This is a genomic window from Streptomyces sp. MMG1121 (genome assembly GCF_001280015.1).
Lineage (GTDB): Bacteria > Actinomycetota > Actinomycetes > Streptomycetales > Streptomycetaceae > Streptomyces.
In genome coordinates this window covers 1-55780 of record NZ_LGDV01000002.1, presented here as the reverse complement: position 1 = coordinate 55780, position 55780 = coordinate 1, and the positions used below count along the sequence as shown (strand labels likewise).

Here is a 55780-nt window from a genome sequence, read left to right as displayed (position 1 = left end):
GGGGCAATCGGCTTGGCATCGCGGTCACTATCACCGCCCTCTCCCTCACCGGAACAGGTTGCTCGAACACTATGGATCACAAAGCAGACGCCGCGGCAACGCACGAGACGACCAGCTCGAAGCCCACCGTCCTCGACGTGGACAAAGCTCGTGAGAAGGCGAAGGCCGTATCCAGTCAGATCTACGACTTGATCAACATCCCCTCCGCTAAAGTCACCGAGCCGGGCCCGAGCATCTCCACCTGTGACCAGGACCCCGAGCACCTCTACCAAACCGTTCACCCATGGTCGGTCTACGACGTGTCCGAGGACGAGTTGAAGGCAGGCTTCCAGCGGCTGCGGGACGGCCTTCCCGGGAAGGGGTGGAAGATCGTCCAGTACGGCCCGAACAAGAGCCGGGACAAGACCCTCGAACTCACGGCGGACTCCAAGACCGAGCCCTTCTCCGTGAACGCCGAACTCTGGGTATCGAGCCCGACAGTCGGCCACGAGAAGGAACCGAAGATCCTGATCAACATCGTCTCCGGCTGCTGGCGGGCTCCCAAGGGCACGGATCTCAACACCCAGTACTGACCGCAGAGGCACCGCCAGCCACTCGCCGCCGCCCAGTACAACACCGGGCTGGTGTTCCGTGATCCGGCTCGTGTCGCCTGGAGTGTTCTGACTCGTTGGGCCAGGCATGGATCTCTCTCCCGAACAGGAAGCGGAATCGCGCAAGTTGGCGGGGGACCGGCATGTGGCAGTCGATGTGGCGCTTCGGACCCGCGTCGTTTTGTGGACCGGGGAGGGACGGCGTCGCAAGGACGTCGCCGACCGAACGCCTTCGGCCACACCGGTAGAGGGGGCTCACTTGGCTTCGCCGACCCGGAGTACGGGATCGCCCTTGGCTATGCGATGAACAACATCATCGGGGCCCCATCGATATGCGTGCAATGTCACCGGTCGACGCGGTGCGAAAGTCGCTGGCGTAGCGGCAGGCATCACTGTTGTCGATGGCGTCCCGTGTCGTGGTACAGCCGATCACGGTTGGGGAGTGCGCCGGGGGCGTGTGCTGACCTGACCTCGGGTTTCATGGGGTTCGGTCGGGGCTTTCGGGCTCCGCCCGCGGCGTTTCCCGTAGCCGATCGCACCGCATGGGTAAGGCGACTCGCACCGCATGGGTGCGGCGACAGGGCCACAGCGGACGCGGTGCGATTTCGTTTCAAACGATACCGTATCGAATGAAGTAGTCTGGGTTCATGGCCCCCGACGCTCCTCACCCATCCACCGCCTCGCGGGCGACCGACCGCCCCGGGGACGCCTCGCCCTTCGCTCTCGGCTTGCTGCTGCGCCGGGCGCACTGGCGCGCGGCCGCTGTGATGGGGGAGGCGCTTCGGCCGCTCGGCGTGGAGTTGCGGCATTTCGCCGTGCTGATCGAGTTGGTCAACCACGGGCCCACGGTGCAGCGGGACCTGGCGGCGGCGACGGGGTCGGACAAGGCGGGAATCATGCGGGTCGTGGACGACCTGGAGCGGAAGGGCCTGGCCGTGCGCAAGGCCGTTCCGGGGGACCGGCGGGTGCGAGCCGTGGAGATCACGCCTCAGGGACTCGAACTCTTCGACGCGGCCCATGCGGCTGCGGGGCCGCTGGCCGAGCGGCTGGTCACCGAACTGGGACCCGGCGACATCGAGCAGCTGACGGCCCTGCTGACCCTGCTCGCCCATCCCGCGGACGGCGAGGCGTAAGCCCGCCCGCACCGGCCGCCCGCCGCATCGGCGCGCTTCGTCCCGTGCGATTTCCGCGGTGAACCTCCGGCCTTGAGAGCCGGCTGCGGCTGTCGTCGCCACGCGCCGGCCCGCTGACGGGGCGAGTCGTCCGCGCGGCCGGCGAGCCGCGTGTCCGGCCGGCGGCGTGCGTGCTCTTCACCCACGCCCGGCATCACTCACCGTCGTATCGACGGGCGTCACACCCGTCCCGCCGACAGGGCGGAACGCCCGGCCGCCCCTCAGCGCCGGGGTGCCCGATCGTCCAGGTGCAGAGCCCCCTCGGAGGGGGTGCGGGCCCCGAGGGTGCCGTGTGGCGTCCCGGGCCGGGCGTCACGCGGCATCCGCAGACCGCGGGGGTTACGCGGCGAGTCGCTCCGCGATTTCCTTCGCCTTGGCGGTCGCGTCCTCGAAGGCACGGTCGCGGGACGCCTCGTAGAGGGGGACCAGTTCCGACATGGCCGGGTTGCGGGGGGCCATGGTGAGTTCCGGGACGATGAAGTCGAGGTCCAGGCCGAGAGTTCCCTGGAGGACCGCCTCCAGATAGTTCTGTACGAACTCGTAGCCCTCGCGCGGGGTGCCCTGCGCGTAGGAGCCGCCGCGGCTGGCGACGACGATCGCGGGGGTGCCCTGCGCCGAGGGCGTCCCGCCCGCGGTACGGCCGAGCAGGAGCACGTTGTCCAGCCACGCCTTGAGGGTCGACGGGATCGAGAAGTTGTACATGGGAGCGCCGATCAGAACGGCGTCCGCCCGTTCCAGTTCCTCGATGAGCCGCTCGCGTGCGGCGAACGCGGCGGACTGCCCCGGGGTGCGCTCGGCGGGGGCGGCGTAACCGGCGGACCAGGCGTCGGCGGTGATGTGCGGGACAGGGTCGGCGGCCAGGTCACGGTGGATCACCGTGCCCTCCGGGTGCTGCTCTTCCCAGGTCTTGCGGAAGGCGGCCGTGACCGAACGGGACGAGGACGCCTCGCCGTAGAACACGGACGAGTCGATGTGCAGCAGCGTGGCCATGGGCTTTCTCCAAAGAACGACGCCCGAGGCGGGGAACCAGGGGCAGGGGATTCGCGCTCGATGATAGTTGCAGACGATACGGTATTAAGTGATACCGTTGTGAGCGTAACGGAGATGAACCCGACGAGCAGAGGGAGACGGGTGATCATGGACGTCTACGAGGCGGTCACGAGCCGACGAGCGGTGCGTCGATTCACCGACCGGCCTGTCCCGAGGAAGACGCTGGAGCGCGTGCTCTCCGCCGCGGCCTGGGCGCCGTCCGGATCGAACCTCCAGCCGTGGCACACCTACGTGCTGACCGACGCGCCACTGGCCGAAGTCAAGAAGCGGGCCGGCGAGCGCGTGGCCGCGGGCGACCCCTGGGACGCACCGGAGTACGAGATGTACCCGCCCGCACTGAAGTCTCCGTACCGCGAGCGCCGATCCGCCTTCGGCGAGCAGCGCTACGGCGCACTCGGCATCGCACGTGAGGACCTGGAGGCCCGCCAGCGGGCCGCCGCCGCGAACTGGGACTGCTTCGGCGCACCCGCTGCCCTGTTCTGCTACATCGACAAGGACATGGGTTCGCCCCAATGGGCCGATGCCGGCATGTATCTGCAGACCGTCATGCTGCTGCTGCGCGCCGAAGGGCTGCACAGCTGCACGCAGATGGCCTGGGCGAAGTACCACAAGACCGTCGCGGAGGTCCTGTCACCGCCGGACGGACTCATCCTCTTCTGCGGCATGTCGATCGGATTCGAAGACGTCACGGCGGGCGACGCCCGCACGGGCCGGGCGCCGCTGCACGAGACGGTCACGTTCGTCGACGGTCTCTGAGGCCCACTCCTCCCCGGTCGGCCAACCAGCCGTTTCATGCCGCACCCACCTAGCGGCTCATATGCCATATTGCGCACGTAAACCCGACGAAAGGCATGCTATGAAGATCGCAGTCATCGGCGGTACCGGACTGATCGGGTCGCAGGTCGTCAAGAACCTGAACGCCGCCGGGCACGAGGCGGTACCGCACTCGAAGTCCACCGGGGTCGACATCATCAGCGGCCAGGGACTGGACGAGGCGGTGGCGGGAGCCGACGTCGTCGTCAACCTGACGAACTCCCCGACCTTCGACGAAGCCTCCCTCCCCTTCTTCCAGACCTCGATGGACAACCTCCTGGCCGCGGCCGACAAGGGCGGCGTCGGCCATTTCGTCATCCTCTCGATCGTCGGCGTGGACCAGGTGCCGGAGCTGGACTACTACCGCGCCAAGGCGCTCCAGGAGAAGATCCTCGCGGGTGGGCCGATTCCCTACTCGATCGTGCGGGCCACGCAGTTCATGGACTTCATGGACGCGGTCCTGTCGTGGACCTCGGACGCCGACACCGTCCGGCTGCCCGCCACGCCCATCCAGCCCATCGCCTCCCAGGACGTGGCCACCGCGGTGGCGGAGGTCGCCGCGGGCGCCCCGCTGAACGGCATCCGCAACATCGCCGGCCCCGAGATCTTCACCCTGGACGAGCTGGGCCGGATCACCCTGTCGCACAAGGGCGACAGCCGGACCGTCGTCATCGACCCCACCGCCGGCATGTTCGCCGTCGTCAAGGGCGACGTGCTCACCGACCAGAACGCCCGCCTCGCCCCCACCCGCTACGCCGACTGGCTCTCCTGACATCCCCGCACTGTCGACGGGCGGACGGGCGGAGCAGACCGAGGAGGCGGATGTTCTTGGATGTCTTCGAGGCGGGCCGAGGCGGTGATGTAGAAGCCCGTCAGGTCGTCCCAGGTGAGCGGGTTGCCGAAGATCCGCGCCCACGGCGCGGCCGCCGGGTCGTCCTGCGGGCTCCGGCCGAGGCGGGAGCGGAAGACGATGCCCGGAGTGCCGATTCCCGCCCCGAGCGGACGAAGAGGGTCTGTGGATGGGAATTCGAGTACTCCTCAAGGGCAAAATCTTACGGTTTCGGCGATCACCGACCGTCTACTCAAGGAGTTGATCCCGTGGGCGATCTCATCGTCCTTCCGGGCCAGGGGCGAAAACTGGTCACCAAGGCACAGGAAGTAACCTTCAAGGCCACCGGAGCGCAGGGCTCCTCGGTGTCCATCTTCGAGGTCGTCGTTCCGCCGGGATTCGACACCGGTGCGCACTTCCACCAGCACTCGCAGGAGTTCTTCTACATCCTGGAGGGCGAGTTGGAACTCATGGCGTTCGAGCCGACCGAGCGCACGGACGACGACTGGCTCGACTGGGAGTCCGCCGACGGCGACCGCCTCGTCCGCGCGGGCGAGGGCAGTAGCATGTTCGTCCCGCCCAACACTCCGCACGCGTTCAGGAATGCCACGGACAGACCCGTGCGCATGCTGTTCCAGTGCTTCCCGTCGCCCGATCACGAACTCTACTTCGAGGAAATAGCGGAGATCTGGTCGACCTGCCGGTCCGTGGACGCCGAGGCCGTGGCACGTATGCGCAGCCGTTACGACGTCAGGCAGATCACGCCCATGCGATTCGAGCCGGCCGCGGTCCAGGCCGCCGGGGCGGCAGCGGCACCGGCGAACTGACCCCCGGGCGGACCATCGGCCAAAGACCGCCCGGCCGGCCGGAAGGCTCCCGTGGGGCACACGTCCCCGCGGGAGCCTCGTGCGTCCAGCCCGGGCGCCCGACACGGGGCTTCCTTATTGCATACTAGTTGTAATAAGGATCTTCTTGCAGAGAGGCGCAGCCATGGGCGGCTCCCCCATCGTGCTCGGTATCGAGTCGTCCTGCGACGAGACCGGTGCGGGGCTCGTCCGGGAAGGGCGGCTGCTCGGGCATGCGGTGGCGTCGAGCATGGACGAGCACGCCCACTACGGCGGCGTCGTACCGGAGATCGCGGCCCGCGCGCACGTGCACGCGGTCCGACCGGTGGTCGAACGCGCCCTGGACGAAGCCGGACTGCGGCTCACCGACATCGGCGCGGTGGCGGTGACCACCGGGCCGGGCCTGTCCGGCGCGCTCCAGGTCGGGCTGGCCGGGGCGAAGGGGCTGGCCTACGCGCTCGGTGTCCCGCTGCACGGTGTCCACCACCTCGCCGGCCACGTCGCCGCCGACACGCTCGAACACGGCCCGCTGCCCAACCCCTGCATGGTGCTGATCGTCTCCGGCGGCCATACGTCGTTGCTCCTCGTCCGCGACCTCGCCCGCGATCCCCTCGTCCACCTCGGCGACACCCTCGACGACGCCGCCGGGGAGTGCTTCGACAAGGTCGCGCGGGTCTTCGGGCTGCCGTATCCCGGCGGTCCGGCCATCGACCGGGCAGCGCGCGTGGGGGATCCGCGCGCTGTCCCCCTCCCCCGCCCCTTGCCGGGCTCGTACGACTTCTCCTTCTCGGGTCTGAAGACGGCGGCGGCGCGCTGGGCCGAGAGCCACGCGGGCGCGGAACTGCCGGTCGCCGACGGGGCCGCGTCCCTCCAGGAGGCGGTCGCGGACGTGCTGACCCGCAAGGCGGTCGCGGCCTGCGAGGCGCACGGCGTGGGCACGCTGGTCGTGGTCGGCGGGGTCGCCGCCAACTCACGGGTGCGCGCGCTGGCCGAGGAGAGGTGCCGGGCCGCCGGGCTCACCCTGCGCGTGCCGCCTCTGCGGCTGTGCACGGACAACGGCGCGATGATCGCCGCCGTCGGCGACCTCCTCGTCCGCGCCGGAGCCGAACCGGCGCCCCTGGACGTGTCCGTCGACCCGTCGGCGCCCCTGGAGTACGCGGCCCTGCATCCCGCGGCCCACCCCCGCAGGCCCTCGCAGCAGGTGAGTTCTCGGAAACGTCGCGTTCACGACGACAGGAATCGACGGTAACAACGGGTTCCTAGCGTGACGGTCCGTCGGCTCCCCCGTCCTGCCGATGACGCCAAGCGGGGCCCTGCTCCCGACGGAGTACCCGCACCCGCATCATCCGGAGGCGCGACATGAGCACCACCGAGTCACGGCTGACGACGCCGGAGCCGGCGAAATCCACCGAGGACCAGGCGGTCAGGGAGACCCTGGAGGACTACACCCTCCGCTTCGCTCCCCGCAGTTACCGCCGCTGGACCCCCATGGTCGTGGCGACCACCGCACTCGGCGGCATCGCCTACATGGCCGACTTCTCCATCGGCGCCGGCATCGGACTGACCCACGGCACCGGCAACGCGCTCGTGGCCATCGCGGTGGCCGCGGTCGTCATCTTCGTCACCGGCTTCCCGCTGGCGTACTACGGCGCCCGCTACAACATCGACCTCGACCTGATCACCCGGGGCTCCGGCTTCGGCTACTACGGTTCGGTCCTCACCAGCGTCATCTTCGCCAGCTTCACCTTCATCTTCTTCGCCCTCGAAGGCTCGATCATGGCCCAGGGCCTCAAGCTCGGCCTCGGACTGCCGCTGTGGCTGGGCTACCTGATCTCCACGCTCATGGTCATCCCGCTGGTGATCTACGGCATGAAGGCGCTCAGCAAGCTCCAGGTGTGGACGACCCCCGTCTGGCTGCTGCTGATGATCGGCCCGCTGGTCTACCTGATCGCCACCGACCCCGGCACGGTCGACCGCTTCCTGGCCTACGCCGGCACGGACGGCGACGGCGGCATCGACACCGCGTCCGTGCTGCTGGGTGCGGGCGTGTGCCTGTCGTTGATCGCGCAGATCGGCGAGCAGATCGACTATCTGCGCTTCATGCCACCCAAGACCGAGGCCAACAAGCGCACTTGGTGGACCGCCGTGGTCATGGCCGGTCCCGGCTGGGTGGTGCTCGGCGCGCTGAAGCAGGCCATCGGTGTCTTCCTCGCCGTCTACGTCCTCGCGAAGGTCGGCCCGGCCGCCGCGACCGAGCCGATCCAGCAGTTCCGCGGCGCCTTCGACGCGATGATGCCGTCCTGGATGGTCGTCCCGCTGGCCGTGGCCCTGGTGGTCATCAGCCAGATCAAGATCAATGTGACGAACGCGTACTCCGGTTCGCTGGCCTGGACGAACTCCTTCACCCGGGTCACCCGGCACTACCCCGGCCGCATGGTCTTCGTGCTGGTCAACCTCGGCTTCGCGCTCGCCCTGATGGAGGCCGACATGTTCAGCTTCCTCAACAGCATCCTCGGCTTCTACTCGAACTGCGCGATCGCCTGGGTCGTCACCGTGGCCACCGACATCGGCGTCAACAAGTACGTACTGAAGCTGTCCCCGCGCCGGCCGGAGTTCCGCCGGGGCATGCTGTACGCCGTCAACCCGGTCGGCGTCGTGGCCTTCGTCGCCGCCTCCGGCCTGTCGATCGCGATGTACTTCCACCTGCTCGGCGACGCCCTGCAGCCGTACTCCCCGGTGGCCGCGGCCGTGATCGCCTTCGTCCTGACCCCGCTGACGGCGATCGTCACCAAGGGCCGGTACTACCTCCGCCGCACCGACGACGGCATCACCGAGCCCCTCCTCGACGCGGCCGGCAACCCCAGCGCGGTCACCCTCGACTGCCACGTCTGCCGCCGGCCGTACGAACGCCCGGACCTGACGGCCTGCGCCACCCACGACGCGGTCGTCTGTTCCCTGTGCCTCAGCACCGACAAGACCGGCGACCACGTACTGCCGGTCGCCGCCCAGCCGTAGTACGCGCGCCGTAGTACGGCGCGAGGAGCATCGGACGGGCCGCCGCACGGGTACGCCGTCAGCACCGCGGCCGAAGAGCCGACCGGCCGTACGGCGCGCCGGTCCGCTGGAGGCCCGCGACCAACTGCCCTCCGAACCGGGGCAGATGGCCCGTGTCCGCGCCGCCGGCCGCACGCGAGCGCCGCGGCACGGGCATCGGCAGGGAGGTGCCGCGGCGGGCGTCCGGCCCTGGCCCGGCACCGTCACGGGGGCCGTGCGGCTCTGGGCGCACCCCGGCGACCGGCCCCAGACGTTCCCCGGCCGGCCCCGCCGCGTCATGCCCGCCGCACTGGTCGCGCCGACCGCGGCCACCGGCCCGCCCCGCTGCCGCTCGGCATCACCCTCGCCGCACCGCTCCCGGCCCGGCCGCCGTCACCGGGCCCCTCGCTCGCGGCCCCTGGCCGCCGCAGCACCGGAACCCCCCGCACACCCCCTTGCCCCGACGGCCGTCGTCGTACCGGCCTGCGCGCCGTGCGACCGGGGTTGCGGAGGAACCCGGCCGGCCGGGGCGAGTTCGTGCCCACCCTCTGGAAGCTACGGTTCCGGAACGCCTCGCAGTGAGACCGTTGGGTCCCGGCCCCAGTGCGACTATCGTCGGAATCCTGAGGTCAGGACGAGGAGGACGGCCGGTGATGCCGCAGGACGAGGCCGTGATCGGCTGTACGGGCAGGGTGCTCATCGGGACGCGCGGCTCCGCGGGCCCCGGCGAAGTGCTGGTCCGGGTCAGAGGCGGCTCCGAGACCTTCCTGGCCTGGTCCGAGGATCCCCTGCCTGCGGGCGCTACGGTCCTCGTGATCGAATCACGGGGGCGCCGCGAGGTCGGCGTCATCGAGTGGGTGGATCCATTGGACGCGCTCGACGGAGACACCGCCGGCGCAAGCTGAGGAGTACAGGCATGTTCGGATACCGCGTTCCCGCTCCCGACGAGGCGATGTTGATCTCGGGAGGCAGGCGGGGACTGGGGGGCGCTCCGTTCCGCGTGGTCACTGGCCATGGCAAGTTCGTGGTCCCGTTCTTCCGCAAGACCCGCTTCCTCTCCCTGGCCATGTGCGAGGCCGAGGTCACCGAGACCTGTGTGACCAAGCAGGGCATCTCGCTGCACGTTCGCGCAGTCATCGCCTTCAAGGTCGGCAACGACTCCGAGAGCATCATCAACGCAGGTCAGCGCTTCCTCTCCGACCAGGAGCAGATGTCGGTGCTGACCGGCCGGATCTTCGCCGGCCACCTGCGGGCCATCATCGGCTCGATGACCGTCGAGGAGATCGTCACCGAGCGACAGAAGCTCGCCGCCGAGGTGCTCGACACCTCGAAGGTGGAGATGGCGAAGATCGGCCTGATCGTCGACTCGCTCCAGATCCAGTCGATCGACGACGGCGACACCGGCTACATCGCCGCGATGTCCGCCCCGCACAAGGCGGCCATCCAGCGCCAGGCCCAGATCGCCCAGGCGCAGGCCACCCAGGCCTCGGTCGAGGCCGAGCAGGCGGCGGCCCGCAAGCAGGCCGAGTACGCCCGGCAGACCGCCGTCGTCCAGGCCGAGTACTCGGCCGAGGTGGACCGCGCCCAGGCGCAGGCCGCCCAGGCCGGACCGCTGGCGCAGGCCCACGCGCAGCAGGAGGTGCTCGCCGCGCAGACCGAACTGGCCGAGCGGCAGGCCGAGTTGCGCCAGCAGCAGCTGGTCGCCGAGGTCGTCAAGCCCGCCCAGGCCGAGGCCGAGCGGGTCAGGATCCTCGCCGCCGCCGAGGCCCAGCGCATGAAGATCCAGGCGGAGGCCGCGGCCTCCTACGACCGGGTGGCGCTGGACCGGATGATCATCGACCAGCTCCCGCAGATCGTGAAGGAGGCCGCCGGCGGTCTGGCCGGCGCCAACGTCAACGTCCTCAACGGCGCAGACGGCCTCGGCGAGATCGCCGCCGGTCTGGTCTCGCAGGGCCTGACGATCCTCGACTCGGTCCGGCACAACCTGAACGGCGGCCAGGACAAGAGCGACAACGACAACGACACCGGCCTGCTCCAGCTGCGCTCGGGCAAGGACCGGATGCCGGGCGACGACGGTCCGGTCAACGTCGACTAGCCGACCGGCCGACCAGCCGACCGGGGACCGCCCGCCGGCCGTCTCACGCCGGCGCGTACGCGTCCTCGTGGGCGACCGTGATGTGACGGTCCCGGCCGGGCGACTCCAGCTCGTCCAGCACGGCCACGGCCAGATCCTCGACGCTGATGGACGACCGTCCGTCGGCGCCGGTGAGCAGGGTGTCGGTGCCACGCCGGTAGCGGCCGGTCCGCTCGCCGGGCTCCAGCAGGGCCGGCGGGCTCAGACAGACCCAGTCGGCACCGGCGTGGGCCTGACAGGCCCGCAGCTGGGCGACGCCGGCCACGGCGACGGCCCGGTGCTCCGCGGGCACGTACACGGGGTTCTCGGCGACCAGCAGTTCGCGGTCGTCCGGGCTGCGCAGCGCGCCGGCGCCGCCGACCACGAGCACCCGGATCCCGAGCCGTGCGGCGGCGTCCAGCACCGTCCGGGTGGCGCCGACCAGGAACTCCTGGTCGGCGGGGAACGTCCGTACGGCCAGTACGACGGCGTCGGCGACCCCGGACCCGGCGGACCCGGCGAGCGCCTCGCGCACGGCGGCCGCGTCGGTGACGTCGACCGCGACCGGCGTCACTCCCGGGTCCTCACCCGTCGGCGTCCGGGACAGCGCCAGCACCCGGTGCCCGCGTGCCCTGGCCTCGGAGGTCACCCGGCCGCCGACCATCCCGGTGGCGCCGAGCACGGCGATCGTCAGCCCCGCCGTCCTCCCCGCCGTCATCTCTGCGGCCATCCCCGTGGCCGTCCTTGTGGCCTTCCTCGTGGTCATCGCAACTCTCCTTCTCCTGCCGGGTCTTCCTGGATCCGAGGGGACTGAACTGGGCGGCCAGCAGCGCGGTCAGGGCCGCCACGAAACCGAGGGTCTGCGCCACGCTCAGCGACTCCCCCCGGGCGAGGCCGATGGCGGTCGCGACCAGCGGGGACAGCAGCACCAGCGGGGCCGACGCGCCGACCGGGAGACGGCCGATCCCGCGGAACCACAGGGTGTACGCGATCAGCCCGCCCATGCTGCCGAGCCAGAGGTAGCCGGCGGCGGCGCCCGCGTCGATCCGCCCCGGTATCCCCTCGAACCCGAGCGTGAGCGGGAGCATCAGCAGTCCGCCGCAGGTCAGTTGCCAGCCGGCCAGGGCCAGCGGGCCGACCTCCGCGGGCCGGCCCCAGCGCTTGGTGAGGACGACCCCGCCCGCCATGGTCGCCGTATGCCCGAGGCCGGCGAGCACCCCGACGGCGTCCATTCCGGCTCCCGGTCCGAGTACGACGAGTCCGACGCCGAGCACGCCGGTCACCGCCCAGGCCAGCCGCCAGGCCGAGGGCCGCTCGTGCAGCAGCGCCATGGCCAGCCCGGCGACCAGCAGGGGCTGGGCGGCGCCGAGGGTGGCGGCGACCCCGCCGGGCAGCCGTTCGGCCGCCACGAACAGCAGCGGCATGGCACCGATGTTGAGGGCGCCGAGCACCGCGGTCCGCCACCACCACTCCCCGCGCGGCAGCACCCGGGTGATCGCCAGGGCGAGCAGTCCCGCGGGCAGGGCACGCATCAGCCCGGCGAACAGCGGATGCCCGGGCGGGAGCAGCCGCGTGGTCACGGCGTACGTGGTGCCCCAGGAGGCGGGGGCGAGCGCGGTCAGGGCGACGGTCGCCGCCCGCGCCGGGTACCGGTGCGTGGGGTGCGTGGCGTGCATGGGGGAAGTCTCGGCAGGAGGCCGCCATGATTCCAAAGCATCATTGTCATCACAGCCATGCACAAAACCGATCGATACGGTGGGCACGTGGATCTTCAGCAGCTGCGCTACGTCGTAGCCGTCGCCGACACCCTCAACTTCACCCGTGCCGCCGAGCGCTGCCTCGTCGTGCAGTCGTCCCTCAGTCACCGGATCGCCGCCCTGGAGCGGGAGTTGGGGGTCCGGCTGTTCGCCCGGTCCAGTCGCCGGGTCGAACTGACCGGCGCGGGCGCGGCGTTCCTCGTCGGCGCCCGCGAGTGTCTGGCCGCGGCCGACCGGGCCGTCGCGGACGCGGCCGCCGCGGCCGGGGTGGTACGCGGACGGCTCGGGGTCGGCGTCATCGTGACCACGGCCGCCGTGGACGTACCGGAGTTGCTGCAGCGATATCGCGCCGAACACCCGGAGGTGGCGGTCGCGTTGCGGTCCGGACGCAGCGACGACCTGGCGGCGGCGATCCGCGCCGGTGAGCTGGACATCGCGTTCCTGGGCCTGCCGGAGGGCGAGCGGCCGGCCGGGGTGGAGACGGTCGTCCTCGATCACGACGAGCATGTCCTGGTGGTGCCGGCCGGGCACCGGCTGGCGGGCGGGTCCCGGGTGACGCTGGCACAGATCGCCGGGGAGACGTTCGTGGACTTCGTGGCGGGGACGCCCGCGCGGGCCCAGTCGGACCAGGCGTTCACCGCCGCGGGTCTGGTCCGCGAAGTGGCGTACGAGGCCGGGGTGGTGGAGTTGATCACGCGGCTGGTCGGGCGCGGGCTCGGTGTCGCGCTGCTGCCGTCGGCGTTCATCCGGCCGCTCGCCGCCGGAGACCCCGAACTGGCCCTGGTTCCGCTGGCGGACGGGCCGCACCGGCTGGAGTACCTGGCGTGGAGCCGCTTCAACCCCAGCCCGGCCACCCGGGCGATGCTCGACGTCCTCGGGGTCCGGCCGGCCGCGTCCGACCGGCCCGGCACGGACGGGCACAGCCACGGCGGCTGACCGGAACGCCACGCGCCGGACGCGGCGCGACCGGCTCGGGGACCGGGGGCAAGGGCCGGTCGGCGCCGCCGATCAGCCGACCGCGGCAGGGCGGCGTCAGGGCCCCTCGAGCCGACCCCGCAGGCCCGCCTCCGTGAACGCCGAGACGATCTCCTCACGGCCCTCCGTGAAGTGGGCCCAGCTGTCGCAGTGGGCCGGGACCACCCGTCGCGCACCGAGCAGCCCGGCGGCGACGGCCGCGCCCTTGCCGTCGAGGACGAGGAGGGCGTCGTCCAGGACCGGCATGCGGGGTGCGCCGGCGAAGAGGACGGCGGTGTCGACGGGGCCGTACCGGTCGGCGATCTGCTGGACCAGCTCCAGGGAGGCGTTGTCGCCGCTGACGTAGACGCTGGGCAGGTCGGCGGAGGTCAGCAGGAATCCGGTGACCTCGCCGACGATCGGTTCGGAGCCCTTGGGGCCGTGCAGCGCGGGGGCGCCGGTCACGGTGACCGTACCGCCGTCGGGGCGCGGCAGCTCGACGGACTGCCACGCAGTGAGCGGCTCGGCGCCGCCGCCCAGCCGTTCCGCCGCCGCCGGCGTGGTGAAGGTGCGCGGGGTGGCGGCGAGCACGGCGCGTCCGGAGTGGTCGAGGTTGTCGGCGTGCTGGTCGTGCGAGAGCAGGACCACGTCGACGGGGCCCAGCTCGGCGGCGCTCGTGCGTGGCGGGGCGGTCTTGGTCAGGGTGCGGCCGCTGGGCGAGGGGTAGTCGCCGGGGTCGTCGAACGTCGGGTCGGTGAGGAAGCGGACGCCGCCGTACTCGATGAGGACGGTGGGACCGCCGAGGACACGGACGGGTATCCGCTCGCCGGACACGGAAAGCTCAGCGGTTTCGGCGTACTCAGCGGACATGACAGCTCACCTCACGGATAGCAGGGACATCATCCGTGAGGGACGCTACCCCTTCCTCACGGATCACGGCAAGCCGTACCATGAGAATCGTGAGTCCCGAAAACACCCGCGACCCAGCCCCGCCCCCCGCCCCCGGCGCCGAGCGGCACCTCGCCCTCGACCTCGCCAACAGCGTGATCACCCAGCCCGGCGGACGACGGACGGACCTCCTCGACACCCCCGCCGCCGCGCAGCGCTGGCTGGTGGACCGGGGCCTCGCCCCCGCCGACGCCGATCTGCGCGAGACGTGCGCGAGCCGGCTGCGGGCCCTGCGCGAGCGGATCCGTCCGCTGCTCGCCGCCCGGATCGACGGCCGCCCCGCCCCGCCCGACGCCCTGGACGCCGTCAACGAGGCACTGACCCGCGCCCCGGCCGCCTCCCTGCTGCACTGGTCCCCGCAGCGCGGCCTCCACCGCGCCGCCGCGCACCCCACCACCCAGATCATGGAGCGCGCCCTGGCCGCCCTCGCCGCCGACGCCGCCGACCTGCTGACCGGCCCCGACGCCGACCGCCTCATCGCCTGCGGCTCCGCCCCCTGCAGCCGCTACCTGCTCCGGCACGGCCGCCGCCACTGGTGCTCCACCCGCTGCGGCGACCGCGCCCGTGCGGCCCGCGCCTACGCCCGCCGCACCGGCAGGGACGAAGAGGAGCGGGCAGCGCCGTAGCAGGCCCGGCACGCATGAGGAGCCGCACGTAAGAAGCCCCACACAAGAAGCCACGCGCGAGAAGGTGCGCCTAAGAAGGTGCGCGTAAGAGAGCGGGGCGAGAACCCACCGGCAACAGACCCGACTCGTACGGGTGGCTTACCCGCACTCCCGCCGGTGACCTCGGCCCGGCGGCGGCACTCGGAAACCCTACGTATTGTAGGTTCCCAACCGCCAGCGGCCACACGTCTGTTCAACGGGGGACCCATGCCGGACACCGGGACGCAAGCCAGCGGGGAGGCCCGTGCGCGCAGTCTCGCGCCGACGGTGACCCTGCTGGTCGTCAGCCTGATCATCGCCGCCGTAGGCGTGTACGAGCTGTGCGGCTTCGGCCTGCACAGCCTGGACCGGCGTCCGCATCTGTTCAGCGACGGCCTCGCGACCGGCGGGGTGATCGTCGCCGCCGTGGCGGCCGGCGCGGCGGTGGGCAATCTGGCCTGGCATCTGACGGCGGCCCGCCGCGGCCAGGGTAAGTCCGGGTAAGACGGACACAGGGAGTTCCAAGGAAGGCGGACACAGGGAGATCCGGTAAGAGCGGATGCCGGTACGCTCCCGGTGAGCCCCGGCGCCCGGGCCATTCCCGTCCGCTCCGTATGAATCCGGTGAATGGCGCCGCATCGGGGCCGCGCTCACGCACTCCCGCGCTTACCCTACGAGCTGTAGGGTGAGCGTTTTGTCCTGTCCCCTCCCCACTCAAGGTGACCAGTCACCATGCCCGCTCAGCAGTCGGCCCTCATCGACGCGCAGGTCCCCGGTCAACGCGGTACCCGCCGCGAGTTCCAGATGCCCGCACCCAGCCCCCGGCTGCGCGCGGCGGCGGCCTCGACCACCGTCTGGTACCTGCGGCTGATCGCCGTGGTCAACGTCCTCGCGGTCGTCTCACTGCCGTTCCGCGAAGAGGTCCACGAGCACAACACCAGCAAACTCTTCACCCCGCACCAGGCCCATCCGCACCACGTGGGCGCCTTCTTCACGCCGTACCTGGCCACCGGCGGTCTGGTCTCGGCCACGCTCGCGATCTTCCTGATGCTGGTGATGCGCCGCCGCAAGCGGGCCGCGTGGGTGACCAACATGCTGCTCGCCGCCCCGCTCCTGCTCGTCTACGTCCTCGGCCTCACCCAGGACCGGTACGCCGACCACGTCTTCAACTGGGTCTCCGCCGCCCTGACCGCCCTGTTCGTCGCCGCCCTGCTGATCGGCCGGCGCGAGTTCAACGCGGTCGGCGACCCCTCCAACCCGAAGCTGGCGCTCGCCGTCGGCGCGGGCGCACTGCTCGCCACGGGCGGCCTCGGCACCCTGCTGGTGCACGCCACCAACAAGCTGCCCGGCGCCGGCCTGACCGACGAGATCTTCTACACGTACCTGCGCGGCATCAGCGTCGGCATCTTCGCCGACCGCATCGACCACGTCCACGCGCCCCGCTGGACCGACATCACGGTCAACATCCTGCTCGCCGCCGCCTTCTGCCTGGTCCTGTACGCCTGCTTCCGCTCCCCGCGCGGCCGCCGGCTGCTCACCGCCGAGGACGAGGAGAAGCTGCGCGCACTGCTCGACAAGCACGGCGCCCGCGACTCCCTCGGCTACTTCGCCCTGCGCCGCGACAAGGCCGCCGTCTTCTCCCCCACCGGCAAGGCGGCCGTCACCTACCGCGTCGTCGGCGCGGTCTCCCTCGCCTCCGGCGACCCCATCGGCGACCCCGAGGCCTGGCCCGGCGCCATCGACGCCTGGCTGGCGGAGGCCCGCAGCCACGCCTGGACCCCGGCCGTGATGGGCGCGAGCGAGGAGGCCGGCACGATCTACGCCCGCCATGGCCTGGACGCGCTGGAACTCGGGGACGAGGCGATCGTCGACATCGCGGACTTCACCCTGGAGGGCCGCGCCATGCGTGTGGTCCGCCAGGCCCACAACCGGGTCAAGCGAGCCGGGTACACCGTCCGCGTCCGCCGCCACGAGGACATCCCCGCCGAGGAGATGGCCCTGCTCATCGAGCGCGCCGACGACTGGCGCGACGGCGCCACCGAGCGCGGCTTCTCCATGGCCCTCGGCCGGCTCGGCGACGCGGGGGACGGCCGCTGCGTGATGCTGGAGTGCCGCGACGCGAACGACGAACCGCGCGCCCTGCTCAGCTTCGTCCCCTGGGGCGAGAACGGCCTCTCCCTGGACCTGATGCGCCGCGACCGCGACTGCGAGAACGGCCTGATGGAGTACATGGTCGTCGAACTCCTCCTCCAGGCGAAGGAGCTGGGCGTCCAGCGGGTCTCGCTGAACTTCGCCATGTTCCGCTCGGTCTTCGAACGCGGCGCCCGGCTCGGCGCGGGCCCGGTCCTGCGCCTGTGGCGCTCCACCCTCACCTTCTTCTCCCGCTGGTGGCAGATCGAGTCCCTCTACCGCGCCAACGCCAAGTACCGCCCGGTCTGGGAACCCCGCTTCCTCCTCTTCGCCAAGTCCAGCGACATCCCGAGGATCGGCCTGGCGAGCGCCCGTGCGGAGGGGTTCCTCACGCTGCCGGGGATGGGTGAGCGGTCGTAGGAGGGCTCCGGCTCCGGCGCAAGGTCAGCCGCCGGAGCCGCCCTTCACGATCCCGCCGCCGACGGTGAACCCGATGACCGCGCCGCCGCCCTCGCGCCGGAAGGCGAACGGCGCTCCGCCGTGGGCCATGGCGACCTCGCGGACGATGGACAGCCCGAGGCCCGAACCCGGCAGGGAGCGCGCGTCGGCGGCCCGGTAGAAGCGGTCGAAGATACGGATGAGGTCGCCCTCGGCGATGCCCGGCCCCCGGTCCAGCACCTCCACCCGTACGGTCCCGGGCCGCGCCGGTCCGGTGATGTTGATCTCGATCGGCGCCTTGCCGTCCCGGTCGAACTTGGCGGCGTTCTCCACGAGGTTGGACATGGCCCGCTGGAGCATCCCGGGCCGCCCGTCGGTGCTCGTGTCGCCGCTCGTGTGCAGGACGACCTCGCGGCCGGTGCGGCGCTTGGCCAGCCCCACCACCTCCTCGGCGATGTCGGCGAGGTCCACCTGCTGCGGCGGCTCCGTGTCGGACTGGCCGGCGGCGAGGTCGACCAGCTCGTTGACCAGGTCGGTCAGTTCCCGGGCCTCCTGGCCGAGGTCGGCGACCAGCTCCTCGCGGGTCGCGGGCGGCAGCTCGTCGATACGGCGGAGCAGGGAGATGTTGGTGCGCAGGGAGGTCAGCGGGGTGCGCAGTTCGTGGCCCGCGTCCTGGACGAGGCGGCGCTGGTCCTCCTCGGACTGCGCGAGCCGGCCCAGCATCCGGTCGAAGGCACGCCCGAGCCGCCCCACCTCGTCCAGACCGGCGACCGGCACCTCGATGCCCAGCCGGCGGGTGCGGGCCACGTCCTCCGCGGCGGAGGTGAGGATCACCAGCCGCCGGGTGATCCGCCGGGCCAGCCACCAACCGAAGAGCCCGGCCGCCACCACCACGGCCGCCATCAGGATCAGCGTGCGCTGCTGCAGGGTCCGCAGCAGGTCCTCGGTGTCGCTGAACTCCTGCGCGACCTGGACCGCGCCCCGCCCGTCGCCGAGCGAGACGGTGGCGATACGGAACAGGTCCTCGTCCACCCGCACGTCCTTGTGCTCGACCACCTTCCCGGCGGTCTGCGCGAGGGCCATGGCCTTGTCGTGGGAGGTGACGGGCAGCACCGGGTTGCCGTGGTCCACGATCTGGCCCTGCGCGCCCAGCACCTGCACATCGGTACGGGCCGGCCGGACCAGATCATGCCCCGGCCGGGACGAGGAGAAGTCCTCGGGCACCATCTCGTGCTGCCGTACCTCGTCCCGCACGTCCTGCACGACCTGCGAGAACACCGTCTGCTGGTCGACGCGGACCAGCCGGGCGGCGGAGCTGTACGACACGATGCCGACGAGGATCGTGACCGCGGCGGTGACGGCCGCGAAGGAGACGACGAAGGTGGTGCGCAGGGAGACCAGCTTGGGCCGGCGCCGGGCCAGCAACCGCCGCAACCGCCGCAGGCGGCCCACTCAGTCCTCCCGGAGCACGTAACCCACGCCCCGCACGGTGTGGATCAGCTGCGGGGCGCCGGGCTCGTCCAGCTTGCGGCGCAGGTAGCCGACGTACACGGCGAGGTTCTTGGAGCCGGGTCCGAAGTCGTACCCCCAGATCCGGTCGTAGATCGTGGAGTGGTCGAGCACGATGCCGGCGTTGCGCACGAGCAGTTCGAGCAGCTCGAACTCGGTGCGGGTCAGCTCCAGCTCGCGCTTGCCGCGCCAGGCCCGGCGGGCCTGCAGGTCCATACGGATACCGGCGGCTTCCACCTGCCGGTCGGAGATCTGGACGTCGGCCCGCCCGGTGTCGGTCCCGTTCCCGCCGCCGCTGCCGCCGGTCGTGGCGGGCACCGGGCTGGTACGGCGCAGGAGCGCGCGCAGCCGCGCGAAGACCTCTTCCACGTCGAACGGCTTGACGACGTAGTCGTCGGCCCCGGCGTCCAGGCCCGCGATACGGTCGGCGGTCTCCACGAGGGCGGTGAGCATGAGGATCGGGGTGCGGTTGCCCTCGGCACGCAGCACCCGGCAGACCTGGAGACCGTCGATCCCGGGCATCATCACATCGAGGAGGAGGACATCCGGCGGCGTCTTGTGGGCCTGCGCCAGCGCTTCCACACCGTCGGCGACCGCCGTCACCTCATACCCCTCCAGGGTCAGGGCACGCTCCAGGGCATGACGGATGGCACGGTCGTCTTCGGCGAGCAGCACAGTCTGGGGCACGCACCCAGTCTGCCAAGGCCGCCGCCCGTTCGGCCGGGACGGGCGGGCCTACGATCACCCTTTTTACCGCTCTCTCACCGTCACAAAGGAACCCGACCCCGCCCCCTACCGTCCTCTCACCATCGCACGGAGGTCGCGGTGGAGGCCCCGCTCCGCGCGCGGGCCGACAGGCAAGCGTGCGTCGGCGCCTCGGGGACGTCCGCCGGACGGCCGACGGCGAACTCCTTCCGCAGCACCGGCACGACCTCCTCGCCCAGCAGGTCGAGCTGCTCCAGCACGGTCTTCAGGGGCAGCCCCGCATGATCCATGAGGAACAGCTGGCGCTGGTAGTCGCCGGCGTACTCGCGAAAGCCCGGCGTCTTCTCGATCACCTGCTGCGGGGAGCCGACGGTCAGCGGGGTCTGCTCGGTGAAGTACTCCAGCGAGGGCGCCTCAGAACGCGTACGCGTCCCCGGTGTCCAGCACGAGCACCTTCAGCCGGTCGTTCGACCGGTCCTTGTCCACCACTCCGCCGCCCCACGCCGTGTCGATCTCCAGCGTGAACTCCGACGGCTGCTCCTCCAGCCGTACCGCCACCCGCAGCTGCTCCCCCGTCGTGTCCGCCGCCAGCCCGCCCGTCCCGCACAGCACCGTCCGCTCGTCCTCCCGCGCACACCGCGCGGGCAACTGCTGCGCCGGGGCCAACGGCACCGACCAGCGCAGCCGCACGCTCGCGTCCGAAACGGCGTCGGGCCCGTTGTTCCGCGGGGTCAGCCGCACCTCCACCTTGCCCCCGTCCATCGACGCGGTCCCGTGAAAGGCCAGGTCGGCCTCGGACACCGGAACCGGAGCCGCCACAGCTCCCCCCGGCACCAGGACCACACCGGCACACACCCCCGACACCGCCAAAGCCCGCATCCGCATCCGCACGCCGCTCACCACTCCCCACTGCCGTCGGCCCGACTGCCGTACGCAGGGATGTATGCCACCCGAGCCACCTCTCAGGCGCCCTCCAACAGGTGACAGGCTGGTGCCCATGCCGATCCTCCGCTCCGCCGCCCTGTTCGTCGTCGCCGCGCTGTTCGAGATCGGCGGTGCCTGGCTGATCTGGCAAGGCGTGCGGGAGCACAGGGGCTGGCTGTGGATGACCGGCGGAGTCCTCGCCCTCGGCGCGTACGGCTTCGTCGCCACCTTCCAGCCCGACGCCCACTTCGGCCGCATCCTGGCCGCGTACGGCGGCATCTTCGTGGCGGGCTCGATCCTGTGGGGGATGGTCGCCGACGGCTACCGCCCCGACCGCTACGACGTCACGGGCACCCTCATCTGCCTCGTCGGCATGGCCGTGATCATGTGGGCGCCGCGGAACGGCGCCTGAACCTCACTTACGCTGGGCGGAGCCCACCGCCACCGGAACACCAGGAGTTGCCCCATGGCCCCCGCCTCCCGCATCGCCGTCGTCACCGGTGCGAGCAGCGGCATCGGAGCCGCCACCGCCCGGCAGCTCGCCGAGGCCGGCTACCGCGTCGTCCTCACCGCCCGCCGCGCGGACCGCATCGAGGCGATCGCCGAGGAGCTGACGAAGGCGGGCCACTCGGCGACGGCGTACCCGCTGGACGTGACGGACCGCGCGGCGGTCGACGAGTTCGCGACGGCCTTCGCCGCGATCGGCGTCCTGGTCAACAACGCGGGCGGCGCCCTCGGCGCGGACCCGGTGGCCACCGGCGACCCGGCGCAGTGGCGCGCGATGTACGAGACGAACGTCATCGGCACCCTGAACGTCACCCAGGCCCTGCTCCCCAAGCTGGAGGCGAGCGGCGACGGCGTGGTGGTGGTCGTCTCCTCCACCGCCGGCTTCGGCACGTACGAGGGCGGCGCGGGCTATGTCGCCGCCAAGCACGGCGAGCACGTCCTCGCCGAGACCCTCCGCCTGGAGATCGTCGGCCGGCCGGTGCGCGTCATCGAGATCGCCCCCGGCATGGTCAAGACCGACGAGTTCGCCCTGACCCGCTTCGGCGGCGACAAGGAGCGGGCGGAGAAGGTCTACCAGGGCGTGGCGGAACCCCTCACCGCGGACGACGTGGCCGAGACGATCACCTGGACGGTCACCCGCCCCAGCCACGTCAACGTCGACCTCCTGGTGCTGCGCCCCCGCGCCCAGGCCTCCAACACCAAGGTCCACCGGGAACCGTGATGCCCGAGGCCGACTCCCCCGACCTTCCCGACTCACTCGAAAAACGCCGCCTGGCCGAAGAGACCAGGAACGAACGCAAGGTCTGGTACTTCCTCGCCTACTTCCTCTTCGGCATCCACATCGTGGCCTTCGTCATGATCTACGCGGTCCGGCACGGGAAGTGAGCACGCGTGGAGGGCGTCAGCCCTTCACGCAGACCACCTGCCTGAGCTTCGCCACGACCTCCACGAGGTCCCCCTGCTGGTCGATGACCTGGTCGATCGACTTGTAGGCGCCCGGGATCTCGTCCACGACGCCGGAGTCCTTGCGGCACTCCACGCCCCGGGTCTGCTCCTCCAGGTCCTTCGTCGAGAAACGCTTCTTCGCGGCGTTACGGCTCATCCGCCGACCCGCGCCGTGCGAGGCCGAGTTGAAGGCCTTCTCGTTGCCGAGACCCTTCACGATGTACGAGCCCGTCCCCATGGAGCCCGGGATGATCCCGTACTCGCCGGAGCCGGCCCGGATCGCGCCCTTGCGGGTGACGAGCAGGTCCATGCCCTCGTACCGCTCCTCCGCCACGTAGTTGTGGTGGCAGGAGATCTCCGGCTCGAAGACCGGCTTGGCCTTCTTGAACTCCTTGCGGATCACGTCCTTCAGGAGCGCCATCATGAGCGTGCGGTTGTACTTGGCGTACTCCTGCGCCCAGAACAGGTCGTTGCGGTAGTCCGCCATCTGCGGGGTGTCCGACACGAAGACGGCGAGGTCACGGTCGACCAGGCCCTGGTTGTGCGGGAGCTTCTGGGCCACGCCGATGTGGTGCTCGGCGAGTTCCTTGCCGATGTTGCGGGAGCCGGAGTGAAGCATGAGCCATACAGAACCGGCCGTATCTATGCACACCTCGACAAAGTGGTTACCGCTTCCGAGCGTTCCCATCTGCTTCGAGGCGCGTTCCTGACGGAATTTGACCGCATCAGCAACCCCCTCGAACCGCCCCCAGAAGTCGTCCCACCCCGACGTGGCCAGCCCGTGGAACCGCCCCGGCTCGACCGGGTCCTCATGCATCCCCCGGCCCACCGGAATCGCCTGCTCGATCTTCGAGCGCAGGCGGGAGAGGTCGCCCGGCAGGTCGTTGGCCGTCAGCGACGTCTTCACCGCCGACATCCCGCAGCCGATGTCCACCCCGACCGCCGCCGGGCACACCGCGCCCTGCATCGCGATCACCGAGCCGACCGTCGCGCCCTTGCCGTAGTGGACGTCCGGCATGACGGCCAGGCCCTTGATCCACGGCAGGGTCGCCACGTTCTGGAGCTGGCGCAGGGCCACGTCCTCGACCGTCGCGGGGTCCGTCCACATCCGGATCGGTACCTTCGCGCCCGGCATCTCCACATACGACATGACTTCCCCATTCCCCCGTACACAACAACAAAAGACTTAAAAGCAGCAAAACGCAAAAGCGGCGCCAAGGTCGATGAAATAGGACAGGGGACCGGCGTCCACCGCAGTGCGTGCGATACACATTGTCTCCAGGGGGCGCCCCGCTGCGGCAAGCGAATAACCAGCGGGGACACTGGAGCGGCCCGAGAGCGCAGACCCGAGAGGAGCCCGACCGTGCAGCGGAAGGCGTACGTACCCGGCACCGCCGTCCTCCTCGCGGCGCTGCTGGCCGGTTGCACGAGCGGCTCGGGCGGTGACACCGCGACGGACAACGCCAACCCCGGCGACGCGAGCACGACCGCGGCCGCCGCGCCGCCGGGCAAGTACCGCACGCTGCCCGAGCCCTGCGGCGCGGTCGGCCACGACACCCTCGACTCGCTGCTGCCGGGCATCAAGCAGATCGCCGATCCCGATCAGCGCAGCAAGGCCTACCAGGGCGACGCGGAGCTGACGTACGACACCGACCGCAAGGTCGGCTGCCGTTGGAAGGTCGACTCCCAGGACGCCACGGACCATCTGTCGGTCGACTTCGAGCGCGTGGTGTCGTACGACAACACGGTCAGCGACGACGATCAGGCGAAGAAGCTCTTCGACGACAAGCAGTCGGCCGCCGGCCTCCCGGAGCCGAGCGGTTCCGGTTCTCCGTCGGCGAGCGGGACTCCGTCCCCGTCGGCCGACAGCACCCCCTCGGGGTCCCCGAGCGGCTCCGCCTCCCCCTCGGGCTCCGCGTCCGGCTCCCCCTCCGGCTCCGCGTCGTCCCCCGGTGCCACTCCGACCGATCTGCAACCGCGCGTGCTGACCGATCTCGGTGACCAGGCGTATCTGAACGACCAGCTCGCCACGTCCGGTTCGACGGCCGAACAGCGGACGGTGACTGTGGTGTTCCGCACGTCCAACGTCCTCGTCACCATCGTGTACGAGGAGCAGCCGATGGCGACGGGCACGGTCCCGGACAGCAAGGAAATGCAGGACAGGGCCCGTAATCTGGCTGCCCGGCTGGACGACGCGCTGGGCGGCTGACGGCCGCCGCGACCCGTTGTTCCCCCGCTCGCAAAGAACGCGAACCGAAACCGCACAGCTCCTTCACCGCGTACCGTGGCCCCGCAGGAACCCGAACGATCACCGAGCGTAGTGAAGGAACCATGCAGCGAGCAGTCCAGCGAGACGACCGTGCCCTGGGGGTACCTCCCGCGAAGCGGAGGAGTGAGGGGCGTGGCAAGCGCCTGAGCCGTGTGCTTGTCTGCGCGGCAGCCGTTCCCGCGGTGCTGATCACCGCCGCCTGTTCGTCGGACTCGGGCGATTCCAAGAGCAAGGGCGGCGACAGCAGCGCGCAGGCGTCGACGGGCGGTTCCGGTACGCCGTCGTCGGCGGGCGCGTCCCCGACCGTGCAGGCCGCGGCGTACAAGAAGCTTCCGGACCCGTGCGCGATGCTGTCGAAGAAGACGCTGACGGACCTGGTGCCGAAGGCCGCTTCCGCGGGCAAGAAGGGCACCTCGAACGACTCGTCCGCGCGCTCCTCCTGTTCCTGGAGCAGCCTGGACAACAACGGTGTGAAGGGCTCGCAGTTCCGCTGGCTGAACGTCTCGCTGCTGCGCTTCGACTCGGACACCGCGCGCGGCTCCGGTGACGCGCAGGCCCACACGTACTTCACGCAGCAGGTCAAGGACGCCCAGACGGTGGACGGCGCGCAGAACGCCAAGCAGGTGCCGCTGTCCGGCGCGGGCGCGGAGGCGGCGGCGGTGCGCTACGACCTGAAGAAGAAGGAAGGCCTCTTCAAGCAGCAGACGGTGGTGGCCCGGGTCGAGAACGTGGTCGTCACGCTCGACTACAACGGTGCCGGTCTCGCGGGCGACGAGACCCCGAGCGCGGACGACCTGACGCAGGCGGCGGAGAAGGCGGTCAAGGAGGCGGTCGGAGCGGTCTCCGCGGCCAACGGCGCCTCGTCGTCGGGTTCGTCGGCGTCCTCGCCCGCGCCGTCCGAGTCGGCGTCGAAGGACCCGGCCAAGTCGCCCTCCTCGTCCCCTTCTTCCAGCGCCTCCCCGTCCAAGTCGGCGGACAAGAAGAGCTGATCGCCGGTCCGCTCCAACCGGGCGTCCCGGTCGTCCGCCGACGGCCGGGACGGCGCCGAACCCCTGTCCGATGCCACGTTCGCCGTGAGCGTGTGCCACCCTGTTGCGCGCAACAACAGGCAAGGGGAGGGGAGTACGAGTGGCCGCGCCACTGCAACTGACCCGGATGCACCGCATTCTCATCGGCGTGGTCGTTTCCGGCGCCTTGATCATCGCCGGCATCGGCTTCGCCGGCTCGTACGCGGCGGTCCGAGCGCTGGCCATCAAGAAGGGCTTCGGGAACTTCTCGTACGTGTTCCCGGTCGGTATCGACGCGGGTATCTGCGTCCTGCTGGCCCTGGATCTGCTGCTGACCTGGATCCGTATCCCCTTCCCCCTCCTGCGGCAGACGGCGTGGCTGCTGACGGCGGCGACGATCGCGTTCAACGGCGCCGCCGCCTGGCCGGATCCGCTGGGCGTGGGGATGCACGCGGTGATCCCGATCCTGTTCGTGGTCGCGGTCGAGGCGGCCCGCCACGCGGTCGGCCGGATCGCGGACATCACGGCCGACAAGCACATGGAGGGCGTCCGCATCACGCGCTGGCTGCTCTCGCCGCTCCCGACGTTCCTGCTGTGGCGCCGGATGAAACTGTGGGAGCTGCGCTCCTACGACCAGGTCATCAAGCTGGAGCAGGAACGTCTCGTCTACCAGGCCCGGCTGCGCTCGCGGTTCGGGCGCGCGTGGCGCCGGAAGGCTCCGGTGGAGTCGCTGATGCCGCTGCGGCTGGCGCGGTACGGCGTTCCGCTGGCGGAGACGGCCCCGGCGGGCCTGGCGGCGGCGGGGATCGAGCCGACGCTTCTGCCGCCCGCGCCGCCGCAGCCACAGCTGACCGCCGCCGCGGGCGGTCGGGCCGCCGGGCCGGCGCCCGTCCTCCCCCAGCAGGCGGGGCCGCGTGGCGAGCGGCGCGGCGAGCCGCCGATCGAGGTGGACGAGCAGAGCCCCTGGTTCCAGGCCCCGCAGCAGATCGAGTACCACGGCGGCTACGACCCGACCTACGAGCCGCCGCCGGAGCCCCAGTACCTCCCGGAGGAGGAGTACGAGGAGTGGTACGAGGAGCAGCCGGCGGAGCAGTTCCAGCAGCCGTCCCCGGAGGAGACCGGCAGCTTTCCCATCCCGGTGGGCCCGAACCGTACCCGCGAACTCGGCGAGGGCGGCGGCCTCCCGGAGCCGGAGCCGACCGAGGAGGACTTCTACCAGGTCTTCCGTAAGTCGATAGACGGCAGCTACCCGACGGGCCCCCAGCTCAAGGACGACGTCGAGGCGACCTTCGGCATCACCCTCACGCTGAACGACGCCAATCGCATGGTCAACCGCTTCACCAACCGCCACACCGCGGAGCTGCAGGACGACCACATCGCATAACGCCAAGAGAAGAAGCCGATAAAAGAAGGGGCCCTCCGGCACAGGAGGGCCCCTTCTTTTCTTACGCGGTTTCTTCCGGGCTCTTACTCGCCGAGCAGCCTGCGCACCCGCTCCTGCCCGACCGCGAGCAGCAGCGTGGGCAGACGCGGCCCGGTGTCGCGGCCGACGAGCAGGTGGTACAGCAGGGCGAAGAAGGTCCGCTGGGCCGTCTTGATCTCCGGCGGCAGCTCCTTGGGCGTGGCGTCGGCGGAGAAGCCGGCCTGCACCTTCGGCACGCCGTAGACGAGGTGGGTCAGCCCGTCGAGGGACCAGTGCTCGGCGAGGCCGTCGAGCAGCAGGCGTACGGACTGCTGGGAGGCCTCGTCGAGGGACTTGAGCAGTTCGGCGTCGGGCTCCTCGCGCACGATGGTCCGCTGGTCGACGGGGACGTGCGTGTTGATCCAGGCCTCGGCCTTGTCGTAGCGGGGACGCGCCTCGTCCAGGGTGGCCAGCGGCTGCTCCGGGTCCAGCTCGGAGAGGATCCGCAGCGCCTGGTCCTCGTGCCCGGCGGTGATGTCGGCGACGGAGGCGAGCGTGCGGTACGGCAGCGGACGCGACGTCTTCGCCAGCTCACCGGCGGCGGTGCCGACGGCGCGGCTGTGGGCGGCGACGTCGGCCGGGAGGGCGGAGCCGTCGGCGACCTTGCCGGCCAGCTTGTCCCACTCGTCGTAGAGCCGCTGGATCTCCTGGTCGAAGGCGATCTTGAAGGACTGGTTGGGCCGGCGGCGGGCGTAGAGCCAGCGCAGGATCTGCGGCTCCATGATCTTCAGCGCGTCGCCGGGCGTGGGCACACCGCCGCGCGAGGACGACATCTTGGCCATGCCGGAGATGCCGACGAAGGCGTACATCGGGCCGATGGGCTGCTTGCCGTCGAAGATGCCGACGATCTGCCCGCCGACCTGGAAGGAGGACCCCGGCGAGGAGTGGTCGACGCCGCTCGGCTCGAAGATGACGCCCTCGTAGGCCCAGCGCATGGGCCAGTCGACCTTCCAGACCAGCTTGCCGCGGTTGAACTCGCTCAGCCGGACGGTCTCGGAGAAGCCGCAGGCGGTGCAGGTGTAGGCCAGTTCGGTGGTGTCGTCGTCGTACGACGTGACGGTCGTCAGGTCCTTGCCGCAGTTGCCGCAGTACGGCTTGTACGGGAAGTACCCGGCGGAGCCGGAGCTGCCGTCGTCCTCGGCGGCGGCGCCCGAGCCCTCCTCGGCCTCCAGCTCGGCCTCGTCCACGGCCTTCTGCTGCTGCTTCTTGGCCGGGGCCTTCTTGGTCCGGTACTGGTCGAGGATCGCGTCGATGTCGGCGCGGTGCTTCATGGCGTGCAGGACCTGCTCGCGGTAGACCCCGGAGGTGTACTGCGCGGTCTGGCTGATCCCGTCGAACTCGACGCCCAGCTCGGCCAGCGCCTCGACCATCGCGGCCTTGAAGTGCTCGGCCCAGTTCGCGTACGACGAGCCCTGCGGTGCCGGGACGGAGGTCAGCGGCTTGCCGATGTGCTCGGCCCAGGAGTCGTCGACCCCGGCGATGCCCTGGGGCACCTTGCGGTAGCGGTCGTAGTCGTCCCAGGAGATCAGGTGCCGGACCTGGTATCCGCGCCGGCGGATCTCGTCGGCGACGAGGTGCGGGGTCATGACCTCGCGGAGATTGCCCAGGTGAATGGGCCCGGAGGGGGAGAGTCCGGACGCGACGACGACGGGTTTACCCGGGGCCCGGCGCTCCGACTCCTCGATGACGTCATCCGCGAAACGGGAGACCCAGTCGGCGGTCTCGGTGCTCTGAGCCACGATCGGCACGTCCTTCTTTCTGAACGGGGTGACGGTCCATTCTCCCAGACCTCCTCGCGCCCGCGAAAACCGCTTTACCCACCATGGGATACTGGCCGGGTCTATCCATCCCCACGAGGAGAACGGCACCCCTTCCTATGGCCTCGGTCACGTCCCTCAGCGATTCCGTCCAGCAGCACCTCGCGTCCGCCCTCACGGCCACCCTGCCCGAGGCCGCCGGCGCGGACCCGCTGCTGCGACGAAGCGACCGGGCCGACTTCCAGGCCAACGGGATCCTGGCCCTGGCCAAGAAGGCGAAGGCGAACCCGAGGGAGCTGGCGACGCAGGTCATCTCCCAGGTGGTCACCGGCGACGAGCTGATCAAGGACGTCGAGGTCTCGGGCCCCGGCTTCCTGAACATCACGATCGCGGACCGGGCGATCACCGCGAACCTGGCCGCACGGTACGCGGACGAGACGGGCCGGCTCGGCGTGCCGACCGCCGCGCGCCCGGGCACGACGGTGGTCGACTACGCGCAGCCGAACGTGGCCAAGGAGATGCACGTGGGCCATCTGCGGTCGGCGGTCATCGGCGACGCGGCGGTCCACCTCCTCGAGTTCACCGGCGAGAACGTGGTCCGGCGCCACCACATCGGCGACTGGGGCACGCAGTTCGGCATGCTCATCCAGTACCTGGAAGAGCACCCGCACGAGCTGGACCACAAGGACGCCCAGGTGAGTGGCGAGGAGGCGATGTCGAACCTCGACCGTCTCTACAAGGCCGCGCGGGGGAAGTTCGACTCCGACGAGGAGTTCAAGACGCGGGCGCGCCGCCGGGTGGTGGACCTCCAGGCCGGCGACCCGAAGACGCTGGCGACGTGGCAGAAGTTCGTGGACGAGTCGAAGATCTACTTCTTCTCGGTCTTCGAGAAGCTGGACATGGAGATCCAGGACCCGGACATCGTCGGCGAGTCGGGCTACAACGACATGCTGGCCGAGACCTGCCGCCTCCTCGAGGAGTCGGGCGTGGCCGTCCGCTCCGAGGGCGCCCTGTGTGTCTTCTTCGACGACATCAAGGGCCCGGACGGCAACCCGGTCCCGCTGATCGTGCAGAAGTCGGACGGCGGCTACGGCTACGCGGCGACCGACCTCTCGGCCATCCGCGACCGCGTCTTCAACCTGAAGGCGAACACGCTGCTCTACGTCGTGGACGCCCGCCAGGCCCTGCACTTCCGGATGGTCTTCGAGACCGCGCGCAGGATCGGCTGGCTGAACGACGACGTGACGGCGGTGCAGCTGGCCTTCGGCACGGTCCTCGGCAAGGACGGCAAGCCGTTCAAGACGCGTGAGGGTGAGACGGTCCGCCTGGTGGACCTGCTGGACGAGGCGGTCGAGCGCGCGTCCGCGGTGGTCCGGGAGAAGGCGCAGGACCTCTCGGAGGCGGAGATCGCCGAGCGCGGCGCCCAGGTGGGCATCGGCGCGGTGAAGTACGCGGACCTGTCGACGTCGGCGAACCGGGACTACAAGTTCGACCTGGACCAGATGGTCTCGCTCAACGGCGACACGAGCGTCTACCTCCAGTACGCGTACGCCCGTATCCAGTCCATCCTCCGCAAGGCCGGCGAGATCCGCCCGGCCGCGCACCCGGAGCTGGAACTGGCCGGTGCGGAGCGGGCGTTGGGCCTGCACGCCGACTTCTTCGCGGAGACGGTGGCGGAGGCGGCGGCGGAGTACGCCCCGCACAAGCTGGCGGCGTACCTGTACCAGCTGGCGTCCCTGTACACGACGTTCTACGACAAGTGCCCGGTCCTGAAGGCCGAGACGCGCGAGCAGGTGGAGAACCGCCTCTTCCTGTGCGACGTGACGGCCCGCACCCTGCACCGGGGCATGGCCCTGCTGGGCATCAGGACGCCGGAAAAGCTCTGACCGGCGCCCCTCGGAGTCTGTGGAGCCGCACCGCCTCCCCAGACTCCGAGGGAGCCGAGCCCGAGGTACGTGCGGCAAGAAGGCCGAGCGCGGGAGCGTACGCCCTCTGACAGCGGCTGGCCGCAGAACGCGTCTTCCCGCACCATCCACGTCCGCGACTCAAAGAACGACCCCTCCGACAGCCCGATCCCGCGGCTCGCGTCCTCCGCCCGGGCCTTCCTCACCGGCTCCCTCGCCTGACCGTCGGCCCCGCCCGCCGCGAGGCTCCCGCTGGGGCCAGAACAGCACGTACGCCGCCGAGCCGATGCAGAAGGCCAGCCGGACGAGGCCCCGGGTGGAGTCCGACGGGATCAGCAGGGCGCCGCCGTAGAGGGAGATGAGGGCGATCCAGCTGACCCAGGGGACCAGCCGGCGTTGGCCGATGGAGTCCCAGATGAGGGTGCCGAGGAGGACCGAGGCGTTGTAGTACGTGTACACGCTCGGGTCCAGCATGATGCGGGCGTCGGCCGCCAGGAAGACGACCGCCGGCCAGCGGTTGCGGCGTACCGCCAGTACGCCCAGGGCCACGCCCAGGGCCATCTGGGCGGGGCGGTCCCACGGCGGAGTCACGGGGTCGTGCACGCCGAACCAGCGCAGGGAGGACGCCGGTTGGTTGGGGATGGCGAAACGGGCCGCCTGCAGGGTTTCCAGGTGGGACAGGTAGAAGGGCAGCCAGGCCACCGCCACCAGGCCGAAGGCCCAGGCCGCCGAACGCAGCCGGGCCGGGCGGGGCACGGCCAGCAGCAGGGGGAGGAAACCCACCGCCCAGGGTTTCGAGTCGACCGCCAGCGCCAGGAAGACGCCCACCGCCGTCGCGTTGCCACGGACCAGCGCCCGTACGGCGAGGGTGGTGAAGAACAACGCCAGGACGTCGTCGAGGTGGGCGAAGCGGACCGAGACCTCCACCCACATCGGGATGAAGGCGGCGCCGGCGATCAGGACGCGCTGCTGCAGGCGTTTGTGGTTGAGTCCGGTGCCCCGGTTGTGGTCGGCGGCGGCGCGGCCGATCAGCACCAGCATGTACAGGCCGAGGCCGGACATGAACGCGTCCGCGAGTTTCTCGCCGACGGCGAGCGGGAACGGCGCGAAGAGTCCGGCGACCAGAAAGCTGACCGGGCCTATCTGCAGCTCGGGGTGATTGGCGTAGAGGGCCAGGCCGCCGCCGGAGGCCTGCTCGAAGAGCAGTTGCTGGCCCTCGCGCAGATAGTGCCAGGACACGGCCGCGTGGCGTTCGGCCACCACGAACCAGGCGGCCGTCCACAGGGTGAGCAACACGATGTGCCACCGCACCGGGTAACGCCCGATCCACACTGTCCGCTTCCGTCCTTCCCGTCATCGCACCGTTCGTTAAGAGGGGCTGAGAAGGCCACGGGTTCATCGGCGGGGACCGGCAACAGGATTGTCAGTGGGGCCCTTTACAGTCACCGGCATGGCGACTCTTCCCAACCCGCTGCCCCAGTTGGCCCTTGACCCCAGCGGGCGTTCACTGGGGCTGCGGCTCCCTCCCGGCCGGCTGGTCGACGCGACGGACGACGGCCCCTGGCACGAGCCCCTGCTGTGGTACGCGGAGAAGCCGGCCGGGCCCGGCACCTGGAAGGCGCTGGGCGCGCCCGGCGCCCGGGTCGGCCTGCTGCCGGTGCTCGTGGATCTGGGCGGTCCCGGAGGCGGCCCGGAGGACTGGGGCCTGCTGCCCGGCGAGACCTCGTACCCGGGTGACCACGACGCCGAGGACATCCTCGCCGAGTACTGGGAGGAGGAGACGGAGGAGCTGGAGGACACGGAGGAGACGGCGCCGTTCGGGTACGAGTGGCCCGGTCTCGCGCCCGCCGCCCACCTCGCCGCCGACCCGGACACCCGCGCCGCCCAGGTCGCCGACGCCCTGGAGAGCGGCCGGGACGCGCTGATCGAGGAGGCGCATCTCGCCCTGGTCCCGGCTCGCCGGTCCGCCGACATACCGGCGGCGATCGGCTGGACGGGTCCGGTGAACTACGACGGCGACGTGGCCCGCATATGCGCGGTCCTGCGCTCCTGGGAGGACCGCTTCGGCATCCGGGTGGTGGCCCTCGGCCTGGACACCCTCGTCGTGGCCGTCGCGGCCCCGCCGGCCACCGTGGAGGACGCCGAGGCGGTGGCGGCGGAGCACTTCGCGTTCTGCCCGGACAACATCACCCAGAGCCATCGGGCCACCCTGCGGGCCTACGCCGAGAAACTGGTCGGCCAGGACACCTGGACCTTCTGGTGGGACTGAGGGACCTTCCGGTGGGACCGAGCCCGGCGCGGGTCAGCCCCTGACGCCCCGCTCCGGCCCCGGCTCCAGCCCCCGCCCCAGCCTGCGCAGCCCCTCCGCGATCTCCTCCGGGGTCTGGGTGACGAAGCACAGCCGGAGGGTGGCGGGGTCGGGCGCACCGGCGTAGAAGGGCGCGCCGGGGACGTAGGCCACGTTCTGCTCGACCACGCGCGGGAGCAGGGCGACGGTGTCGTACGACTCCGGCAGCCGGACCCACAGGAACATCCCGCCCTCGGGCCGGCTCCACTGCGAGCCGGCCGGAAGGGCGCCGGGCAGGCCCGCCAGCATGGCGTCCCGGCGGGCGCCGTACACGGAACGCACCCGCGCCACGTGCGCGTCCAGGACGTCCAGATAGCGGGCGGCGGCAAGCTGGTTGAGCGTCGGGGTGTGCAGGTCCACCGCCTGCTTGGCCACCGCGCACGCCCGGCGCAGCTCGGCCGGCGCGCGCAGCCAGCCGAGGCGCAGTCCGGGGGCCATGATCTTGGAGAAGGAGCCGAGCAGGACCGTCCGGTCCTCGGCGCCGGGCAGCGAGGCGAGCCAGGGGACGCGCTCGCCGTCGTAGCGGAGCTCGCCGTAGGGGTCGTCCTCGACGATCCACAGGCCCGCGCGGGCGGCCACGCCGGCGATCGCCGCGCGGCGCGGCGCGGGCATCGTCCGGCCGGTGGGGTTCTGGAAGGTGGGGACCAGGTAGAGCAGCTTCGGGCGCTCGCGCCGGACCGCCTCCTCCAGCGCGGCCGGATCCACCCCGTCCGCGTCGCCCGGCACCGCCACCACGCGCGCGCCCGCGAGGCCGAAGACCTGAAGTGCCGCCAGATAGCAGGGGTCTTCGACGAGGACCGTGTCACCAGGTTCGAGCAGGGCCGTGGCCAGGAGGGACAGGGCCTGCTGGGAGCCGGTGGTGACGAGCAGGCCGTCGGGGTCGGTGGGCAGGCCCTGGGCGGTCAGGCGCGCGGCCAGCGCGGTCCGCAGCGTCGGCTCGCCCTCCGTCGTGGAGTACTGGAGCGCCTGCGCCGGGCTGTGCGCCAGGACCTCCTCGAAGGCCGCCGCGATGCCGTCGCGGTCGAAGAGTTCCGGTGCCGGCAGACCGCCCGCGAAGTTGATCACCTCGGGGCGCGCGGTGACCGCGAGGATGTCCCGCACCGGCGAACCGCCCACGCTGCGGGTGCGCGCGGCGAGCGGCGGGACGGGGGCGCGGGTCGGGGCCGGCTCGGCGACTGGCTCGGCGACGGTCATGGGGTGGCTCTCTTTCGGCTCGGGATCCGGCCACCCTAGAGAAGGTGCGTGCCACCTACACCGGCAATTCCGCGATACGGACGCCGACACGGACATCCACACGGATGTCCACACGAACGTCGACCCGGGCGCCGCTCCGGCCCCTCAGTTGGCCTTCGCCGCCGGCTTCCAGGTCTCGCCGCCCAGCGGGAAGGCGTACGCGGGCCGCCCGTTGTTGCCACTGGTGCGGAACGGCCGGCCGTTGTCACCGATCAGCAGCGTGCCGTGCCGCGTCCCGCTGGACCAGGACAGCTCCAGGTACCAGCTGACGTCGTACGCGGACGCGTCGGCCGTCACATAGATGACCTCGGGGTCCGTCCGGCTCACCTTGAACGGGAAGTTCTGGTGCCCGGACTCCGGTACGACCTGGGGACGCAGGGCGTCCAGCGCCACGGTGAAGGAGCGGGTCGGCACGCCCCCGCCGCAGCCCACGCCCGGATAGCCCATGGCGTAGTCGTTCCAGGAGAGCGGGGAGCGCCGGCCGGTCGTGCGCACGGTCAGCCCTTCCAGGACGACGGCGTTCGCGTCGGTGCCCTGCACGGTGAACGTGACGTACTGCTCCCCCGCCGAGACCGCCTGGTGCACGGCCACCCAGGCGGGCGCGTCCTGCTCCTGCGGGGGCGGGGACACGTCGGTCGGCGGCCGGTCGATCAGATAGTGCTGGGAGCAGGGGTCCGGCCAGGAGTAGGGGTGGGTGGTGACCGCGAGCGGCGCCGCGGCGGTGTCCGCGCCGCCGGGCACGCCGGTGGTGCGCGGGGCGCTCGGCTCGCCGGCGGAGGGGGTGCCGGCGGACGGGGACGAGGTACGGGACGACGGGGAGGCCGAGCGGGTGGAGTCCGCGCCCTGCGAGCCACCGGCCGTCGGCACCTGCTGCCGTACGGAGGCGGAGCCCGCGCCGGGCAAGGCCGCCCCCTTGCCGTCCGCCTCCCCGCCACCAGAGGCCAGGTTCAGCGCGAGCGCGACACCGCCGAGCAGGGCGGTGAAGGCGAGTGCGGCGACCAGGACGGTCCGGGTACGACGCCGGGGGCGGGGCTGGACGTCCGACACCGGCTCCAGCTCCGACACAGGCAAAGACACCGGATCCGGCACCGGATCCGCCTCCACCTCCCGCTCCGGCTCCGGCTCCCGGGACGGCTCGGAGGCTTCCGGCGTGCCCCTCGCCCCAGCCGTCACCGACTCAGCCGTCCCCGCCTCCTTCCGCCCCCGCCCCGCATCCGCCAGCACCCACCGCCGGTGCAGCTCCACGAGTTCCACGGGCGTGGCCTTGCACAGGCGGGCGAGGCGCTCGACGGGGGCGTAGTCGGTCGGTACGGCGTCCCCGTTGCAGTAGCGGTGGAGCGTCGACGTACTCATGTGGAGCCGCTTGGCGAGCGTGCCGTAGCTCTGCCCGGAGCGGTTCTTCAACTCCCGCAGAAGTTCCGCGAAACCGCTCTCCATGGTGCCGTCAGCCACCGTCTCCCCATCCCCCCTCGTCCCATGCCGGCATTCCAGGCAGGGATTGTTTCCGCAGGTCAAAGCCTGTGTCGGTGTTCCAGTGTCCCGGATTGCCCGCTGCTGCTGGCCGCCGGGACGGGGTTGCGCACAGGCTGTGGGTCATCCAAACACGTCAACCGGCCCAGCCCGAAAGAGGACTTGCCATGCGTATGAGCCACATTCGTCTGCTCGCCGCCACCGGCACCGCTGTGACCGCCCTCGCCCTCACCGCGTGCAGCGGCAACGGGACGGGGACGAAGGACGAGGGCGCCTCGCGGACGGATGCGCCGACGGCGGCGGCGACAGCGGGCAGGACGCCCACCGCCGCCCCCGGCGCCGCGACCGGCGGGGAGGCGGCGAACAGCACGCAGGTGACCCGCACCGGCGGGCCGGCCACGAAGCCGGACGGCCGGAGGACGACCGGCAAGGGCACCGGCACCGGCACGGGCGCTTCGGTCGTGCTGTGCAACGGCGCCAACACCCGTGTCACCGCCGCTCCGGTCACCCGCCCGCTGAACCACATGCTGATCACGGTGACGAACACCGGCAGCAGGATCTGCGAGCTGCCGTACTACCCGGTGGTGCGCTTCGACGAGATGCAGTGGGCACCGCAGGCGGCGAAGGAGACCATGCCGCAGGCGGTGACGACGCTGAGGCCCGGGGAGTCGGGGTACGCGGGCGTGCTGCTGTCGTCCGCCGACGGCAGCGGCGAGGGCGGTACGACCGGGCACAAGCTGACGGTGATGTTCCAGGGCCGCACGCCGAACAGCGACGGCGGCCCGTCCGCGACCCCGGTCCTGCCGGCGAAGGGCGTCTACTACGACAGCTCGCTGAAGGTGGCGTACTGGCAGCAGAACGCCTCCGACGCCCTCGACTGGTAAGCCCATGAGCGAGGTCAGCGCAGCTTCTGGGCCGCTTCCGTCGCCCAGTAGGTGAGGATGTTCCGGGCGCCGGCCCGCTTGATGCCCGTCAGGGTCTCGAAGATGGCCCGGTCCCGGTCGACCCAGCCCTTCTCGGCGGCGGCCTCGATCATGGAGTACTCGCCGGAGATCTGGTAGGCGGCGACGGGGACTTCCACGGAGTCGGCGACCCGGGCGAGGATGTCCAGGTACGGCCCGGCCGGCTTGACCATCACCATGTCGGCGCCCTCGGCGAGGTCCAGCTCCAACTCCCGCAGGGACTCACGCCAGTTGGCGGGATCCTGCTGGTAGGTCTTGCGGTCACCCTGGAGCGAGGAGGCGACGGCCTCGCGGAAGGGGCCGTAGAACGCCGAGGAGTACTTGGCGGTGTAGGCGAGGATCGCGACGTCCTCACGCCCGATCTGGTCGAGCGCGTCGCGGATGACGCCGATCTGACCGTCCATCATCCCGCTGGGGCCCACGACATGGGCTCCGGCATCGGCCTGCACCTGTGCCATCTCGGCGTACCGCTCCAGGGTGGCGTCGTTGTCGACGCGCCCCTCGGCGTCCAGCACCCCGCAGTGCCCGTGGTCGACGGTCTCGTCCAGGCACAGGTCGGACATGACGAGCAGGTCGTCGCCGACCTCGGCCCGTACGTCCCGGATCGCGACCTGGAGGATCCCGTCCGGATCGGTCCCCGGCGTGCCGAGGGCGTCCTTCTTGCCCTCCTCCGGCACGCCGAACAGCATGATTCCGGAGATCCCGGCCTCGACGGCCTCCAGCGCGGCCTTCTTCAGGCTGTCGCGGGTGTGCTGCACGACCCCGGGCATCGCCGCGATCGGCACCGGCTCGCTGACGCCTTCCCGGACGAACGCCGGAAGGATGAAGTCGGCGGGATGCAGGCGGGTCTCGGCGACCATCCGGCGCATGACGGGCGAGGTCCGCAGCCGCCGGGGACGCGTACCGGGAAAGGATCCGTACTTCGTCATGCCTTCTACGCTACGCCCGCCCGCCCCGCGCCTTTGCCGACGTCCTGTCGGCCCAAGACGGGCATAGCGGACCCCGCAGAGCCCCCCATAGGAAGTCTTTGCGCACTCCTGGCCGTCCCTGGATCCGGAGGACTCCCCACCGTTCTACGCGCGTGGTGTCATGCACGCGCCATCATCCTCGTGAGCTCACCCCAGGAGTCACGCATGCTGTGGAAGGTCCTCACCCGCACGGGCATCGCTCTGGCCGCCGGCGCCGCGGTCGTCGCCACCGCCGTGCCCGCGAACGCCGCGAGCTACTCGGCGTTCGCCTTCTCCCAGACGACCGGCCAGCCCCAGATCTACGACTTCATCAACTCGGCCACCAAGTCGCTCGACATGACGATGTACGAGCTGGAGGACACGACGGCCGTCAACGACCTCATAGCCCTGCAGAACAAGGGTGTCACGGTCCGGGTCGTCCTCGACCGCCAGCACAAGAGCGCGAACAACTCGGCCTACACGGCCCTGACGAACGCGGGCGTGGGCGTGGTCTGGTCCTCGTCCTCCTTCACCTACACCCACCAGAAGACGATCACGGTCGACGCCGTCAAGTCCCTGGTCCTGACGGGGAACCTGACCTCGCAGTACTACACGACCGGCCGCGACTACGGCGTCTTCACCGACGACAGCCGCGACGTGGCCGCGATCGAGAAGGTCTTCGCCGCCGACTACGCCGGCTCCTCGGTCACCCCCGGCGACGGCGACCACCTGCTGTGGTCCCCCACGGACTCCCGCAGCCGCCTGGTGTCCTTCATCAACTCCGCGACCAAGACCCTCGACGTGGAGGAACTGGAGTTCAGCGACAGCACGGTGGTCAACGCGATCGTGGCCCGCGCCCAGGCGGGCGTGACGGTCCGCGTGGTCCTGGAGGACCCCTCCAGCTACTCCAGCGAGGTCTCCAAGATCAAGGCCGCGGGCGGCACGGTCGTCGGCTACTCCGACCCCAACGGCTTCTACGTCCACGCCAAGGCCATGGTCGCCGACTACGGCCTGTCCACCCAGGCGGTCGAGGCCGGCTCCATGAACGACAGCAGCAACTCCCTGAGCAACAACCGCGAGCTGGGCATCATCCTGACCGGCACGGGCGTGGCCCAGCCGGTGGCGTCGACGATCGAGACGACGTTCGCCGGCGACTACAAGGGCGGTACGGCACAATAGCCGAGTACGCGACAGGCGGGTGCCGTGGGGCACCCGCCTGCTTCTCACGTGGTCGTACGACGCCGACGCGCCCCCGGCCGCCGCTCGCTCGGCCGCGTCACCGGATCCCCGGCCTCCACGGCGGCGGCCCGCCGCTTCATCCCGAACTCCGCCAGCGCCTCCGCCAGCTTGTGCACGGACGGCTCCGGAGCCATGACGTCGACCCGCAGCCCGTGCTCCTCGGCGGTCTTCGCCGTGGCCGGGCCGATGCACGCGATCACGGTGACGTTGTGCGGCTTGCCCGCGATGCCCACCAGGTTCCGCACGGTGGACGACGAGGTGAAGAGCACGGCGTCGAAGCCACCGCCCTTGATCGCCTCCCGCGTCTCCGCCGGCGGCGGCGAGGCCCGCACGGTCCGGTAGGCCGTGACGTCGTCGACCTCCCAGCCCAGCTCGATGAGCCCGGCCACCAGGGTCTCGGTGGCGATGTCGGCACGCGGCAGGAACACCCGGTCGATCGGGTCGAAGACCGGGTCGTACGGCGGCCAGTCCTCCAGCAGACCGGCGGCCGACTGCTCGCCGCTGGGCACCAGATCCGGCTTCACACCGAAGGCGACCAGCGCCTTGGCGGTCTGCTCGCCCACCGCGGCGACCTTGATGCCCGCGAAGGCACGCGCGTCGAGCCCGTACTCCTCGAACTTCTCGCGTACGGCCTTGACGGCATTCACCGAGGTGAACGCGATCCACTCATAGCGGCCCGTCACGAGCCCCTTCACGGCCCGCTCCATCTGCTGGGGCGTGCGCGGCGGCTCGACGGCGATCGTCGGGACCTCGTGCGGCACGGCTCCGTAGGACCGCAGCTGGTCGGAGAGCGATGCCGCCTGCTCCTTCGTCCGCGGCACGAGCACCTTCCAGCCGAACAGCGGCTTGGACTCGAACCACGACAACTGGTCGCGCTGGGCGGCGGCGGAACGCTCGCCGACCACGGCTATGACCGGCCGGCCGCCGTCCGGCGACGGCAGCACCTTCGCCTGCTTCAGCGTCTGCGCGATCGTGCCGAGCGTCGCCGACCAGGTCCGCTGCCGGGTCGTCGTACCGGCGACCGTGACCGTCAGCGGCGTGTCCGGCTTGCGCCCGGCGGACACCAGTTCGCCGGCCGCCGCCGCCACCGAGTCCAGGGTCGTCGACACGACCACCGTGCCGTCCGACGCCCCTACCTCCGTCCAGCAGCGGTCGGAGGCCGTACGGGCGTCCACGAACCGGACGTCCGCGCCCTGCGCGTCCCGCAGCGGCACACCGGCGTACGCGGGCACACCGACCGCGGCTGCCACACCCGGTACGACCTCGAAGGGCACACCGGCGGCGACACAGGCGAGCATTTCCTCGGCCGCGTACGTATCAAGTCCCGGGTCCCCGGACACCGCACGGACGACCCGCCTGCCGCCCCGTGCGGCCTCCATGACAAGATGAGCGGCATCCCGGGCAGGGGACGGGGCAGCGGCGGTTGCTGACGTGCCGTCAACGACCTTGAGCTGCGGCGTGCCCGTGCCCGGCGGTGCGACCGAAGAGTGATCCGCGTCCGTACGTAGGACGGAGACGCCCTGTCGGGCGTGCGTCCGGATCACATCGAGCACCTCGTGCTCGGCGATCAGGACGTCCGCGCGCGACAGCGCCTCCACGGCGCGCAGAGTCAGCAGTCCCGGATCCCCGGGTCCGGCACCGAGGAAGGTGACGTGCCCGTGTTCGAGGCCGGCGGGAAGGGTGGTGGGGCTCAATGTGCTCGCTCCCCCATCAGACCGGCCGCGCCCTGGGCGAGCATCTCGGTGGCGAGTTCGCGACCGAGTGCCAACGCCTGGTCGTGCGTCTGGGGCACGGGACCGGTGGTGGACAGCTGCACCATGCGGGTGCCGTCGGTCGTGCCGACGACGCCACGCAGGCGCATTTCCTTGACAATCTGCCCGTCGGCCAGAAGGTCGGCCAGCGCACCCACAGGTGCGCTGCAACCGGCCTCCAGGGCGGCGAGCAGTGACCGCTCGGCGGTGACGGCGGCCCGCGTCAACGGGTCGTCGAGCTCACCGAGCGCGGCGATCAGATCCGCGTGGTCCGCGGCACACTCGATCGCCAGGGCCCCCTGGCCGGGGGCGGGCAAAACCGTGTCGACCGACAGGAAGTCGGTCACCTCGTCGATCCGGCCGATCCGGTTCAGTCCGGCGGCGGCCAGCACGACGGCGTCGAGTTCGCCGTCCCGGACGTATCCGATCCGGGTGTCGACGTTACCGCGGATCGGGACCGTCTCGATGTCCAGTCCGTGGGTGCGGGCGTACCCGTTCAGCTGCGCCATGCGGCGCGGCGAGCCGGTACCGATGCGCGCCCCGCGCGGCAGGTCCGTGAACTTGAGCGCGTCCCGGGCGACGATCACGTCCCGCGGGTCCTCGCGCTGCGGTATGGCGGCCAGGACGAGTTCGGCGGGCTGCGCGGTCGGGAGGTCCTTGAGCGAATGAACCGCGAAGTCGACCTCGCCGCGCGCCAGCGCGTCCCGCAGCGCCGTCACGAAGACGCCGGTGCCGCCGATCTGCGCGAGGTGCTCGCGGGAGGTGTCGCCGTAGGTGGTGATCTCGACCAGCTCCACCGGCCGCCCGGTCACCTGGCGGACGGCCTCCGCCACCTGCCCGGACTGGGCCATGGCGAGCTTGCTGCGCCTGGTCCCCAGCCTCAGTGCCTTCTCAGTCATGCCGGTCGGTCCTTCGTTTCTGTGCTGTCCACGGCCCGGGAGACGGCGGCCACCGTCTCGGGGTCGAGGTCGAACAGGGTGCGCAGCGCGTCCGCGTACCCGGCGCCGCCCGGCTCGGCCGCGAGTTGCTTGACCCGTACGGTCGGCGCGTGCAGCAGTTTGTCGACGACCCGGTGCACGGCCTGGCGGATCTCGCCGCGCTGGCGTTCGTCCAGGTCGGGCAGGCGGCCGTCGAGCCGCGCGATCTCACCGGCGACGACGTCGGCGGCCATGGTGCGCAGCGCGACCACGGTCGGCGTGATGTGCGCCGCCCGCTGTGCCGCGCCGAAGGCCGCGACCTCGTCGGAGACGATACGCCGGACCTGGTCCACATCGGCCGCCATCGGCGCGTCCGCGGAGGCCTCGGCGAGCGACTCGATGTCCACCAGGCGCACCCCGGCCAGCCGGTGCACGGCCGCGTCGATGTCGCGGGGCATGGCCAGGTCGAGGAGGAAGAAGACGGGCTCCGGACGCTCGGCGACCCGCTCCGGCCTGCGCCGCTCGGGGATCCGGCCGACCGTCGCGACGGTCGCGGCGAGCGCGGTGATCAGCTCGCTGTCGGTCTCGGGGGTACGGCGCTCGCGCCGGTCCACCGTGCCGCCCGCGGCCCAGGTCGCGTGCTGCTCCAGGGTGGCCGCGTCCATGCCGGCCACGGCGGCCTCGCCCATGACGGAGAAGCCGGGCTGTACGGCGGCCAGGTCCAGCGGGCAGTTCTCGTCGCCGACGGGCGCCGGCGGCGTCTTCGTGCTCACCTCGGCGGGCGCGGTGTCGGCGACGGCCGGCTGCCCGGTGCGGCCCTCGACCGCGTGCGTGATCGCCTCCGCCGTCAGCACCAGGCCCGTCGCCCCGGTACAGGAGACGACGACGTCGGCACGTGTCAGCTCGCCGGACACGGCGGCCATCTCCACCGCGCGCGCGGTCGCCGCGTTGTCGTCGGCGTCGGTGAGGATCTGCGCTAGGCGCTCGGCGCGCTCGAAGGTGCGGTTGGCGACGACGATCTCGTCGACCCCGGCCCGCGCGAGCGTGGCGGCGGCCAGCGAGGACATCGACCCGGCACCGATGATCAGGGCCTTCTTGCCGCCGGCCCAGTCCTGGACGGCGCCGCCGGCGGCCAGTTGCTCCAGGCCGAAGGTGACCAGGGACTGGCCGGCGCGGTCGATGCCGGTCTCGGAGTGGGCGCGCTTGCCGACCCTCAGGGCCTGCTGGAACAGGTCGTTCAGCAGCCGGCCCGCGGTGTGCAGGTCCTGCGCCTTGGCCAGGGAGTCCTTGATCTGGCCGAGGATCTGCCCCTCGCCGACGACCATCGAGTCGAGCCCGCAGGCCACCGAGAAGAGATGGTGGACGGCCCGGTCCTCGTAGTGGACGTAGAGATGGGGCGTCAGCTCCTCCAGCCCCACACCACTGTGCTGGGCGAGCAGCGTGGACAGCTCGGCGACACCGGCGTGGAACTTGTCCACGTCGGCGTACAGCTCGATGCGGTTGCAGGTGGCGAGCACCGCGGCCTCCGTGGCCGGCTCGGCGGCGACCGTGTCCTGCAGCAGCTTGATCTGGGCGTCCGCGCTCAGCGCGGCCCGCTCCAGCACGCTGACCGGGGCGCTGCGGTGGCTCAGCCCGACGACGAGGAGACTCATGCCGGCATCACGGCGGGTACGTCCCCGTCGGGTCCCTGGTCGGCGGAGTCGTCGGCGACCGCGCCACGGGGAACGGCCGCGGGCAGCGCGCCGTCGCCCGCGGCGGTCTCGACCGCGGTCTCCTCGCCGGCCTTGCGCTGCTCGTGGAAGGCGAGGATCTGCAGCTCGATGGAGAGGTCGACCTTGCGCACGTCGACGCCGTCGGGAACGGACAGCACGGTCGGCGCGAAGTTCAGGATGGAGGTGACCCCGGCGGCCACGAGCCGGTCGCAGACCGGCTGGGCGGCGCCGGCCGGGGTGGCGATGACGCCGATGGAGACCCCGTTGTCCTTGATGATCTTTTCGAGGTCGTCCGTGTGCTGCACGGGGATCCCGGCGACGGGCTTGCCGGCCATCGCGGGGTCGGCGTCGATCAGCGCGGCCACCCGGAAGCCACGGGAGGCGAACCCGCCGTAATTGGCCAGCGCGGCGCCGAGGTTACCGATACCGACGATGACGACCGGCCAGTCCTGGGTCAGGCCGAGTTCGCGGGAGATCTGGTAGACGAGATACTCCACGTCGTAGCCGACACCGCGCGTTCCGTAGGAACCCAGGTACGAGAAGTCCTTGCGCAGCTTCGCGGAGTTGACTCCCGCGGCGGCCGCCAGCTCCTCGGAGGAGACCGTGGGCACCGAGCGCTCCGACAGTGCGGTCAGCGCTCGGAGGTACAGCGGAAGCCGGGCGACGGTGGCCTCGGGAATCCCTCGGCTACGGGTCGCCGGTCGGTGTGTTCGGCCAGTTGCCACGGTGCTCCTGCGGGTAGAGCGGGGCTGCAGGCGGTCATACGTCCCCAGACCGCCCCGTCGACAGCAGGCTATGTCTTTGTGAACGCGTGCACAAAGATGGTGTCCGATTTGCCCGGCAGAAGTGACCGGGGTCACGCAAGTACGGCGCCCTTGACGGGAACCGGCGCACACCCGCGCGCGTTCCTTCATTTCTGGGGGCAAAACCGCACACTCTCCTCACGAATCCCGCCCCCGAGACCAAACCGCCGTCGATCCTAAGCGACTTTCGGCCCAGTTTGGACTAGTCGGTCAGTGCCCGGCGCAGTCGCTCCTCGTTCACGCGCCAGAAGGTGTGCTGTTCACCATCGATCAGTACGACCGGAATCTGCTCCCAGTACTGATCGTGCAGCGCCCGGTCCTGGGTGATGTCCTTCCGCTCGATGGGGACACCCAGCTCGCCGCAGACCTTCTCGATCACCAGCTGCGCGTCGTCGCACAGATGGCAGCCGGGCTTGCGGATGAGGGTGACCAGCCGCTCGTGCGCGGCGGCCTTGCGCCGGAAAAGGGGACTCATACGGGCCATTCTCGCGCGCCCCCGCAGCCGGCCCCCGCGCCCGCTTAACGGCTCGGTAGCGGAGAGTTCACACCCTTCCAACCTCTCGACTCCGGAAGCACCGAACAAACTGGCTATGCTCCCCACATGGCCGCTCTCGGATGGCTCACTCCCCGTAGGCGCTCCGCCACGGCGCGGAGCGTGTTGGCAGGCGAGGCCTCGGCGGAGGCCGCCCGCAAGTCCTCGCAGGAGGCTTTGCCGGTCGCGCGGGAGGAACCGGAGTTCCCGGTCATCGGCGACACCAGGGCAGCCGCGTTCTTCGACCTCGACAACACCGTGATGCAGGGCGCCGCGCTCTTCCACTTCGGACGTGGCCTGTACAAGCGCAAGTTCTTCGAGACCCGCGACCTCGCCAGGTTCGCCTGGCAGCAGGCCTGGTTCCGGCTGGCCGGCGTCGAGGACCCCGAGCACATGCAGGACGCCCGTGACTCGGCGCTGTCGATCGTCAAGGGCCACCGGGTCGCCGAGCTGGAGACGATCGGCGAGGAGATCTACGACGAGTACATGGCCGACCGCATCTGGCCCGGCACCCGCGCCCTGGCCCAGGCCCACCTGGACGCGGGCCAGAAGGTGTGGCTGGTCACCGCGGCCCCGGTCGAGATCGCCCAGGTCATCGCCCGCCGCCTGGGCCTGACCGGCGCTCTCGGCACGGTCGCGGAGTCGGTCGACGGCGTCTACACCGGCAAGCTGGTCGGCGAACCACTGCACGGCCCGGCGAAGGCGGAGGCGGTCCGCGCCCTGGCCGTGGCGGAGGGGCTGGACCTCGCCCGCTGCGCCGCGTACAGCGACAGCCACAACGACATCCCGATGCTCTCCCTGGTCGGCCACCCCTACGCCATCAACCCGGACAGCAAGCTCCGCAAACACGCCCGGGAAAAGGACTGGCGCCTGCGCGACTACCGCACGGGACGCAAGGCGGCGAAGGTCGGCATCCCGGCGGCGGCCGGAGTCGGCGCGGTGGCCGGCGGCACGGCGGCCGCGATCGCTCTGAGCAGGCGTCGCCGATAACGGCTCCCCCAGCTCCGCCCCCGGCCGCGCGCGCCCGAATTATGCCGCGGCCATTTCAACACGCCCTGTACTTCACCGAAAGCCGCCCTTTTTCGATCAACAAGTGATCACCCTACGGCACTTGACTGGGCGCCAATCGGTAACAGAAGCGACGCAATCGATGATTTGAGCAACTCGGTGTAGCAGTGCCTGCACGAAGCGTTATTCTCCTCAGACGCAAACCGGTACCCCTCCGTCGCTACGACGGGTGAACGGTTCCGCACTGCACGTGATGAAAGCTCTGCCTCTGGGAGTCCCGTGTACCCACACGTCGGGGTTGACGCCTCGGGCCTGGCTACGCTGCGCGCAACTGTCGCAACGGTCAAAGAGACGCTGCGCGGCCTTGTCCCCACCGCGTACGCCGTCCCCGCCTTCGCCGCCGCCGCGCCGGCCGGTCCGTGCTACGCACTGGCCGACGGCAGCGCCGCCGTCGGCAGACGCGGCCGCGCCACCGGCGCCGCCACCGCCCGCCGCCCTGCCGCCGACAGCGACAGTGCCCGGATGATGGACCTGGTCGAACGCGCCCAGGCCGGCGAGGCCGAGGCCTTCGGCCGGCTGTACGACCAGTACAGCGACACGGTGTACCGGTACATCTACTACCGGGTCGGCGGCCGGGCGACGGCCGAGGACCTCACCAGCGAGACCTTTCTGCGGGCCCTCCGCCGGATCGGCACCTTCACCTGGCAGGGCCGCGACTTCGGCGCCTGGCTGGTGACGATCGCCCGGAACCTCGTCGCCGACCACTTCAAGTCCAGCCGCTTCCGTCTGGAGGTCACCACCGGCGAGATGCTCGACGCCAACGAGGTCGAGCGCTCCCCCGAGGACTCCGTCCTGGAGTCACTGTCGAACGCCGCGCTGCTCGACGCCGTACGCCGGCTCAACCCGCAGCAGCAGGAGTGCGTGACGCTCCGCTTCCTCCAGGGCCTCTCGGTCGCCGAGACCGCCCGCGTCATGGGCAAGAACGAGGGCGCGATCAAGACCCTCCAGTACCGCGCCGTCCGTACCCTCGCCCGGCTCCTGCCGGACGACGCGCGCTGAGCCGGGCAGCGCCGGGCGACACTGAGCGACACTCAACTCACGTTCCGTGAAAGCCCGTTGCCTTTCTGATCCGATCATCCGCCGTCCGTAACCCAAGTGCCGCGCCAGTCGTTGTGCGGGATACAGGCTCCCTGTGGTCACGTCCTGGCCGACCCTGATCGCTCGATCGTGTGGTTCGGTCACGGACGTGCAACCCTTCAGGCCCCCTGGGGAGTCGACCGTCATGACGAGAGGAGGTGCCGCCAGTGATCGCGAACGTATCGGCGCACCGGCGGGCGAACGCCTTCGCCCAGGCCCTGGATGAGCAGCCCGACCGGGACACGGCGGCCGAGCAGTCAGTGCCGGCGGGATCACCGCCGACCACCGAGGAACAGTCCGAGCCGGGCGAGCTGCTGGCCCTGGCGACGGACCTCGGCGCACTGCCCAAGCCACAGCTCGACCCCGAGGTCAAGGTCGTCCAGCGCGCCCAGCTGGTGGCCGCGATGGAGGCCATGCTCCAGGAGGGAACCGGAGCGGCGGATGCGTCGGTACCCGAACAGCGGTCACCCAGGCCCAGAGGCGCACATCGAGCGGGTCCGCTGGGCAAGCTCCGCCCGCGGTCCCGGCTGACCAAGGGGCTCGCCGCGGGCGGGCTCAGCGTCGGTGTGGCCGCCGGAGCCTTCGGCGGGGTCGCCGCCGCCAGCTCCGGCGCACTGCCCGGCGACTCCCTGTACGGCCTCAAACGCGGCATAGAGGATTTCAAGCTCAACTATCTGACCGACGGCGACGACCAGCGCGGTCAGACCTACCTCGACCAGGCCTCCACCCGGCTCGGGGAGGCCCGCCGACTGCTGGAGCGCGGCCGCGGCGGCCATCTCGACCACGAGTCCCTCGGCGAGATCCGCCGCACGCTCTCGGGCATGCAGCAGGACGTCACCGAGGGCCACCGCCTGCTGCACGAGGCCTACGAGGCCGACCCGGAGTCCCTCGGCCCCATCCAGGCGCTTTCCACGTTCTCCCGGTCCCACCGCGAGGCCTGGAGCGCGCTCAGCGACAAGCTGCCCGTGCAGCTCGGGGACGTCAAAGAGAAGGTGTCGTCGGTCTTCGACGCCATAGACCAGGAGGTCGCCCCGCTGCAGTCCCGGCTCCCGCAGTCGCACGCCCGCACCGGCGACGGCAAGCGGCTGGGCTCCGGCCCGGCATCCAACGGCACCTCCGGCAGCCACGGCTCGACCAAGCCCAGCTCCGCCGGCACCGCTCCGTCCGCCGGTAAGCACGCGCGCCCGGGCGACCCGAGCGGCTCGGTCACCGGCGGCACCGGCGAGGGCCTGCTCGGCGGGAACACGGGCGGCCTGCTCGATCCGCCGAAGACCGGCGCCGGCAGCGACACCCCGTCCACCACCAAACCCCCCACAACCGCCCCGGACGTCACCCTGCCCCCACTCCTCCCAGGCCTCCTGCCCGGACTGGGGATCGAGGGCGGGGACACGAACTAGGGCAGTACGGCACGACGGCAGCGGGGCGCCCCACCCGAGCAGGGGCGCCCCGTCGTCGTACATACGGGCAGAGTCATACGGGCAGGGTCAGAAGAACACCGACCGGCGCTGCACGAGCAGCTTGTACAGGGTGTGCTGAATCTGCTCCCGCACCTGGTCGGTCAGGTTGAACATCAGCATCGGGTCCTCGGCCGCCTCCGGCGGATAGCCGTCCGTCGGGATCGGCTCGCCGAACTGGATGGTCCACTTCGTGGGAAGCGGCACCGCGCCCAGCGGCCCCAGCCAGGGAAAAGTCGGCGTCAGCGGGAAGTACGGGAAGCCCAGCAGCCGCGCCAGCGTCTTCGCGTTGCCGATCATCGGGTAGATCTCCTCCGCCCCGACGATCGAGCACGGGATGATCGGCGCGCCCTGCCGCAGCGCTGTCGAGACGAAGCCGCCACGGCCGAACCGCTGGAGCTTGTACCGCTCGCCGAAAGGTTTCCCGATGCCCTTGAAGCCCTCCGGCATCACCCCGACCAGCTCGCCCTGGGCCAGCAGCCGTTCGGCGTCCTCCGCACACGCCAGCGTGTGCCCGAGCTTGCGCGCCAGCTCGTTCACCACCGGCAGCACGAAGACCAGGTCGGCCGCGAGCAGCCGCAGATGACGGTCGGCCGGATGGTGGTCGTGCACGGCGACCTGCATCATCAGGCCGTCCAGCGGCAGCGTCCCGGAGTGATTGGCGACGATCAGCGCCCCGCCCTTGGCCGGGATGTTCTCGATGCCCTTCACCTCGACCCGGAAGTACTTCTCGTACACCGGCCGCAGCAACGACATCAGGACCTGGTCGGTCAGCTCCTCGTCGTAACCGAAGTCGTCGACGTCGTAGTCCCCGGTCAGCCGGCGCCGCAGGAAGGCCAGCCCGGCCGCCACACGCCGCTCCAGGCCACCGTCCCGCCCGCCGGCAGCCACCGGCTCCAGCGGCTCCTCCGCACGGCTCACAAGCCCATCTTCCCGCGCCCGGGGCCGCCCCGGCAGCGGCTGGACCTCGCCCGGCTCACCGGGCTCGCCGAGGGTGCCGCGCCGGCTGCCCGTACTCCGGCGCCGCGCCGGGCGCGTGACGGCGCCCCCGCGGGACCGGTCGTCGTCGAACGGAATGACCTTGGCGTCCGCCATCGTTGCCGCTCTCCTCAGTTGGCGCTGTGCGTCGTGGGCCGGCCGCCGCTCCTCGCGGCCAGCGCGGCGATGCGGTCGACGGCCCCCGCGAGGGTCTCCGGCGGCAGCAGCCCGGGGCCCTGGCCGCGCGCGAAGTCCGCGAACGTCTCCGCTGTCGTGTACCGGGGCGCGTAGCCGAGCGTCTCGCGCATCTGGACGGTGTCCACCACCCGTCCGTGCGTGAGCAGCCGGATCTGCTCCGGTGAGAAGTCCGTCATACCGAGCGTACGCACCAGCGAACCGGCCCAGGTGACCGCGGGCAGCAGCAACGGCACGGTGGGCCGCCCGAGTCGCCGCGAGCACTGCGAGAGCAGCAGCACACCGTCCCCGGCGATGTTGAAGGTGCCGCTGTTGAGGGTGCCCCGGCGCGGCTCGTGCGAGGCGATCCGCAGCACCTCCACGACGTCGTCCTCGTGCACGAACTGCAGCCGCGGGTCGTAGCCGAACACGGTCGGCAGGACGGGCAGTGCGAAGTACGAGGCGAGCGGGGTGTCCGCGGTCGGCCCGAGGATGTTGGCGAAGCGCAGCACGCACACCGCGACGTCCGGGCGCCGCCGGGCGAACCCGCGCACATACCCCTCGACCTCTACGGCGTCCTTCGCGAAACCGCCGCTCGGCAGCGACTTCGCCGCGGTCGTCTCGGTGAACACGGCCGGATCACGCGGCGCGGACCCGTAGACATTGGTACTGGACTTGATCACCAGCCGCTTGACGGCCGGCGACTTCTGGCAGGCGCCGAGCAGCTGCATGGTGCCGATGACGTTGGTCTCCTTGACCGTGGCCCGGTTGCCGCCGCCCAGCGCCGTGCCCGTCACGTCCATGTGGACGACCGTGTCGGCGCCTGTCTCGGCGAGCACGCGGGCTATCGTCGGCAGCCGGATGTCGGCCTGGATGAAGTCGGCCCCGCCCAGATGGTGGGCCGGCCGCACCGCGTCCACGGCGATCACCCGGTCGACCTCCGGATCCCGCTGGATCCGCCGTACGAACCGGCCGCCCAGCTGTCGGGCCGCTCCGGTGACGAGCACGACCTTCCCCAAGATCCGCGCCTTCCCTCGTACGGTGTGCGTGCGGCCAACCTAGCGGGTCGATGTTGCGCTGTGATGACCCCCCGATGCATGAAGTGACGGAAATTCACTGATCGGAATATGCCGGTTCCCGCCGGGCCCCGAAGCTGCCCGCAGAGATGCACCCGGACATGCCTGTGGCCTCCCACCCGTTTCCGGTGGGAGGCCACAGAGACACGCTCTCGCGCGCCGCTTACTTCTTGTTGCGACGCTGAACGCGCGTGCGCTTGAGCAGCTTGCGGTGCTTCTTCTTGGCCATCCGCTTGCGCCGCTTCTTGATAACAGAGCCCACGACTACCCTCGCTCACTTCTCATCACTCGGTTGTTTGGGCGCCATGGGCCCACACGACCTACGAGGGGCTAGCCTACCCAACCGAGCGCTGAGGTCGTAATCGAGGGTCTTCCGGGATCTTCCCGGAAGCGCTGTCAGGCCGTTTCCACCCCCACATAGCTCTCGCGAAGGTACTCGTGTACCGCTTGCTCCGGGACACGGAAGGACCGCCCCACCCGGATCGCGGGCAGATGACCACTGTGCACCAGCCGGTACACGGTCATCTTCGACACTCGCATCACCGAGGCGACTTCCGCCACGGTAAGGAACACAACCTCGTTCAGAGGCCTCTCGCCGGCATCAGCCATGACACACCTGAACCTTCCGCACTCGACGGCCACCGGCTTCCCCTTCCGGTGACTCTTCGTCGTTGCGTGCTCACTCCCCAATGTAGGGGCGGGTGATGCAAGTGGGGAAGAGGTGCACCCATCGCAGGCCTACTGTGACAGACGCGCTCGTTTGAGTACGTAGCGGGTAAGCGGGCGGTAGTACGCGGACCGCACGGCGTCATCAACCGGAACGGCGACGGACACGCGCCCCTCGGCCTCCCCCACGAACAGCGCCGGATCATCGGTGTCGGCCAGCCCGATGGCCTCGAACCCCAGCTGACCTGCACCGCAGACCCATCCGTGATCCCCGACGACCAGCTCGGGCAGCGGGCCGCCACCCTCCGCCGCGGCCTCCAGCACGACGCGAACCGGCAGCGGTGAATGACTGTGGACACCCGGCTCACAACCGGGGCGCCCGCCTTCGGTTTCCCGCACCAACCCAACTCCTCGTACGTACTCGAGGTGATGGGTACGTAGACCGAACCGGGTCAATATGTCGACACAACGACCCTGCGCCGGGGTGAGCACCTCACACCCCGCCGCCGAGAGCGCGTCCGCCAAGCCGGCGTAGAACCCGAGCAGCCGCTGCGGATGCCCGGTCCCGAACAGCACGGGTGCCCTCCGCCGGGCGGCCTCACCGATCCGACCGGCGAAAGCATCCAGCGCGGCCACTGTCCGCTCCGGATCGATCACATCAGGACCAGAAGTGATCCGCGGATCGGCCGAAACCCCACACTTCTCCGCCATCAGGGCCAGCAACTCCCGCTGCTGCCAAGCCCCTTCAGGGTCGATCCCGATCAACACCCGAGGATCCCGGGCGGCGAACAGCCGATAACTCCGCAGACTGTCCTCCCGAGAGGTCCGCACCTCCCCCGCAAGCCGAACAGCCAACAGATGCGCACGCAGACCACCGGCGTCCCACACGGCTGAGATGCTCGCGCATCGAGAGTGGGAGCGGGCCGGGAACGGGGGAATTCCGCACGGTTGGCCTAATGGGGAGGGTTCAGGGGGCGGAGCCTCCCGGTCGGTTCACGGCAGCAGGCCGCGCAGCGGGAACACCGCCCGCCGGGTCGCCAGTACGGCCTGGTCAAGCCGATCGGCAGGGTCGTACCCCGCCTCCCACGACGCCCAACTCACCGGCCACCGCCCGTCGGTCATCCGCTGTGGTCCCAACTGCCGGGTCCGGGCGAACACTTCCTGCCGCCACCCCTCGGGGATCATCGCCTCCGGGGCCACCGGCTTCCCCGCGGCGATCCCCACCAGGTGCGTCCACGACCGTGGCACGACGTCCACCACCGCGTACCCGCCCCCGCCCAACGCGACCCACTTGCCGCCGGCGTACTCATGCGCCAGCTCATGGCACGCCACCTGCACAGCCCGCTGCGCATCCAGCGAAACGGCCAGATGGGCCAGCGGATCCTCGAAGTGCGTGTCGGCGCCGTGCTGCGACACGACGACCTGCGGCCGGAACTCGGCGAGCAGCTCCGGAACCACCGCGTGAAACGCCCGCACCCACCCCGCGTCCCCGGTACCCGCCGGCAGAGCCACGTTCACCGCGGCCCCTTCGCCCTCCCCCGCCCCGGCCTCCTGCGGCCACCCGGTCTGCGGGAACAACGTACGAGGATGCTCGTGCAGCGAGATCGTCAGAACCCGCGGATCCTCCCAGAACGCGGCCTGCACCCCATCTCCGTGGTGCACGTCCACATCCACGTACGCGACCCGCTCGGCCCCCAGCTCCAACAGCCGGGCGACGGCCAGCGAGGCGTCGTTGTAGATGCAGAACCCCGAAGCCCCGCCCGGCATCGCGTGATGCAGCCCGCCCGCGAAGTTCACGGCATGATCGACGTCGCCCCGCCACACCGCTTCCGCCGCCCCCACCGACTGCCCGGCGATCAGTGCGGACACCTCGTGCATCCCGGCGAAGGCCGGATCATCCGCCGTACCCAGCCCGTACGACCCGTCGGCCCCCGCCGGGTCGGCCGAGGCGGCCTTCACGGCATCGATGTAGTCCTCGCGATGGACCAGCCGCAGCGTCGAGTCCCCGGCCGGCTTCGCCGCGACGACCTCCAGCTCCCGGTCGAGCCCGAAGGCAGCCACCAGTCTCCGGGTCAGTGCCAGCCGGACCGGATCCATCGGATGGTCCGGGCCGAAGTCATAGCCCGTTACTGCCTCGTCCCACATCAGCTGTGCGCGGCCGCTCATGCCCGCCACCGTATCGGCCCGGCGCCACCGCGAACGACCTGGCATACACCAACGTGACCAGCACCAACACCATCGGCACGAGCATGGCCCCGCGATAGCTCCACGCGTCGCCCAAGGCCCCGACCAACGGCGAACCGACCAGGAACCCCACGTAATTGAAGATGTTCAGCCGCGCGATGGCCGCATCCGAACCCCCGGCCCCCTGCTGTTCGAAGGCGTGCCGCCCGGCCGCCGCGAACGTCTGCGGCACCACCACGCACAATCCCAGCCCCACCAGCATGAACCCGAGCATCCCGACCCACGCCCCGGGCGCCGAGGCCACCACCGCGAACCCGCCGGCCGCCACCAGCGTCCCGAGCCGTACGACCGCCACGGCCCCGAACCGCCGCACCCCGAAGTCCCCGATGGCCCGCCCCACCAGCGTGGTCACCATGTACACGTTGTACGGCACGGTCGCCAGCTGCTCGCTGCTGCCCAGCACGTCCTTCAGATACTTCGCGCTCCAGTTGGAGACGGTCGAGTCCCCGATGTAGGCGAAGGTCATCACCAGACACAGCGGCAGCAGCAGCTTGAACGCGATCCCCGTACCCTGGCCCTGTTCCTCGCCCACGGGTGCCGGCTCCCCGTCGACGTACCACCGGCTGCCGACGAACGTCGCCGGCAGCAGCAACACCACCACCGGCAGATACGACACCCACAGCGCGAGATGCCAGTGCGCCCCGACCCAGGCCAGCGAGGCCCCGAGGATCCCGCCCAGGCTGTACGCGGCATGGAAACTGAGCATGATGCTGCGCCCGTACGACCGTTGCAGACTCACCCCGAGCATGTTCATGGAGGCGTCCAGCGTCCCCACGGCCAGCCCGAACACGCCCAGCGCCACCGCCAGTTCGGCGATCCGGCCGCCGGCCCCCGCGCCGAGCAGGGCCAGCAGCACCACCGGCTGGGACCAGCGCAGCAGCCGACTGGGCCGTATGCGCTTCACCAGGTTCTCGGTGGTCACGCTGCCGACCCCGGCCAGGATCGGTACGGCGGCCAGGAAGACCGGCAGCAGCGCGTCGGATATGCCGTACCGGTCCTGGATCGCCGGAATGCGCGTCACCAGCAGAGCGAACGTGGCACCCTGCGCGAAGAAGCTGAACGCCAGCGAGGCCCTACCGCGCCGCAGCACATCAGTCATGGCGGCGAGCGTAGGGCCCCGGGCTACCTGTGGGTAGATCCAGCCAAAGATGAATTTCCTTCAGCTTCGTCACGCAGAGGATCAGACGGCGAGGACCGAGCCCGCACCGGCTGCCCCCGTGGTCTTGGCCTCGGCCTTGGTCCCGGCCTCGACCTCGGCGGCGAGCATCTTCTCCATCGGCTCGACGGCCAGACCACCGCTGACGACCATGGCGATCAAAATCGCACCGATCATGATGAGCGTGCCGAGCCAGACCATGGTGTCCACGGGGACGGTGTAGGCGCCCACGACCCGTACGACGCACTCGGCGAGCAGCGCGACGCCCCAGACGACGGAGAAGGCCCGCTCCTTGCGCAGGAAGGCACCGGACTGGGCCGCAGCCCCGCTCGCCAGCCGCTCCCAGGCGGCCTCCTTCACCGCGTCCCCCTTGACCAGGAAGGGCTTCATGCCGGCGGACATCATCGGCCTGCCCAGGGCGACGGAGACCAGGATCCCGATGCCCACCGTGCTGCTGATCCCGCTGTCCTTGACGAGCATCAGCCGGGGGTCACCGGAGACGAAGCTGAGCAGCAGCCCGACGACGTTCACGATGAGGATCAGCAGGGCGAGACCGTTGGTCCTGCGCTCCTTGACCAGCCCCCACACGGTCCGCACCGCCGGCACGACACTGCTCCAGGCGAGCGCCGCGAAGGTGCTCATCCCGAAGGCGTCCTTGAAGAGGTAGTACGAGCCGAGCGGCACCGCCACGTCCAGGAGCAGGGGCCGGAGGTTGTCCAGCATGCTCGGGTTCTGCTTCTGCTGCTCGCTCTGGTTCCCCGTGTTCTTCGTCATGCCCTTAGCTTCGCCGCCGCAGGGGGTCCGCCAGTAGAAACGATCGTCCGGACGTCCGCATGACAATTGTCAGGCCCCGAGCGATGGCTCGGGTCATATCAGCAGGTCGAGCAACTGCCCCATGTCGGCGAAGAGTTGCGTGGCCTCGTTCAGCCTCGTCGGCGGTGTCATCGCGGTGAACCCGTAGACGTCCATCCCGGCCGCCACGGCCGCCTGCACGCCCAGCGGAGAGTCCTCCACGACGACACAACGCTGCGGCGCCACCCCCATCCGCTCGGCCGCGTAGAGGAAGAGATCGGGTGCCGGCTTGCCCCGCCCCACGTCCTCGGAGCTGAAGATCCGCTCGTCCGCGAACCACCGGTCGAGCCCGGCCGCCCGATGCCCCACCCGGATCCGCGCATGACTCCCGGAGGAGGCCACGCAGTACGGCACCCTGTCCGCGGCCAGCTTCTCCAGTACGCCGGCCACGCCGGCCACGGGCTGCAACTCCCGCTCGAACGCGGCGAACACCCGCGCGTGGAAGACGTCGTCGAAGTCGTCCGGCAGCCGCTGCCCCGTCCGCTCCAGCACCAGCTCGTGGATCCGGTGCATCGCCGACCCCATGTAGTCCCGGATGGAGTCCTCGTACGAGGTCGGGTGCCCCAACTCGGTGAGACAGGCGGCGAGATGGCGATTGGATATGGGCTCGCTGTCGACGAGCACCCCATCGTTGTCGAAGATGACCAGGTCATAGCGCATGCTTGTGAGCATAAACGCAGAAAGGCCCACGCCAAATGGCGTGGGCCTTTCTCAAAATTTGTTCGGCGGCGTCCTACTCTCCCACAGGGTCCCCCCTGCAGTACCATCGGCGCTGTGAGGCTTAGCTTCCGGGTTCGGAATGTAACCGGGCGTTTCC

Annotated in this window: 53 protein-coding genes, 1 rRNA gene and 2 pseudogenes; 27 read left to right on the top strand and 29 right to left on the bottom strand. The window is 70.9% G+C overall.

Going from position 1 to position 55780, the window contains the following annotated elements; all coding sequences use genetic code 11:
- Nucleotides 1-71 precede the first annotated feature (71 nt).
- The 3 genes and pseudogenes from ADK64_RS02505 (at nt 72) to ADK64_RS02500 (ending at nt 1723) form a co-directional block, all read left to right on the top strand.
- Complete coding sequence (locus ADK64_RS02505) at nt 72-572, top strand: hypothetical protein (RefSeq protein WP_053654487.1); 501 nt, start codon at nt 72-74, stop codon at nt 570-572.
- A gap of 240 nt (nt 573-812) precedes the next feature.
- Nucleotides 813-970, top strand: a pseudogene (locus ADK64_RS46940) (esterase); the annotation flags it as partial.
- A 267-nt stretch (nt 971-1237) separates the two neighbouring features.
- Entirely contained in the window at nt 1238-1723 is a 486-nt protein-coding gene (locus ADK64_RS02500) for a MarR family winged helix-turn-helix transcriptional regulator (protein WP_053654486.1), read from the top strand.
- Between the two features lie 378 nt (nt 1724-2101).
- On the opposite strand, the gene ADK64_RS02495 is transcribed toward ADK64_RS02500, so the two are convergent.
- Nucleotides 2102-2752: an FMN-dependent NADH-azoreductase gene (locus tag ADK64_RS02495; protein WP_053654485.1), complete on the bottom strand. Its 651-nt coding sequence runs from the start codon at nt 2750-2752 to the stop codon at nt 2102-2104.
- Between the two features lie 147 nt (nt 2753-2899).
- Here ADK64_RS02495 and ADK64_RS02490 point away from each other — a divergent pair, with 147 nt between their 5' ends.
- The 7 genes from ADK64_RS02490 (at nt 2900) to ADK64_RS02460 (ending at nt 10427) form a co-directional block, all read left to right on the top strand.
- Complete coding sequence (locus ADK64_RS02490) at nt 2900-3568, top strand: nitroreductase (RefSeq protein WP_053654577.1); 669 nt, start codon at nt 2900-2902, stop codon at nt 3566-3568.
- Nucleotides 3569-3668: 100 nt separating this feature from the next.
- Nucleotides 3669-4397: an SDR family oxidoreductase gene (locus ADK64_RS02485; protein ID WP_053654484.1), complete on the top strand. Its 729-nt coding sequence runs from the start codon at nt 3669-3671 to the stop codon at nt 4395-4397.
- Nucleotides 4398-4723: 326 nt separating this feature from the next.
- A complete protein-coding gene (locus tag ADK64_RS02480) occupies nt 4724-5281 on the top strand; it encodes a cupin domain-containing protein (protein ID WP_053654483.1) in 558 nt (185 codons plus the stop codon).
- Between the two features lie 163 nt (nt 5282-5444).
- Entirely contained in the window at nt 5445-6548 is a 1104-nt protein-coding gene (gene tsaD / locus ADK64_RS02475) for a tRNA (adenosine(37)-N6)-threonylcarbamoyltransferase complex transferase subunit TsaD (protein ID WP_053654482.1), read from the top strand.
- A gap of 110 nt (nt 6549-6658) precedes the next feature.
- A complete protein-coding gene (locus ADK64_RS02470; protein ID WP_053654481.1) occupies nt 6659-8314 on the top strand; it encodes a purine-cytosine permease family protein in 1656 nt (551 codons plus the stop codon).
- 671 nt (nt 8315-8985) lie between these two features.
- A complete protein-coding gene (locus tag ADK64_RS02465) occupies nt 8986-9237 on the top strand; it encodes a hypothetical protein (protein ID WP_053654576.1) in 252 nt (83 codons plus the stop codon).
- Nucleotides 9238-9248: 11 nt separating this feature from the next.
- Nucleotides 9249-10427, top strand: coding sequence for an SPFH domain-containing protein (locus ADK64_RS02460; RefSeq protein ID WP_053654480.1), 1179 nt, complete (start codon nt 9249-9251; stop codon nt 10425-10427).
- Between the two features lie 43 nt (nt 10428-10470).
- On the opposite strand, the gene ADK64_RS02455 is transcribed toward ADK64_RS02460, so the two are convergent.
- Both ADK64_RS02455 and ADK64_RS02450 read right to left on the bottom strand, forming a co-directional pair.
- Entirely contained in the window at nt 10471-11109 is a 639-nt protein-coding gene (locus tag ADK64_RS02455) for an NAD(P)-dependent oxidoreductase (protein WP_234384442.1), read from the bottom strand.
- Nucleotides 11030-12121: an EamA family transporter gene (locus tag ADK64_RS02450; protein WP_234384436.1), complete on the bottom strand. Its 1092-nt coding sequence runs from the start codon at nt 12119-12121 to the stop codon at nt 11030-11032. Before ADK64_RS02450 ends, ADK64_RS02455 begins: the two co-directional genes overlap by 80 nt.
- An 87-nt stretch (nt 12122-12208) precedes the next feature.
- Here ADK64_RS02450 and ADK64_RS02445 point away from each other — a divergent pair, with 87 nt between their 5' ends.
- The gene (locus ADK64_RS02445; protein ID WP_053654478.1) at nt 12209-13138 is read left to right on the top strand and encodes a LysR family transcriptional regulator; all 930 of its coding nucleotides are present in this window, start codon (nt 12209-12211) and stop codon (nt 13136-13138) included.
- A 96-nt stretch (nt 13139-13234) separates the two neighbouring features.
- Here the strand turns inward: ADK64_RS02445 and ADK64_RS02440 are convergent, their stop codons facing one another.
- On the bottom strand, nt 13235-14026 hold the full coding sequence (locus ADK64_RS02440; protein WP_053654477.1) for an MBL fold metallo-hydrolase: 792 nt from the start codon (nt 14024-14026) through the stop codon (nt 13235-13237).
- A gap of 80 nt (nt 14027-14106) precedes the next feature.
- Here ADK64_RS02440 and ADK64_RS02435 point away from each other — a divergent pair, with 80 nt between their 5' ends.
- The 3 genes from ADK64_RS02435 (at nt 14107) to ADK64_RS02425 (ending at nt 17298) form a co-directional block, all read left to right on the top strand.
- Nucleotides 14107-14730 carry a CGNR zinc finger domain-containing protein gene (locus tag ADK64_RS02435; protein WP_053654476.1) on the top strand — a complete coding sequence of 208 codons (624 nt, stop codon included), beginning with the start codon at nt 14107-14109 and terminating at the stop codon, nt 14728-14730.
- Nucleotides 14731-14976: 246 nt separating this feature from the next.
- Entirely contained in the window at nt 14977-15252 is a 276-nt protein-coding gene (locus ADK64_RS02430; RefSeq protein ID WP_053654475.1) for a hypothetical protein, read from the top strand.
- 300 nt (nt 15253-15552) lie between these two features.
- Nucleotides 15553-17298 (top strand): phosphatidylglycerol lysyltransferase domain-containing protein, encoded by a 1746-nt coding sequence (locus ADK64_RS02425; RefSeq protein ID WP_053654575.1) that lies wholly within the window; start codon nt 15553-15555, stop codon nt 17296-17298.
- 24 nt (nt 17299-17322) lie between these two features.
- On the opposite strand, the gene ADK64_RS02420 is transcribed toward ADK64_RS02425, so the two are convergent.
- The 4 genes and pseudogenes from ADK64_RS02420 to ADK64_RS02405 all read right to left on the bottom strand — a co-directional run bounded on the left by ADK64_RS02420 (nt 17323) and on the right by ADK64_RS02405 (nt 20349).
- On the bottom strand, nt 17323-18759 hold the full coding sequence (locus tag ADK64_RS02420) for a sensor histidine kinase (protein ID WP_199829464.1): 1437 nt from the start codon (nt 18757-18759) through the stop codon (nt 17323-17325).
- 9 nt (nt 18760-18768) lie between these two features.
- Complete coding sequence (locus ADK64_RS02415; RefSeq protein ID WP_078992451.1) at nt 18769-19512, bottom strand: response regulator transcription factor; 744 nt, start codon at nt 19510-19512, stop codon at nt 18769-18771.
- 116 nt (nt 19513-19628) lie between these two features.
- Nucleotides 19629-19940 (bottom strand): annotated as a pseudogene (locus ADK64_RS02410) (5,10-methylene tetrahydromethanopterin reductase); the annotation flags it as partial.
- Nucleotides 19941-19944: 4 nt separating this feature from the next.
- Entirely contained in the window at nt 19945-20349 is a 405-nt protein-coding gene (locus ADK64_RS02405) for a hypothetical protein (protein WP_324614355.1), read from the bottom strand.
- A gap of 178 nt (nt 20350-20527) precedes the next feature.
- Between ADK64_RS02405 and ADK64_RS02400 the strand changes: the two genes are divergently transcribed.
- The 3 genes from ADK64_RS02400 to ADK64_RS46520 are packed head-to-tail and all read left to right on the top strand — an operon-like array spanning nt 20528 to nt 21846.
- Nucleotides 20528-20866, top strand: a complete 339-nt coding sequence (locus ADK64_RS02400) for a YnfA family protein (RefSeq protein ID WP_053654471.1) — start codon at nt 20528-20530, stop codon at nt 20864-20866.
- Nucleotides 20867-20920: 54 nt separating this feature from the next.
- On the top strand, nt 20921-21682 hold the full coding sequence (locus ADK64_RS02395) for an SDR family NAD(P)-dependent oxidoreductase (RefSeq protein WP_053654470.1): 762 nt from the start codon (nt 20921-20923) through the stop codon (nt 21680-21682).
- A complete protein-coding gene (locus ADK64_RS46520) occupies nt 21682-21846 on the top strand; it encodes a hypothetical protein (protein WP_199829458.1) in 165 nt (54 codons plus the stop codon). The genes ADK64_RS02395 and ADK64_RS46520 overlap by 1 nt, the downstream gene beginning before the upstream one ends.
- A 16-nt stretch (nt 21847-21862) precedes the next feature.
- Here the strand turns inward: ADK64_RS46520 and ADK64_RS02390 are convergent, their stop codons facing one another.
- Nucleotides 21863-23056: an RtcB family protein gene (locus ADK64_RS02390; protein WP_053654469.1), complete on the bottom strand. Its 1194-nt coding sequence runs from the start codon at nt 23054-23056 to the stop codon at nt 21863-21865.
- Between the two features lie 213 nt (nt 23057-23269).
- On the opposite strand from ADK64_RS02390, the gene ADK64_RS02385 reads away from it, so the two are divergent.
- The 3 genes from ADK64_RS02385 (at nt 23270) to ADK64_RS02375 (ending at nt 26566) form a co-directional block, all read left to right on the top strand.
- A complete protein-coding gene (locus ADK64_RS02385; protein ID WP_053654468.1) occupies nt 23270-24115 on the top strand; it encodes a hypothetical protein in 846 nt (281 codons plus the stop codon).
- A 122-nt stretch (nt 24116-24237) separates the two neighbouring features.
- The gene (locus ADK64_RS02380) at nt 24238-25164 is read left to right on the top strand and encodes a DUF3558 domain-containing protein (RefSeq protein ID WP_199829457.1); all 927 of its coding nucleotides are present in this window, start codon (nt 24238-24240) and stop codon (nt 25162-25164) included.
- 166 nt (nt 25165-25330) lie between these two features.
- A complete protein-coding gene (locus ADK64_RS02375) occupies nt 25331-26566 on the top strand; it encodes a DUF2637 domain-containing protein (protein WP_199829463.1) in 1236 nt (411 codons plus the stop codon).
- 83 nt (nt 26567-26649) lie between these two features.
- Here ADK64_RS02375 and lysS read toward each other — a convergent pair whose 3' ends face one another.
- Nucleotides 26650-28392, bottom strand: coding sequence for a lysine--tRNA ligase (lysS, locus tag ADK64_RS02370; RefSeq protein WP_053654466.1), 1743 nt, complete (start codon nt 28390-28392; stop codon nt 26650-26652).
- A gap of 128 nt (nt 28393-28520) precedes the next feature.
- On the opposite strand from lysS, the gene argS reads away from it, so the two are divergent.
- Nucleotides 28521-30287, top strand: coding sequence for an arginine--tRNA ligase (gene argS, locus ADK64_RS02365; RefSeq protein WP_053654465.1), 1767 nt, complete (start codon nt 28521-28523; stop codon nt 30285-30287).
- A gap of 159 nt (nt 30288-30446) precedes the next feature.
- Here the strand turns inward: argS and ADK64_RS02360 are convergent, their stop codons facing one another.
- Complete coding sequence (locus tag ADK64_RS02360) at nt 30447-31601, bottom strand: hypothetical protein (protein WP_234384435.1); 1155 nt, start codon at nt 31599-31601, stop codon at nt 30447-30449.
- A gap of 154 nt (nt 31602-31755) precedes the next feature.
- On the opposite strand from ADK64_RS02360, the gene ADK64_RS02355 reads away from it, so the two are divergent.
- A complete protein-coding gene (locus ADK64_RS02355) occupies nt 31756-32574 on the top strand; it encodes a DUF4253 domain-containing protein (RefSeq protein WP_053654463.1) in 819 nt (272 codons plus the stop codon).
- A gap of 33 nt (nt 32575-32607) precedes the next feature.
- Here ADK64_RS02355 and ADK64_RS02350 read toward each other — a convergent pair whose 3' ends face one another.
- On the bottom strand, nt 32608-33846 hold the full coding sequence (locus tag ADK64_RS02350; protein WP_053654462.1) for a PLP-dependent aminotransferase family protein: 1239 nt from the start codon (nt 33844-33846) through the stop codon (nt 32608-32610).
- A 144-nt stretch (nt 33847-33990) separates the two neighbouring features.
- Nucleotides 33991-35337: a helix-turn-helix domain-containing protein gene (locus ADK64_RS02345; protein ID WP_234384434.1), complete on the bottom strand. Its 1347-nt coding sequence runs from the start codon at nt 35335-35337 to the stop codon at nt 33991-33993.
- Between the two features lie 185 nt (nt 35338-35522).
- On the opposite strand from ADK64_RS02345, the gene ADK64_RS02340 reads away from it, so the two are divergent.
- Nucleotides 35523-36239, top strand: coding sequence for a DUF4232 domain-containing protein (locus ADK64_RS02340; protein ID WP_199829456.1), 717 nt, complete (start codon nt 35523-35525; stop codon nt 36237-36239).
- Nucleotides 36240-36253: 14 nt separating this feature from the next.
- On the opposite strand, the gene hemB is transcribed toward ADK64_RS02340, so the two are convergent.
- Complete coding sequence (gene hemB, locus ADK64_RS02335) at nt 36254-37246, bottom strand: porphobilinogen synthase (RefSeq protein ID WP_053654460.1); 993 nt, start codon at nt 37244-37246, stop codon at nt 36254-36256.
- A 204-nt stretch (nt 37247-37450) separates the two neighbouring features.
- On the opposite strand from hemB, the gene ADK64_RS02330 reads away from it, so the two are divergent.
- The gene (locus tag ADK64_RS02330) at nt 37451-38443 is read left to right on the top strand and encodes a phospholipase D-like domain-containing protein (RefSeq protein WP_053654459.1); all 993 of its coding nucleotides are present in this window, start codon (nt 37451-37453) and stop codon (nt 38441-38443) included.
- Nucleotides 38444-38487: 44 nt separating this feature from the next.
- Here ADK64_RS02330 and ADK64_RS02325 read toward each other — a convergent pair whose 3' ends face one another.
- The 5 genes from ADK64_RS02325 to ADK64_RS02305 all read right to left on the bottom strand — a co-directional run bounded on the left by ADK64_RS02325 (nt 38488) and on the right by ADK64_RS02305 (nt 44161).
- Nucleotides 38488-40197 (bottom strand): uroporphyrinogen-III synthase, encoded by a 1710-nt coding sequence (locus tag ADK64_RS02325; RefSeq protein ID WP_053654458.1) that lies wholly within the window; start codon nt 40195-40197, stop codon nt 38488-38490.
- Nucleotides 40194-41153 (bottom strand): hydroxymethylbilane synthase, encoded by a 960-nt coding sequence (gene hemC, locus ADK64_RS02320; protein ID WP_053654457.1) that lies wholly within the window; start codon nt 41151-41153, stop codon nt 40194-40196. Before hemC ends, ADK64_RS02325 begins: the two co-directional genes overlap by 4 nt.
- Nucleotides 41150-42823, bottom strand: coding sequence for a glutamyl-tRNA reductase (locus tag ADK64_RS02315; RefSeq protein WP_053654456.1), 1674 nt, complete (start codon nt 42821-42823; stop codon nt 41150-41152). Before ADK64_RS02315 ends, hemC begins: the two co-directional genes overlap by 4 nt.
- Nucleotides 42820-43608 (bottom strand): redox-sensing transcriptional repressor Rex, encoded by a 789-nt coding sequence (locus ADK64_RS02310; RefSeq protein WP_053654454.1) that lies wholly within the window; start codon nt 43606-43608, stop codon nt 42820-42822. The genes ADK64_RS02315 and ADK64_RS02310 overlap by 4 nt, the downstream gene beginning before the upstream one ends.
- A 280-nt stretch (nt 43609-43888) precedes the next feature.
- Nucleotides 43889-44161 carry a glutaredoxin family protein gene (locus ADK64_RS02305; protein WP_053654452.1) on the bottom strand — a complete coding sequence of 91 codons (273 nt, stop codon included), beginning with the start codon at nt 44159-44161 and terminating at the stop codon, nt 43889-43891.
- A gap of 126 nt (nt 44162-44287) precedes the next feature.
- Between ADK64_RS02305 and ADK64_RS02300 the strand changes: the two genes are divergently transcribed.
- From ADK64_RS02300 to ADK64_RS02290, 3 genes are all read left to right on the top strand, one after another.
- Complete coding sequence (locus tag ADK64_RS02300) at nt 44288-45208, top strand: HAD family hydrolase (RefSeq protein ID WP_078992450.1); 921 nt, start codon at nt 44288-44290, stop codon at nt 45206-45208.
- Between the two features lie 297 nt (nt 45209-45505).
- Nucleotides 45506-46285, top strand: coding sequence for an ECF subfamily RNA polymerase sigma factor, BldN family (locus ADK64_RS02295; RefSeq protein ID WP_053654449.1), 780 nt, complete (start codon nt 45506-45508; stop codon nt 46283-46285).
- Nucleotides 46286-46530: 245 nt separating this feature from the next.
- The gene (locus ADK64_RS02290; protein ID WP_053654447.1) at nt 46531-47760 is read left to right on the top strand and encodes a DUF5667 domain-containing protein; all 1230 of its coding nucleotides are present in this window, start codon (nt 46531-46533) and stop codon (nt 47758-47760) included.
- Between the two features lie 87 nt (nt 47761-47847).
- Here the strand turns inward: ADK64_RS02290 and ADK64_RS02285 are convergent, their stop codons facing one another.
- From ADK64_RS02285 to rrf, 10 genes are all read right to left on the bottom strand, one after another.
- Nucleotides 47848-48912 (bottom strand): lysophospholipid acyltransferase family protein, encoded by a 1065-nt coding sequence (locus ADK64_RS02285; protein ID WP_053654444.1) that lies wholly within the window; start codon nt 48910-48912, stop codon nt 47848-47850.
- A 14-nt stretch (nt 48913-48926) separates the two neighbouring features.
- Nucleotides 48927-49988, bottom strand: a complete 1062-nt coding sequence (locus tag ADK64_RS02280; RefSeq protein ID WP_053654442.1) for an NAD-dependent epimerase/dehydratase family protein — start codon at nt 49986-49988, stop codon at nt 48927-48929.
- Between the two features lie 220 nt (nt 49989-50208).
- Nucleotides 50209-50307 carry a 30S ribosomal protein bS22 gene (locus tag ADK64_RS42385; protein WP_003948845.1) on the bottom strand — a complete coding sequence of 33 codons (99 nt, stop codon included), beginning with the start codon at nt 50305-50307 and terminating at the stop codon, nt 50209-50211.
- Between the two features lie 134 nt (nt 50308-50441).
- Nucleotides 50442-50654, bottom strand: a complete 213-nt coding sequence (locus ADK64_RS02275; protein ID WP_159046143.1) for a helix-turn-helix domain-containing protein — start codon at nt 50652-50654, stop codon at nt 50442-50444.
- 129 nt (nt 50655-50783) lie between these two features.
- A complete protein-coding gene (locus ADK64_RS02270; RefSeq protein ID WP_053654438.1) occupies nt 50784-51599 on the bottom strand; it encodes a phosphatase in 816 nt (271 codons plus the stop codon).
- Nucleotides 51600-51704: 105 nt separating this feature from the next.
- Nucleotides 51705-52877: an acetoin utilization protein AcuC gene (locus tag ADK64_RS02265; protein WP_053654436.1), complete on the bottom strand. Its 1173-nt coding sequence runs from the start codon at nt 52875-52877 to the stop codon at nt 51705-51707.
- Nucleotides 52828-54054, bottom strand: coding sequence for an MFS transporter (locus ADK64_RS02260; protein ID WP_107092903.1), 1227 nt, complete (start codon nt 54052-54054; stop codon nt 52828-52830). Before ADK64_RS02260 ends, ADK64_RS02265 begins: the two co-directional genes overlap by 50 nt.
- 81 nt (nt 54055-54135) lie before the next feature.
- Nucleotides 54136-54885, bottom strand: coding sequence for a VC0807 family protein (locus tag ADK64_RS02255; protein WP_053654433.1), 750 nt, complete (start codon nt 54883-54885; stop codon nt 54136-54138).
- Nucleotides 54886-54978: 93 nt separating this feature from the next.
- Nucleotides 54979-55623: an HAD family hydrolase gene (locus ADK64_RS02250; protein ID WP_053654571.1), complete on the bottom strand. Its 645-nt coding sequence runs from the start codon at nt 55621-55623 to the stop codon at nt 54979-54981.
- Between the two features lie 60 nt (nt 55624-55683).
- Nucleotides 55684-55780 (bottom strand): 5S ribosomal RNA (gene rrf / locus ADK64_RS02245); the annotation flags it as partial.

Bases quoted from the DNA above. Each gene is read 5' to 3' on its own strand.
- ADK64_RS02465 (WP_053654576.1), top strand. From the start codon at position 8,986: ATGCCGCAGGACGAGGCCGTGATCGGCTGTACGGGCAGGGTGCTCATC.
- ADK64_RS02265 (WP_053654436.1), bottom strand. From the start codon at position 52,877: ATGAGCGGCCGCGCACAGCTGATGTGGGACGAGGCAGTAACGGGCTAT.
- hemC (WP_053654457.1), bottom strand. From the start codon at position 41,153: ATGACTGAGAAGGCACTGAGGCTGGGGACCAGGCGCAGCAAGCTCGCC.
- ADK64_RS02460 (WP_053654480.1), top strand. From the start codon at position 9,249: ATGTTCGGATACCGCGTTCCCGCTCCCGACGAGGCGATGTTGATCTCG.
- ADK64_RS02340 (WP_199829456.1), top strand. From the start codon at position 35,523: ATGCGTATGAGCCACATTCGTCTGCTCGCCGCCACCGGCACCGCTGTG.
- ADK64_RS02425 (WP_053654575.1), top strand. From the start codon at position 15,553: ATGCCCGCACCCAGCCCCCGGCTGCGCGCGGCGGCGGCCTCGACCACC.
- ADK64_RS02275 (WP_159046143.1), bottom strand. From the start codon at position 50,654: ATGGCTGATGCCGGCGAGAGGCCTCTGAACGAGGTTGTGTTCCTTACC.
- ADK64_RS02330 (WP_053654459.1), top strand. From the start codon at position 37,451: ATGCTGTGGAAGGTCCTCACCCGCACGGGCATCGCTCTGGCCGCCGGC.
- ADK64_RS02430 (WP_053654475.1), top strand. From the start codon at position 14,977: ATGCCGGACACCGGGACGCAAGCCAGCGGGGAGGCCCGTGCGCGCAGT.
- argS (WP_053654465.1), top strand. From the start codon at position 28,521: ATGGCCTCGGTCACGTCCCTCAGCGATTCCGTCCAGCAGCACCTCGCG.
- ADK64_RS02260 (WP_107092903.1), bottom strand. From the start codon at position 54,054: ATGACTGATGTGCTGCGGCGCGGTAGGGCCTCGCTGGCGTTCAGCTTC.
- ADK64_RS02375 (WP_199829463.1), top strand. From the start codon at position 25,331: ATGCACCGCATTCTCATCGGCGTGGTCGTTTCCGGCGCCTTGATCATC.
- ADK64_RS02315 (WP_053654456.1), bottom strand. From the start codon at position 42,823: ATGAGTCTCCTCGTCGTCGGGCTGAGCCACCGCAGCGCCCCGGTCAGC.
- ADK64_RS02355 (WP_053654463.1), top strand. From the start codon at position 31,756: ATGGCGACTCTTCCCAACCCGCTGCCCCAGTTGGCCCTTGACCCCAGC.
- ADK64_RS02350 (WP_053654462.1), bottom strand. From the start codon at position 33,846: ATGACCGTCGCCGAGCCAGTCGCCGAGCCGGCCCCGACCCGCGCCCCC.
- ADK64_RS02395 (WP_053654470.1), top strand. From the start codon at position 20,921: ATGGCCCCCGCCTCCCGCATCGCCGTCGTCACCGGTGCGAGCAGCGGC.
- ADK64_RS02440 (WP_053654477.1), bottom strand. From the start codon at position 14,026: ATGTCCGCTGAGTACGCCGAAACCGCTGAGCTTTCCGTGTCCGGCGAG.
- ADK64_RS46520 (WP_199829458.1), top strand. From the start codon at position 21,682: ATGCCCGAGGCCGACTCCCCCGACCTTCCCGACTCACTCGAAAAACGC.
- ADK64_RS02305 (WP_053654452.1), bottom strand. From the start codon at position 44,161: ATGAGTCCCCTTTTCCGGCGCAAGGCCGCCGCGCACGAGCGGCTGGTC.
- ADK64_RS02455 (WP_234384442.1), bottom strand. From the start codon at position 11,109: ATGGTCGGCGGCCGGGTGACCTCCGAGGCCAGGGCACGCGGGCACCGG.
- ADK64_RS02485 (WP_053654484.1), top strand. From the start codon at position 3,669: ATGAAGATCGCAGTCATCGGCGGTACCGGACTGATCGGGTCGCAGGTC.
- ADK64_RS02250 (WP_053654571.1), bottom strand. From the start codon at position 55,623: ATGCGCTATGACCTGGTCATCTTCGACAACGATGGGGTGCTCGTCGAC.
- ADK64_RS02380 (WP_199829457.1), top strand. From the start codon at position 24,238: ATGCAGCGAGCAGTCCAGCGAGACGACCGTGCCCTGGGGGTACCTCCC.
- ADK64_RS02285 (WP_053654444.1), bottom strand. From the start codon at position 48,912: ATGGCGGACGCCAAGGTCATTCCGTTCGACGACGACCGGTCCCGCGGG.
- tsaD (WP_053654482.1), top strand. From the start codon at position 5,445: ATGGGCGGCTCCCCCATCGTGCTCGGTATCGAGTCGTCCTGCGACGAG.
- hemB (WP_053654460.1), bottom strand. From the start codon at position 37,246: ATGACGAAGTACGGATCCTTTCCCGGTACGCGTCCCCGGCGGCTGCGG.
- ADK64_RS02490 (WP_053654577.1), top strand. From the start codon at position 2,900: ATGGACGTCTACGAGGCGGTCACGAGCCGACGAGCGGTGCGTCGATTC.
- ADK64_RS02400 (WP_053654471.1), top strand. From the start codon at position 20,528: ATGCCGATCCTCCGCTCCGCCGCCCTGTTCGTCGTCGCCGCGCTGTTC.
- ADK64_RS02500 (WP_053654486.1), top strand. From the start codon at position 1,238: ATGGCCCCCGACGCTCCTCACCCATCCACCGCCTCGCGGGCGACCGAC.
- ADK64_RS02470 (WP_053654481.1), top strand. From the start codon at position 6,659: ATGAGCACCACCGAGTCACGGCTGACGACGCCGGAGCCGGCGAAATCC.
- ADK64_RS02255 (WP_053654433.1), bottom strand. From the start codon at position 54,885: ATGACGAAGAACACGGGGAACCAGAGCGAGCAGCAGAAGCAGAACCCG.
- ADK64_RS02390 (WP_053654469.1), bottom strand. From the start codon at position 23,056: ATGTCGTATGTGGAGATGCCGGGCGCGAAGGTACCGATCCGGATGTGG.
- ADK64_RS02505 (WP_053654487.1), top strand. From the start codon at position 72: ATGGATCACAAAGCAGACGCCGCGGCAACGCACGAGACGACCAGCTCG.
- ADK64_RS02450 (WP_234384436.1), bottom strand. From the start codon at position 12,121: ATGCACGCCACGCACCCCACGCACCGGTACCCGGCGCGGGCGGCGACC.
- ADK64_RS02435 (WP_053654476.1), top strand. From the start codon at position 14,107: ATGAGAATCGTGAGTCCCGAAAACACCCGCGACCCAGCCCCGCCCCCC.
- ADK64_RS02300 (WP_078992450.1), top strand. From the start codon at position 44,288: ATGGCCGCTCTCGGATGGCTCACTCCCCGTAGGCGCTCCGCCACGGCG.
- ADK64_RS02495 (WP_053654485.1), bottom strand. From the start codon at position 2,752: ATGGCCACGCTGCTGCACATCGACTCGTCCGTGTTCTACGGCGAGGCG.